The organism is Pseudomonas sp. NBRC 111133 (assembly GCF_001320605.1).
Lineage (GTDB): Bacteria > Pseudomonadota > Gammaproteobacteria > Pseudomonadales > Pseudomonadaceae > Aquipseudomonas > Aquipseudomonas monteilii.
In genome coordinates this window covers 1-52,337 of sequence record NZ_BCBJ01000116.1, presented here as the reverse complement: position 1 = coordinate 52,337, position 52,337 = coordinate 1, and the positions used below count along the sequence as shown (strand labels likewise).

Annotated in this window: 79 protein-coding genes; 13 read left to right on the top strand and 66 right to left on the bottom strand. The window is 56.0% G+C overall.

Features of this window, described 5'->3' with window-relative positions:
• Positions 1–605 precede the first annotated feature (605 nt).
• The 8 genes from APH36_RS25720 to APH36_RS25685 all read right to left on the bottom strand — a co-directional run bounded on the left by APH36_RS25720 (position 606) and on the right by APH36_RS25685 (position 6,185).
• Positions 606–1,013 (bottom strand): hypothetical protein, encoded by a 408-nt coding sequence (locus APH36_RS25720; RefSeq protein ID WP_023383747.1) that lies wholly within the window; start codon positions 1,011–1,013, stop codon positions 606–608.
• A gap of 36 nt (positions 1,014–1,049) precedes the next feature.
• Positions 1,050–1,742 (bottom strand): hypothetical protein, encoded by a 693-nt coding sequence (locus APH36_RS25715; protein ID WP_023383746.1) that lies wholly within the window; start codon positions 1,740–1,742, stop codon positions 1,050–1,052.
• 384 nt (positions 1,743–2,126) lie between these two features.
• Positions 2,127–2,429, bottom strand: coding sequence for a hypothetical protein (locus APH36_RS25710; RefSeq protein ID WP_023383745.1), 303 nt, complete (start codon positions 2,427–2,429; stop codon positions 2,127–2,129).
• 401 nt (positions 2,430–2,830) lie between these two features.
• Positions 2,831–4,252, bottom strand: a complete 1,422-nt coding sequence (gene ltrA / locus APH36_RS25705; RefSeq protein WP_024718247.1) for a group II intron reverse transcriptase/maturase — start codon at positions 4,250–4,252, stop codon at positions 2,831–2,833.
• A 467-nt stretch (positions 4,253–4,719) separates the two neighbouring features.
• Entirely contained in the window at positions 4,720–4,902 is a 183-nt protein-coding gene (locus tag APH36_RS25700) for a hypothetical protein (protein ID WP_023383744.1), read from the bottom strand.
• Positions 4,903–4,922: 20 nt separating this feature from the next.
• Entirely contained in the window at positions 4,923–5,504 is a 582-nt protein-coding gene (locus APH36_RS25695; protein ID WP_054895136.1) for a hypothetical protein, read from the bottom strand.
• A 137-nt stretch (positions 5,505–5,641) separates the two neighbouring features.
• A complete protein-coding gene (locus tag APH36_RS25690) occupies positions 5,642–5,908 on the bottom strand; it encodes a hypothetical protein (protein WP_023383743.1) in 267 nt (88 codons plus the stop codon).
• Between the two features lies 1 nt (position 5,909).
• A complete protein-coding gene (locus tag APH36_RS25685; protein WP_135002417.1) occupies positions 5,910–6,185 on the bottom strand; it encodes a hypothetical protein in 276 nt (91 codons plus the stop codon).
• 422 nt (positions 6,186–6,607) lie between these two features.
• Between APH36_RS25685 and APH36_RS25680 the strand changes: the two genes are divergently transcribed.
• Positions 6,608–7,045 carry a hypothetical protein gene (locus APH36_RS25680; protein ID WP_023383741.1) on the top strand — a complete coding sequence of 146 codons (438 nt, stop codon included), beginning with the start codon at positions 6,608–6,610 and terminating at the stop codon, positions 7,043–7,045.
• Positions 7,046–7,173: 128 nt separating this feature from the next.
• On the opposite strand, the gene APH36_RS32840 is transcribed toward APH36_RS25680, so the two are convergent.
• The 6 genes from APH36_RS32840 to APH36_RS25650 form a co-directional block, all read right to left on the bottom strand.
• Positions 7,174–7,803, bottom strand: a complete 630-nt coding sequence (locus tag APH36_RS32840) for a hypothetical protein (RefSeq protein WP_224459415.1) — start codon at positions 7,801–7,803, stop codon at positions 7,174–7,176.
• A gap of 157 nt (positions 7,804–7,960) precedes the next feature.
• Entirely contained in the window at positions 7,961–8,449 is a 489-nt protein-coding gene (locus tag APH36_RS25670) for a hypothetical protein (RefSeq protein WP_023383739.1), read from the bottom strand.
• The gene (locus APH36_RS25665) at positions 8,446–9,138 is read right to left on the bottom strand and encodes an N-6 DNA methylase (protein ID WP_023383738.1); all 693 of its coding nucleotides are present in this window, start codon (positions 9,136–9,138) and stop codon (positions 8,446–8,448) included. Before APH36_RS25665 ends, APH36_RS25670 begins: the two co-directional genes overlap by 4 nt.
• Before the next feature lie 115 nt (positions 9,139–9,253).
• Positions 9,254–10,108, bottom strand: coding sequence for a hypothetical protein (locus APH36_RS25660; RefSeq protein WP_023383737.1), 855 nt, complete (start codon positions 10,106–10,108; stop codon positions 9,254–9,256).
• Positions 10,109–10,213: 105 nt separating this feature from the next.
• Complete coding sequence (locus APH36_RS25655) at positions 10,214–10,513, bottom strand: hypothetical protein (protein WP_023383736.1); 300 nt, start codon at positions 10,511–10,513, stop codon at positions 10,214–10,216.
• A 13-nt stretch (positions 10,514–10,526) separates the two neighbouring features.
• The gene (locus APH36_RS25650) at positions 10,527–10,925 is read right to left on the bottom strand and encodes a hypothetical protein (RefSeq protein ID WP_023383735.1); all 399 of its coding nucleotides are present in this window, start codon (positions 10,923–10,925) and stop codon (positions 10,527–10,529) included.
• Between the two features lie 210 nt (positions 10,926–11,135).
• Between APH36_RS25650 and APH36_RS25645 the strand changes: the two genes are divergently transcribed.
• On the top strand, positions 11,136–13,478 hold the full coding sequence (locus tag APH36_RS25645) for an autotransporter domain-containing protein (RefSeq protein WP_060501064.1): 2,343 nt from the start codon (positions 11,136–11,138) through the stop codon (positions 13,476–13,478).
• Positions 13,479–13,590: 112 nt separating this feature from the next.
• Here the strand turns inward: APH36_RS25645 and APH36_RS25640 are convergent, their stop codons facing one another.
• Together APH36_RS25640 and APH36_RS31860 are read right to left on the bottom strand one after the other, a co-directional pair.
• Entirely contained in the window at positions 13,591–14,247 is a 657-nt protein-coding gene (locus tag APH36_RS25640) for a hypothetical protein (RefSeq protein ID WP_060495349.1), read from the bottom strand.
• A 25-nt stretch (positions 14,248–14,272) separates the two neighbouring features.
• The gene (locus APH36_RS31860; protein WP_122227892.1) at positions 14,273–14,521 is read right to left on the bottom strand and encodes a hypothetical protein; all 249 of its coding nucleotides are present in this window, start codon (positions 14,519–14,521) and stop codon (positions 14,273–14,275) included.
• A 154-nt stretch (positions 14,522–14,675) separates the two neighbouring features.
• Here APH36_RS31860 and APH36_RS25635 point away from each other — a divergent pair, with 154 nt between their 5' ends.
• The 4 genes from APH36_RS25635 to APH36_RS25620 all read left to right on the top strand — a co-directional run bounded on the left by APH36_RS25635 (position 14,676) and on the right by APH36_RS25620 (position 17,775).
• Positions 14,676–15,227 (top strand): site-2 protease family protein, encoded by a 552-nt coding sequence (locus tag APH36_RS25635; protein ID WP_224459413.1) that lies wholly within the window; start codon positions 14,676–14,678, stop codon positions 15,225–15,227.
• A gap of 59 nt (positions 15,228–15,286) precedes the next feature.
• The gene (locus tag APH36_RS32185; protein ID WP_023383730.1) at positions 15,287–15,700 is read left to right on the top strand and encodes a hypothetical protein; all 414 of its coding nucleotides are present in this window, start codon (positions 15,287–15,289) and stop codon (positions 15,698–15,700) included.
• A 123-nt stretch (positions 15,701–15,823) separates the two neighbouring features.
• Positions 15,824–16,636: a hypothetical protein gene (locus tag APH36_RS25625; RefSeq protein ID WP_023383729.1), complete on the top strand. Its 813-nt coding sequence runs from the start codon at positions 15,824–15,826 to the stop codon at positions 16,634–16,636.
• Positions 16,637–16,788: 152 nt separating this feature from the next.
• Positions 16,789–17,775, top strand: coding sequence for a hypothetical protein (locus APH36_RS25620; protein WP_023383728.1), 987 nt, complete (start codon positions 16,789–16,791; stop codon positions 17,773–17,775).
• A 416-nt stretch (positions 17,776–18,191) separates the two neighbouring features.
• Here the strand turns inward: APH36_RS25620 and APH36_RS25615 are convergent, their stop codons facing one another.
• From APH36_RS25615 to APH36_RS25465, 32 genes are all read right to left on the bottom strand, one after another.
• Positions 18,192–18,833, bottom strand: a complete 642-nt coding sequence (locus tag APH36_RS25615) for a DNA-binding transcriptional regulator (RefSeq protein WP_023383727.1) — start codon at positions 18,831–18,833, stop codon at positions 18,192–18,194.
• A gap of 5 nt (positions 18,834–18,838) precedes the next feature.
• Positions 18,839–19,633, bottom strand: a complete 795-nt coding sequence (locus tag APH36_RS25610) for a hypothetical protein (protein ID WP_023383726.1) — start codon at positions 19,631–19,633, stop codon at positions 18,839–18,841.
• 344 nt (positions 19,634–19,977) lie between these two features.
• Positions 19,978–20,382, bottom strand: coding sequence for a hypothetical protein (locus APH36_RS25605; protein WP_023383725.1), 405 nt, complete (start codon positions 20,380–20,382; stop codon positions 19,978–19,980).
• Positions 20,383–20,392: 10 nt separating this feature from the next.
• Complete coding sequence (locus APH36_RS32385) at positions 20,393–20,890, bottom strand: hypothetical protein (RefSeq protein ID WP_054926275.1); 498 nt, start codon at positions 20,888–20,890, stop codon at positions 20,393–20,395.
• Positions 20,891–21,093: 203 nt separating this feature from the next.
• Positions 21,094–21,726: a hypothetical protein gene (locus APH36_RS25595; RefSeq protein ID WP_023383723.1), complete on the bottom strand. Its 633-nt coding sequence runs from the start codon at positions 21,724–21,726 to the stop codon at positions 21,094–21,096.
• Between the two features lie 105 nt (positions 21,727–21,831).
• Positions 21,832–22,452: a hypothetical protein gene (locus APH36_RS25590; protein WP_054895178.1), complete on the bottom strand. Its 621-nt coding sequence runs from the start codon at positions 22,450–22,452 to the stop codon at positions 21,832–21,834.
• A complete protein-coding gene (locus APH36_RS25585; RefSeq protein WP_135002420.1) occupies positions 22,453–22,698 on the bottom strand; it encodes a hypothetical protein in 246 nt (81 codons plus the stop codon).
• Between the two features lie 141 nt (positions 22,699–22,839).
• Positions 22,840–23,370: a hypothetical protein gene (locus APH36_RS25580; RefSeq protein WP_023383720.1), complete on the bottom strand. Its 531-nt coding sequence runs from the start codon at positions 23,368–23,370 to the stop codon at positions 22,840–22,842.
• Positions 23,371–23,485: 115 nt separating this feature from the next.
• Entirely contained in the window at positions 23,486–24,427 is a 942-nt protein-coding gene (lepB, locus tag APH36_RS25575; protein ID WP_082426454.1) for a signal peptidase I, read from the bottom strand.
• Positions 24,424–24,684, bottom strand: a complete 261-nt coding sequence (locus tag APH36_RS25570) for a hypothetical protein (protein ID WP_023383718.1) — start codon at positions 24,682–24,684, stop codon at positions 24,424–24,426. Before APH36_RS25570 ends, lepB begins: the two co-directional genes overlap by 4 nt.
• A gap of 2 nt (positions 24,685–24,686) precedes the next feature.
• A complete protein-coding gene (locus APH36_RS25565; protein WP_023383717.1) occupies positions 24,687–25,427 on the bottom strand; it encodes a hypothetical protein in 741 nt (246 codons plus the stop codon).
• A gap of 8 nt (positions 25,428–25,435) precedes the next feature.
• On the bottom strand, positions 25,436–25,675 hold the full coding sequence (locus APH36_RS25560; protein ID WP_023383716.1) for a hypothetical protein: 240 nt from the start codon (positions 25,673–25,675) through the stop codon (positions 25,436–25,438).
• 148 nt (positions 25,676–25,823) lie between these two features.
• On the bottom strand, positions 25,824–26,072 hold the full coding sequence (locus tag APH36_RS25555; protein ID WP_023383715.1) for a hypothetical protein: 249 nt from the start codon (positions 26,070–26,072) through the stop codon (positions 25,824–25,826).
• Between the two features lie 320 nt (positions 26,073–26,392).
• A complete protein-coding gene (locus APH36_RS25550) occupies positions 26,393–26,869 on the bottom strand; it encodes a hypothetical protein (RefSeq protein WP_023383714.1) in 477 nt (158 codons plus the stop codon).
• 228 nt (positions 26,870–27,097) lie between these two features.
• Positions 27,098–27,256 (bottom strand): hypothetical protein, encoded by a 159-nt coding sequence (locus APH36_RS32180; protein WP_023383713.1) that lies wholly within the window; start codon positions 27,254–27,256, stop codon positions 27,098–27,100.
• The gene (locus tag APH36_RS25545; RefSeq protein WP_023383712.1) at positions 27,253–27,522 is read right to left on the bottom strand and encodes a hypothetical protein; all 270 of its coding nucleotides are present in this window, start codon (positions 27,520–27,522) and stop codon (positions 27,253–27,255) included. Before APH36_RS25545 ends, APH36_RS32180 begins: the two co-directional genes overlap by 4 nt.
• 158 nt (positions 27,523–27,680) lie before the next feature.
• Positions 27,681–28,004: a hypothetical protein gene (locus APH36_RS25540; protein WP_041925835.1), complete on the bottom strand. Its 324-nt coding sequence runs from the start codon at positions 28,002–28,004 to the stop codon at positions 27,681–27,683.
• 102 nt (positions 28,005–28,106) lie between these two features.
• Entirely contained in the window at positions 28,107–28,265 is a 159-nt protein-coding gene (locus tag APH36_RS25535) for a hypothetical protein (RefSeq protein WP_156342200.1), read from the bottom strand.
• A 151-nt stretch (positions 28,266–28,416) separates the two neighbouring features.
• Positions 28,417–29,892, bottom strand: coding sequence for a DNA cytosine methyltransferase (locus APH36_RS25530; RefSeq protein WP_060501061.1), 1,476 nt, complete (start codon positions 29,890–29,892; stop codon positions 28,417–28,419).
• A gap of 167 nt (positions 29,893–30,059) precedes the next feature.
• Positions 30,060–30,980 (bottom strand): recombination-associated protein RdgC, encoded by a 921-nt coding sequence (rdgC, locus tag APH36_RS25525; protein WP_060501065.1) that lies wholly within the window; start codon positions 30,978–30,980, stop codon positions 30,060–30,062.
• Positions 30,981–31,093: 113 nt separating this feature from the next.
• Positions 31,094–31,882 (bottom strand): hypothetical protein, encoded by a 789-nt coding sequence (locus APH36_RS25520; protein ID WP_054925956.1) that lies wholly within the window; start codon positions 31,880–31,882, stop codon positions 31,094–31,096.
• Positions 31,883–31,894: 12 nt separating this feature from the next.
• On the bottom strand, positions 31,895–32,215 hold the full coding sequence (locus APH36_RS25515) for an Arc family DNA-binding protein (RefSeq protein ID WP_082420986.1): 321 nt from the start codon (positions 32,213–32,215) through the stop codon (positions 31,895–31,897).
• Between the two features lie 51 nt (positions 32,216–32,266).
• Entirely contained in the window at positions 32,267–32,671 is a 405-nt protein-coding gene (locus tag APH36_RS25510; protein ID WP_054925954.1) for a TraR/DksA family transcriptional regulator, read from the bottom strand.
• Positions 32,672–32,918: 247 nt separating this feature from the next.
• Positions 32,919–33,425: a hypothetical protein gene (locus APH36_RS25505; RefSeq protein WP_054925951.1), complete on the bottom strand. Its 507-nt coding sequence runs from the start codon at positions 33,423–33,425 to the stop codon at positions 32,919–32,921.
• A 112-nt stretch (positions 33,426–33,537) separates the two neighbouring features.
• Positions 33,538–34,038, bottom strand: a complete 501-nt coding sequence (locus APH36_RS25500; RefSeq protein WP_054925949.1) for a hypothetical protein — start codon at positions 34,036–34,038, stop codon at positions 33,538–33,540.
• A 54-nt stretch (positions 34,039–34,092) separates the two neighbouring features.
• Positions 34,093–34,968: a SprT-like domain-containing protein gene (locus tag APH36_RS25495; RefSeq protein WP_082420985.1), complete on the bottom strand. Its 876-nt coding sequence runs from the start codon at positions 34,966–34,968 to the stop codon at positions 34,093–34,095.
• A gap of 251 nt (positions 34,969–35,219) precedes the next feature.
• Positions 35,220–35,432 (bottom strand): hypothetical protein, encoded by a 213-nt coding sequence (locus APH36_RS25490; RefSeq protein WP_054925947.1) that lies wholly within the window; start codon positions 35,430–35,432, stop codon positions 35,220–35,222.
• 141 nt (positions 35,433–35,573) lie between these two features.
• On the bottom strand, positions 35,574–35,798 hold the full coding sequence (locus APH36_RS25485) for a hypothetical protein (protein WP_226342923.1): 225 nt from the start codon (positions 35,796–35,798) through the stop codon (positions 35,574–35,576).
• Between the two features lie 46 nt (positions 35,799–35,844).
• Positions 35,845–36,198, bottom strand: a complete 354-nt coding sequence (locus APH36_RS25480; protein ID WP_054925963.1) for a hypothetical protein — start codon at positions 36,196–36,198, stop codon at positions 35,845–35,847.
• A 198-nt stretch (positions 36,199–36,396) separates the two neighbouring features.
• The gene (locus APH36_RS25475; protein WP_060501059.1) at positions 36,397–36,696 is read right to left on the bottom strand and encodes a hypothetical protein; all 300 of its coding nucleotides are present in this window, start codon (positions 36,694–36,696) and stop codon (positions 36,397–36,399) included.
• 247 nt (positions 36,697–36,943) lie between these two features.
• Positions 36,944–37,219, bottom strand: coding sequence for a hypothetical protein (locus APH36_RS25470; RefSeq protein ID WP_060501057.1), 276 nt, complete (start codon positions 37,217–37,219; stop codon positions 36,944–36,946).
• Positions 37,220–37,264: 45 nt separating this feature from the next.
• Positions 37,265–37,537, bottom strand: a complete 273-nt coding sequence (locus APH36_RS25465; protein ID WP_060501055.1) for a hypothetical protein — start codon at positions 37,535–37,537, stop codon at positions 37,265–37,267.
• Positions 37,538–37,690: 153 nt separating this feature from the next.
• Here APH36_RS25465 and APH36_RS25460 point away from each other — a divergent pair, with 153 nt between their 5' ends.
• The 4 genes from APH36_RS25460 (at position 37,691) to APH36_RS25445 (ending at position 39,543) form a co-directional block, all read left to right on the top strand.
• On the top strand, positions 37,691–38,341 hold the full coding sequence (locus APH36_RS25460) for a hypothetical protein (protein ID WP_023383695.1): 651 nt from the start codon (positions 37,691–37,693) through the stop codon (positions 38,339–38,341).
• 157 nt (positions 38,342–38,498) lie between these two features.
• Complete coding sequence (locus tag APH36_RS25455; RefSeq protein WP_023383694.1) at positions 38,499–38,873, top strand: hypothetical protein; 375 nt, start codon at positions 38,499–38,501, stop codon at positions 38,871–38,873.
• Entirely contained in the window at positions 38,866–39,048 is a 183-nt protein-coding gene (locus tag APH36_RS25450; protein ID WP_023383693.1) for a hypothetical protein, read from the top strand. The genes APH36_RS25455 and APH36_RS25450 overlap by 8 nt, the downstream gene beginning before the upstream one ends.
• 201 nt (positions 39,049–39,249) lie before the next feature.
• The gene (locus tag APH36_RS25445) at positions 39,250–39,543 is read left to right on the top strand and encodes a hypothetical protein (RefSeq protein ID WP_023383692.1); all 294 of its coding nucleotides are present in this window, start codon (positions 39,250–39,252) and stop codon (positions 39,541–39,543) included.
• Between the two features lie 56 nt (positions 39,544–39,599).
• On the opposite strand, the gene APH36_RS31850 is transcribed toward APH36_RS25445, so the two are convergent.
• The 14 genes from APH36_RS31850 to APH36_RS25370 form a co-directional block, all read right to left on the bottom strand.
• Entirely contained in the window at positions 39,600–39,782 is a 183-nt protein-coding gene (locus tag APH36_RS31850; protein ID WP_135002422.1) for a hypothetical protein, read from the bottom strand.
• A gap of 266 nt (positions 39,783–40,048) precedes the next feature.
• A complete protein-coding gene (locus tag APH36_RS25435; protein ID WP_041925792.1) occupies positions 40,049–40,339 on the bottom strand; it encodes a hypothetical protein in 291 nt (96 codons plus the stop codon).
• A 94-nt stretch (positions 40,340–40,433) separates the two neighbouring features.
• The gene (locus tag APH36_RS25430) at positions 40,434–40,961 is read right to left on the bottom strand and encodes a hypothetical protein (protein ID WP_023383690.1); all 528 of its coding nucleotides are present in this window, start codon (positions 40,959–40,961) and stop codon (positions 40,434–40,436) included.
• A 20-nt stretch (positions 40,962–40,981) separates the two neighbouring features.
• Positions 40,982–41,281: a hypothetical protein gene (locus APH36_RS25425; protein WP_023383689.1), complete on the bottom strand. Its 300-nt coding sequence runs from the start codon at positions 41,279–41,281 to the stop codon at positions 40,982–40,984.
• A 392-nt stretch (positions 41,282–41,673) separates the two neighbouring features.
• Entirely contained in the window at positions 41,674–41,949 is a 276-nt protein-coding gene (locus tag APH36_RS25415) for a hypothetical protein (RefSeq protein WP_041925829.1), read from the bottom strand.
• A gap of 224 nt (positions 41,950–42,173) precedes the next feature.
• A complete protein-coding gene (locus APH36_RS25410) occupies positions 42,174–42,476 on the bottom strand; it encodes a hypothetical protein (protein WP_023383686.1) in 303 nt (100 codons plus the stop codon).
• A gap of 352 nt (positions 42,477–42,828) precedes the next feature.
• Positions 42,829–43,413: a hypothetical protein gene (locus APH36_RS25400; protein WP_023383684.1), complete on the bottom strand. Its 585-nt coding sequence runs from the start codon at positions 43,411–43,413 to the stop codon at positions 42,829–42,831.
• Between the two features lie 373 nt (positions 43,414–43,786).
• A complete protein-coding gene (locus tag APH36_RS25395) occupies positions 43,787–44,143 on the bottom strand; it encodes a hypothetical protein (RefSeq protein ID WP_139139836.1) in 357 nt (118 codons plus the stop codon).
• 494 nt (positions 44,144–44,637) lie between these two features.
• Positions 44,638–45,105 carry a hypothetical protein gene (locus APH36_RS25390; RefSeq protein WP_023383682.1) on the bottom strand — a complete coding sequence of 156 codons (468 nt, stop codon included), beginning with the start codon at positions 45,103–45,105 and terminating at the stop codon, positions 44,638–44,640.
• A 409-nt stretch (positions 45,106–45,514) separates the two neighbouring features.
• The gene (locus tag APH36_RS25380) at positions 45,515–45,694 is read right to left on the bottom strand and encodes a hypothetical protein (RefSeq protein ID WP_122227898.1); all 180 of its coding nucleotides are present in this window, start codon (positions 45,692–45,694) and stop codon (positions 45,515–45,517) included.
• 64 nt (positions 45,695–45,758) lie between these two features.
• Complete coding sequence (locus APH36_RS31845) at positions 45,759–46,106, bottom strand: hypothetical protein (RefSeq protein ID WP_135002592.1); 348 nt, start codon at positions 46,104–46,106, stop codon at positions 45,759–45,761.
• A 430-nt stretch (positions 46,107–46,536) separates the two neighbouring features.
• Positions 46,537–46,941, bottom strand: a complete 405-nt coding sequence (locus APH36_RS25375; protein WP_023383680.1) for a hypothetical protein — start codon at positions 46,939–46,941, stop codon at positions 46,537–46,539.
• Between the two features lie 75 nt (positions 46,942–47,016).
• Positions 47,017–47,241, bottom strand: coding sequence for a hypothetical protein (locus APH36_RS31840; protein WP_135002593.1), 225 nt, complete (start codon positions 47,239–47,241; stop codon positions 47,017–47,019).
• A gap of 267 nt (positions 47,242–47,508) precedes the next feature.
• Positions 47,509–47,766: a hypothetical protein gene (locus APH36_RS25370; RefSeq protein ID WP_023383679.1), complete on the bottom strand. Its 258-nt coding sequence runs from the start codon at positions 47,764–47,766 to the stop codon at positions 47,509–47,511.
• A 125-nt stretch (positions 47,767–47,891) separates the two neighbouring features.
• Between APH36_RS25370 and APH36_RS25365 the strand changes: the two genes are divergently transcribed.
• The 3 genes from APH36_RS25365 (at position 47,892) to APH36_RS31835 (ending at position 49,436) form a co-directional block, all read left to right on the top strand.
• Positions 47,892–48,221, top strand: coding sequence for a DUF6388 family protein (locus APH36_RS25365; RefSeq protein ID WP_023383678.1), 330 nt, complete (start codon positions 47,892–47,894; stop codon positions 48,219–48,221).
• A 222-nt stretch (positions 48,222–48,443) separates the two neighbouring features.
• Positions 48,444–48,860 (top strand): hypothetical protein, encoded by a 417-nt coding sequence (locus APH36_RS25360; protein WP_060501053.1) that lies wholly within the window; start codon positions 48,444–48,446, stop codon positions 48,858–48,860.
• A gap of 327 nt (positions 48,861–49,187) precedes the next feature.
• The gene (locus APH36_RS31835) at positions 49,188–49,436 is read left to right on the top strand and encodes a hypothetical protein (protein WP_023383676.1); all 249 of its coding nucleotides are present in this window, start codon (positions 49,188–49,190) and stop codon (positions 49,434–49,436) included.
• Between the two features lie 267 nt (positions 49,437–49,703).
• Here the strand turns inward: APH36_RS31835 and APH36_RS25350 are convergent, their stop codons facing one another.
• The 4 genes from APH36_RS25350 to APH36_RS32380 form a co-directional block, all read right to left on the bottom strand.
• Positions 49,704–49,913, bottom strand: coding sequence for a hypothetical protein (locus APH36_RS25350; RefSeq protein ID WP_023383675.1), 210 nt, complete (start codon positions 49,911–49,913; stop codon positions 49,704–49,706).
• 130 nt (positions 49,914–50,043) lie between these two features.
• Entirely contained in the window at positions 50,044–50,835 is a 792-nt protein-coding gene (locus tag APH36_RS25345; RefSeq protein WP_023383674.1) for a hypothetical protein, read from the bottom strand.
• A 78-nt stretch (positions 50,836–50,913) separates the two neighbouring features.
• On the bottom strand, positions 50,914–51,321 hold the full coding sequence (locus APH36_RS25340; RefSeq protein WP_023383673.1) for a glyoxalase superfamily protein: 408 nt from the start codon (positions 51,319–51,321) through the stop codon (positions 50,914–50,916).
• Positions 51,322–52,144: 823 nt separating this feature from the next.
• Positions 52,145–52,337, bottom strand: a 193-nt coding sequence (locus APH36_RS32380; protein ID WP_374754810.1) for a hypothetical protein, incomplete at its 5' end; no start/stop codon positions are given.

The following is a 52,337-nucleotide window of genomic DNA, read 5'->3' as shown; positions in this document are numbered from 1 at the left end:
GCATGACTCTCCTGAAAGGTAAGCCAGGTGTTGCGAAGACCTGGTACCGCAGGAATGCGTCACACGGGTGTGGAAGGCGGCAGGCGGGGCGGCTTTATCATTTTCACGATAGTTTGAATTTTTTTCAGGCTTTCTGAACCGGGCACAGGTATGGTGCGCCGGCTTGCATGTGGACCTGCAATTCAAGAGGCCCTTGGGTGGTTATGTCCTCTGCTCGGTAACCCGAGAATCTCGATGTTCCGAGGATGAGATACCCCCTTCGACACGGTGTTTAGACCGTGCCGGTTTGCTGCATTCGTTGGGCCACCTGGGCCTCTTCTGGAATGCACCACGTGCGTTCTGAAAGCGCTGAAGTGCCGGTTAGGCGTTGGAAGATTGGCCTTCCTGAAACGGAGGTCAACGATTATGAAGCGTATGCTGAATATTCTGAGCCACGTACTGACCATCTACCGGCTTTTATCGGCCGTGTGGGGGTTGATGCGTGACCACTGTGATGCGGTCTAAACGCCCGTCCAGTGTTGAGATGTAAAAAGGCCACCCGAGCGTAAGCAGAGGTGGCCTTTCTGTTTCCGGAGTGCAACTCAGGAAGGCAGGCCGGGTACGACTTACGAAGGTGCGTACCAGCGACGTTCGATGTTCAGCTGATGCTCACGCTCGTAGACACTCACGGTTCCAGCATGCTCATGTCGACCGCCCTCGTACTGGTCCGGATCGCTATCCAAAAGCTCATCGAGTATTCCCTTGACCCTGAGAGCGTGAGCTGCGCGCTTTGCTTTGATCGCCTTGCACACGTCTACAAAATCGGGATCAGCTTCCCCATGGCGGCGGTAGGAAGCCGCCATCTTTTGAAAGATCTGCATGTGCTGGTCATCCAGGTTACGCAGGCCATTGGCATCCATGGGGTAGGCAGCGCCGGCGTACATGGCCATCGCGAACGACTGAAGAAAGCCCGCGGCCGCATAGTCGCTGTCGACCAACACTGCCCGGTGGGTGGCGAATGGAGATTCTGTCATCTGTAGAGATCCTGGAAGGTGGCGTGAGGTCGATGATTACCAGCCGGCATAGTGGGACACGAGGTGGCCCCAGTCAGCGAGAGCCGAGTTATCGCGCAGGATGGTCAGCGCCTCGGCAGCGAGAATTTTCGTTGGGCAACCGCCGGTGAGGAACACGTTGTCCTTACCTTGGTTGTACAGATGCATAAGGCTCAGAGTCATCACCCTCTGAAGCGGGGTCATGGCCCTATACGCCTTACGCATCGCAGTTAGCTTTTCCGGGATCTCAGCGTAGTCCCTTGCCCAATCACACCCCTTGGGCCGGAGACTGTAATGATCGCCTATAGCCTGGAACGGCTTGTTGTGGCGCTCAAAGCACCCATGCAGCTGATACTTCTCAACGATAGCCCAGGCGGCCTCGCCGAAAATGCGTGCCCGCTCATCTGAACCCTTGAAAGAAGGCAGCTCAGCCCCGCACACGATCGCCAGGGCAGCATATTCCGCATAGTCCAGGCTCGGGATCTTGTCGACCAGGTCCACCAACGTATATCCAGGAAAGCGCCCGGCTGCGAAGGTAGGGTTAACCGCAGCATATGCTGCGAGGGCTGCGGGCTTCTGCGAGTGGTGGATATAGCCGTGACTGGCCGTTCCCACATCACTCAGCGACCACGTGCTCAGTGCACCTTGGTGGACGCCGAAGGCGGTCAACAGCTCTGTGGCTTTCACGTGATAGTGGGCTGCATCAAACATCGTTCGTCCTCTGAAACAGTTGATTGCAAAGCTTGTGGTGGATGGGGTTCTGCACCGCCAGATCTGCGGCTATGCATTCCTCTGCCAGGTTCGGCCTCGCTTCATCACTGCAACCCTAGAACGTCGGTGTGGGCTTCGCAACCCCTAGAAATATGGCCGAACAAGGCTAAATCGCAGGCACAAAAAAAGCCGCCTGAGAATGGGCGGCTTTCTTAGGCCAAATGAGCTGAGAGGATCATCTGGCATGCGCGTACTGAAACGGTCGAACCTCAAAATAATATCCGAATTGCAATCTAGTGGGCAACCTGACCTGCCCCACCTTTTCACTAATGAAAAACCCGACCACTAGGGCCGGGTCTGTGCTGCGTTTGGAGATGATCCAGCCTAAGCCGGCAGATACTTGACCTCGGTCTCCGACCTCACCAGCTCTTGGATCACTGGGCACGTGGAAAGGCCGGTATTGACCATGTATTTCGCTGCACTCAACAGGTAACGTCGCTCTGCCAGGTACTCGCAAGGCTCAAGACCGTTGGCTCCATGACATTCGGAGAGGAAGCATTGGTAGAACACGACCTCACGCATGTCAGGGTCAGATTTGAACTTCGGTTTCACACCTACGACACGTGCTAGGTGGAATCCTGTTGGGATCACCGAAGCCCCGTGGGCAGCAGTAAGGGTTTGCAGCATGGTGGCCCCCTGGGCATTGCCTGTGATTGCGATCAAGCTTCTGAACAGGTATCTAAGCGGCTACATAGGGCACGCCAGTAACGGGCATCCTGCATCGACTCCCTCCTCATACGGCGGTATTCGGGCCTATAGCGGTGCGGTTCTGTACGAGCGGAGAGCGAGTTTTCCTTTGCCATTCGTAGACAGAAATTCAACTTGAACAGGGCATGTGCTTTCGGTCGGGTTGACTGCTGTGTTGTTGCGGTGGTCATTGGAATTGCTCCTTTGATTTTTGGCCTAGTGCGTGGAGATGGCGCACATCGATCACCACGCAAGCAGCTCGGCCGCGGGATCGAGTAGGAGGCGGCTTCACAGCCGCCGTCCTCTCACACCACCGTGCGTACGGTTCCGTACACGGCGGTTCAGGTTATACGGCTAAGCCGGTTTATCGTATCCAGTATCGAGACCAGTCCGAACCTATCCCATAGCCTCTTCGGTAGCGCCTGATTCACATGAGATGCTCCCGAGTTCCACCACGGGCCTCGGCCATTAAAGGCCGATTTACAGGCACGTTCTTCGCTCAGGCCCAGGCGCATCAGGTTGCGCGCCCTCGTTGAGGGCCGTTTCCATTGACGCCAGATGACGCAGCGAAGTTTATGCCTGACCCAACCATCCAATTTCTCAAGTGGGCGTTTGCTCTGGCTGAGCTTGAAGTAGCCAGCCCAGCCTCGCAGGACAGGGTTGATTCGCTCAATGACAGTCGCCACTTTGCGGGCCCTTACACTGCGTAGCAATATTCTGAGTCGGTCGCGTAAGCGCCCCAGGCTCATCGTTGCCACACGCAGCCTTGGTTGCTGGTGCCTGCTCATCCCGTAACCCAAGTAGTCACACTTCCAAGCCCCTGCTACTTGGCTCTTCTTCCGGTTCACCGTCAGTTTCAAACGATGGCACAGGAAGCGCTCGATACTGGCCAACACCCGCTCGCCCGCCCGAGGACTGCGCACATAAATGTTCGCATCATCGGCGTAGCGCACGAAGCGATGACCCCGCCGTTCCAATTCGCGGTCGAGCTCATCCAGAAGGATATTCGACAGCAACGGCGAGAGTGGGCCGCCTTGCGGTGTCCCCTCTTGCCGTTGGCTGACGATACCGCCCGACATGGCCCCAGCTTCAAGGTAGCGGCGGATGAGCCTAAGCACTCGCTTGTCTTCGACGCGACGCTGCAAGCAGGCCATCAGGATGTCGTGGTTGACCCGATCAAAGAACTTTTCCAGATCAAGCTCCACGCACCAGCGATGCCCCGCCGCCACATGGGAGCGGGCCAGTTCAACGGCTTGGTGAGCGCTTTTGCCCGGACGAAAACCGTAGCTGTAGTCCGAAAACAGCGGATCGAAGAGTAGCGTGAGTTGTTGCTGTAATGCTTGCTGGATCAGGCGATCCACGACGGTGGGGATTCCCAGTTGCCGTGTGCCGCCCTGCGGCTTGGGAATTTCAACCGCTCGCACTGCTTGGGGATGGTATTCACCGGCCAGCAACCTGGCCTTGAGGGTTGGCCAATACTGTTTCACGTAGCCCGCCAAGTCAGCGACCGTCATGCCATCGGCACCCGGAGCCCCCTTGTTGCTAACCACGCGTTGATACGCACGCCTGAGGTTGGCCGGTGCAAGCACCCGCTCCATCAGCGTGTCCGGCTCCGCGTTCGTCCACGTCGCTGACGCCGCCGGCACCTTTGCACTGTCAGGCATCACCCTCGGCTTCTGGCCGGGATTCGGAGTGACAGATTCCGTTGTAGGAAATTTCTGCATTACGGCTACCAACGAGACAGTGACGCCTACTGGCGGCATAACCTGTTCGGCCCTTGGTGGCGCGGTTAACCGCCACTTACTACGGCCTCGGCTGACTTCTGCACGCTCGTCCCGTCGCCTCTCGACGCTCGGTAGCACAGTGGCAAACGTGCAGATCTCCCAGGGTAATTCGCGTGACCTTCCTGCTTATGCCTGTCGGATTTACGTCACAGCGTCCCGTGCAAGTACTGGGCTTTGACGATTTGGGCCGCCTCACCCCGCTGTGCCGCCTCTATCCGCTTCCTGTTCGTCAGGCCAGCAGTTTGCCTCGGGCTTCCTTCAGATTCGCGGTCGCCCACGACACCCTTGCCTCTGGCTAACACTTCCCCTTGCCGGGTGTGTAGAGGACTTTCACCTCCAAGTCACCCGCTTTGGCCACCACAACCAAGCGGGTTGCGCTACGCGCAACGCGCCATGCCTGGCGCACCCAAAAAAAAAGCCCGACTAGGTCGGGCGTGGGTGTAGCGTTAAGCGGTCTGGTAGATCAGTTCCGCCGGGTAGACGAAGACCTGAAGTTTTCCCTGCAGACATGACAGCTCATACACCTGCTTCGCTGGTGTCCGGCCGGGGCCTGGCAGATGACGTTTTCCGACTTCAGACCAGCCCAAGCGTTTCAGTTCAGCAACCTTCTGCTCCTGGTAATGCGACATTGATGGATCCCCCTTCGTGATCACAGTCGACCAGCTGGTTCCATCTCACCAAAAATCCCGAACTCAACAAGCGTGCTGAATGCGATTTCGAGGGCCGGCTTTTGGTGGGCGAGATCCAATGCTCTCTCCCCTGCAGCTTTCCCTTTCTCCGCCTGCCAATCACACAGGAAGTCGGAGAACCGACGGTATCTGTGGAAGTCGATAAACCGGTCGAAGCAGACCTCTTCTGAGGCTGCCAGGGCGGTCATCGCCGTGAGCAGATCTTCAAATGCAGGGAGTTCACTACGTTTCAATGTGCCATCAGCTAAGAGCTGGTCGACCGTGGCTTCAAAGCGTTGCTGGTGTTCTTCCAGGCTACCGCTCACGATCCGAAGCGCGTGATCCTTCGCGACAAACTGATTTCGCCCATCGCGGTGATAGCGCGGATCGAACTCAGCGAAGCTGGTCTGCTTGAGTGAAAGCCCAGAGGTGACTCCCTCACGATCTGTTTCGATGTTCAGGCGATCAACGAATGGGGTCGACCACCGGATGCCGGTCAGCCCCTGGCGACCAGTCTGGACCATCACCATCATTCCATCAGTCAGTTCAAGTGTTGCGAGCATGAGTGTGTCCCCTTAGAACGTTGATCAAGTCCAGGGGGATGAGTCACATGAACCACGAAACTCACCAATTTTGTCTGATCGGGCACACTCCCGGGGCACCGAAAAAAACCCGGCACGTGGCCGGGTTGGGTGTAGCTTTAGGATACAGAGGGCCTGGGAGCGATAGCAGGCTCACAAGCGCGGACCACCACTTCGTAAACCAGCTTCGGCCGAGGGCAGTTCCACTGGTTTTTGAAGAAGACCCCGTTGGCGTTGTGACACCCATAGCTGGCCGTCAGTCCATCGAGCTTGCCGAGCTCCTCCAAACGCTTAGTCAGGTCGAAGGCTCTCTTACCGGTGACATGCCAGAAGCCACGCCTGGCCACCGTTTCCCGCATTTCCTGCTCAGTCTTGGATACAGCCATTTCAGCACCCCTTCCCGGCCGCAATCTGGCGCTTAACAGGCACCTTGTAGGCGTAGTGGGTGACCACGTCGCAGCGCCGCATTCCACGTCGAAGCATGTTGAGTGCAGGCTGATGCTCACGAGTATGGAGGCAGTAGCGTGTGCCACCCTCTAGTCGACGGAGCTCGCCCATTTCATGATTGATCAGCGCAATGTTCAGCTCATCCTGCAGCTGTTCCCGCTCCGGGCCTGTGGCGTTATTGACGCGATTCTGCAGAGTTTCGATGATAAGGCTCATGGTGCTCCCCATAGGTGTTGGTCTAGTTCTGGGATATGCATCACAGGCAACTGGAACAGCACCAATCGAGGAGATCCCATGGCTTGGGATGTTGAGGTAGACGCTAGCGAACGAGCGCCAGGCTCATTGAAACCGGTAGATGATCTTCTCTGTTTTGCAGAGGGGGCATCGCTTGGCGATCCTCACCACCTCGCCAGAATACTCCCGTGTCACGATACGCCCAGGATGGCCGCGCAATCTGCAGATTGCTCTCCTGAATTTCTGATACAACCCACTCATCAAACGACAACCGTGCCCGCACTTTATGGATGGCACAATCGTATCATGTACAGCCCGACTGCCGGCGGTGCACCTCATTGACGACGTATCATCAAGGTCCAAAAATGGGGCCTCGAACACTGCCCTCCTTCGAGACTCAACCCATGCAAGCAAAAGCGAAGATCGACCGCGCAGCTCTTGAGGCAATAGCCGAATCAACCCGCCGCGGGCTGTTGCTTCTTGTCGACAAACCCGGTTCTACCTTCAATGGTTTTCCGCGAGGAACCTGCGGTCCTGCCTCGGACATCCTAGGTCGACTCATCAAAGAACAACTCGGTGCTGATGGTGTGTATGTGTGGGCTGAAGACCATCCGAACCTAAAAAGGGAGCAGTCTCACGCCTGGTTCGAGGTCGACGGGTTCATTATCGACCTCACCTATGATCAATTCCCAGATACCGGGCTTACAGGTTGGGTCTTCGATCAGGGCAACGAGTGGCACGCCAAGTTCGCCGAGCAGGAACGTCGGCAGGGCTTCTGTCCTCCCAGCGGCTGGCCTGAATATCCACTCGATGGTTATGCCGCCGCTAAATCACAGATCTGAACAGGCAGGTCCCGGTACGGTCCACATGCACTGGTCCCAGGCGAAAAAAAACCCGGTCTAGTGACCGGGTCATGTGCAGCGTTTGGAGCGCGAGCATCAAGCTGGCGCTAAAGCCTGAAGTGCAGCAGTCATGCCGACTCCAAGATTTGTTCACCGGAGTGACAAGTCGAGAGATCGATCTCTACTGGCTTTTGGTCAGATTTTGCGGTCACCACGAAGGTGCACGCGCTGTCCTGTTCACCGGCGGCAATGTGGCTGCGGAAGTACCGGTCTGCGACGGCCTGGGCTGCCGCATGGTGATCCCCCTCAACCTCAACATCAGCACTCCAAGTAACGAGATACTGCCGTTCACCGCCAGCTTCAAGTTCAGTTGTGCCTCCGGCCAAGTGGAAGTGACTCTGCAGTTCAGCGATCGGCTGACGTGCGCTGACAACCTCGACGTCAGAATGTCTGATGAATCCCGAGAACCAGAAGCTGGACGCATCCACATTTAGACAGCCGGCCTTCAGTAACACATCGTTGTCGCAGCCGATCTCCTCCGCCTCTTCAGTGCCAGGAGCGTACTGATGGAATGAAGCAGTGCTGTCAAACGTCTCCACTTTGTGAAGCCCATTCTCTTTAACCAGTCGAGCTAGATTGATGATGCGTTGAGTTGCAGCCAGATCGATGCTGAAGGATGCAAATTCTGGCGTATCTTCTGCGCCGTTGGTGGCGCGGGTTTCAACGATATAGGCCTTTGCGGTGCTGGACGAATTCATAGCGATACCCTCAGGTGTGTTGGTCTAGTGAAGGGAGATGCATCACAGCCAACATGAACCGAGGACCCCAAGGACTGAGACGCCCCGCAATGCGGCGTTGCCCCACTGAATGACGCCAAAAAGAAAACCCCGTCGCTAGGACGGGGTTTGATGGGGGTTAACGGCGATGAGAGCAGATGCTCTTCAAGGCCCTGTCGACCAGGTCACCTTCGTAACTCAAGATGACCTCCACGTTGCTGCACGAGCGCTGGGAAGGTCCCAGAGCACGTGCTGCGATCAGGTAACCGTTGGGGTCCACTTGCGATGCAGCGCCGAACAGAACCGCATTATCGACCACTGCGCGGAGAACATCCCCGGCGCCATCGTCTTCGGTCCAACTGGGTGACACGGTGTTGCGAGCACTGACCTGGTTACCGCATACACGGAAGTGCTCAAAGCGCCCGGGGGCATTTTGAATCGAGACCGAGTCGCAGCCTTCAAATTTACCCACGTAGATGACCGGCCGTGTGGCGCCGTTGATGCGAGCTACGGTGGACATTTTTGAGGCAGCAACCGACAGAACAGCATCTGAAGCCTCCGAAGCACTTGCCGCATGCGGTAGCACCTGGAAGGCTAAAGCCGCGGCGATCGTGTACCAGCGTTTCATGAGGCGACCTCAAGTTTCGGAATTGAATTTTGACGTGAACGCATCAGCGTCGGAGAGGTTGCGTGCAAGATCTGCTGCTTGGGGTCCGAGCTGAGCGTATCACCAAGGAGCACTATGATTTCCCCGATTTCGACTCTATGAATGGCACAATTCGCGGCCAGCTGAATCGCAACCATGCGAGCGCAAATGCCATCGATATCGCATGCGTGAAAAAGCCATTGCTGGAGCTCCCCAGGACCTTTCGTTTCGAGCAGGTAGTTTGCTTTTGCCAACAGCATAACTCCACTGCCACAAGCCGGATCTGAGTAAGCTTTGAGATCACCGGCGCGAGGCAGGTCGATGTCACCATCGCTCATCCTGACCATCAGGCTTGCCAATGACCAGGGCGTGAAGAACTGCCCCAGCATTTGCTTGCCGCCATGGCTGGCCAGCTCTTCGTAGAGTGGGCCTAAAATGTCCTTGAACGGTTCTTCATTGGCCACCGCCTGATCGTACAGCGTGATAACTCGTCCTATTTTACCGCGGACATCATCAGGTATGGGATACCAGGGCTGAAACCCCCAAAGCTCCATCACTGCCCCTAGGAAAAATCGAAACATCTCCGCCGGCGGATACCGGTGGCCATCACACAGTGCTTCTGCCAGTGGCTTGATGGTGGGTGGTACCGCGCGTGCTAGTTTGCTTGCCATGGGCAATCTCCAGAGAGGTTGGTCGTATGCATTGGGATGCATCACAGCGACCTACAACGCCGGCCGGCGCCTGGGCATAAAAAAACCGCTCCGGTTAGGGAGCGGTTGCGTAGCGTTAATCAGCGGACTCTTCCGGATCAGCAACGTCCGGAATGGAATCACGCGGCACCCATGTCCAGGTTGCGACAAATGCGCCATCTTCACACAGCGTTACCTGGGCATCTTCATTGACCTGCAGATCATCATTGGCGATGTTGTCCAGCGCCCATGAACGGTACCGGTCCTTGAGAGCGTTCGAGTCCACTGCCTGCTGATCCGGCTCTTCTTGCGCCAGCAGTTTCTTTTGAGCGAGCTCATCGAGCAACTGAGCAGAGGGAGCGCACTGCGACAGACCGAAGTGAACTCCCTGGAGCCCGTAGCGTTTGGAAAACTCTTCTGCCGTCATCTTGGCCAGCACCTTCTCGATGCAATCACTGCACAGACCGTGACCAGCATCTTGATTGCCCCATTGCCGACCTGTGGTACGAGCACCACAGCACGGGCACAACAAGCGCACTGGGGCATCAAGATGCCCGGTCAGGTCGACTTGTGCATATGGAACATCACGGAGCTCACAGTAGGCTTTCTCATCGCCATCGGCGTCATACAGGCCCAATGTGCACTCATCCCACTCCTCAGGTTCAGCGATGGACACCTCGATCGAAAGAAGCAGGTATTGACCGTTGCAGAACTCCTTCCGCAAAGCCATGCAACCGCCTCCGGTGTGATAAACCTCGAAGCCATACGCCTGTACGGGGTCAACAACAGTTGTTCCGCACGGTGAAAAGTAGGGGTTGCGAATCTCCACGTCGTTGAACATGAAAGCCATCTCCGACGGTGAATACGGCCGCTTGAGTTCCTCGCCATTCGGCAGGACCTCGGTCATGACCATTTCTTTGGTATCAGCTGCGTTGTTTGCAATTACGTCCATGGTGCTGCGCCTCTTTGGGTAGTCATCTTGGTCTGAGATGAAGCACAGCCAGCTGTAACGACAGGCAAAAAAAAGCCGCCCCATAGGGAGCGGCGGTACAGCGGTTTAGATTCGAGCAGAGACCTGGTAACCCTTGCCTCCTTCAGCCTGCGTCACGCCGGCTTCAAGAGTGATGGTCACATCTTGCAGTCCTGCATTCTTGAACATACTCGCCACAGTTTCGGCTACCGGCTGCATTTCAAACGGCAAGACGGTGAACCAAGCTTTCGAAAACTTGCACCATCGGCACCCGTATCCAGCGAACCAGCCATTCTCGCGATTTCCAGGAACCGGATCAGGCATTTCCAGAATCTTGTTGATGCGGGTGGCAAAGGCTTCCGGGAATTCCTTCAGAACTGAAGACATAGGAACCTCTCGATCAAGCGGCTTGGTTGTGCTGTTGCTGTTGCTGGCGCTTGCCCAGCTCATTAAGGGTGTCCAGTTTTGCGATGAATCGCTCAGCCGCAGTGGTGCTGGCCAACTCAGAGACCGACTCATAACGGTTCATTCCGCCTGAATAGTCCTTTCGGCCCTCACAGGATCGGTAGAGCACTTTGAGCACTCGATCTGAACCTAGATGAACCATCAGATAGAGATGATCGCTGTGCAGGATCACCTCCCCCATGACTGCGTTCCCGCCTTTACACGACCGAATTTCGTAGCTCGTTTCTGGAAGCTTCAAACGGCCGGCGATCTCTTTGAGCAATCGCTTGCCAGAGCGGTGAAGGGTTTCTTTGGTGATGCGTTTTTCGAGCAGCGCTTTAGGGATTTGCAGCATGACGTTTCTCCACAGGGAATGACGGTCTCTTGCGAAGACCTGGTGACGGGAGATGCGCAACACAGGCATGCAAAACAATCGCGGCCCTTTCCAAGAGCACTCAACAATCCATAACACGTATGTATATTTCTATTGATTTGCTTTCAATCCTGACAGTATTATCCGGCCATCCAATTGATATCACCTAACAAGGTCAGGACGAATCAGCCCATGCACAACAATGCAACCCCCTTCAAGCCACGTCTCTCCCTGCTTGTCGCCTCCATCGCACTGGCCATGAACGCTGGCACTGCGCATGCCGCTTACGCCGGCATTGATGTCTACGCACCAACGCTGGGCTCCTCCAGTACCACCTATGATTCGCACATCGGCGGCTCTGGTGATGGCTCCACCCTGGTTGGCGCCCAGTTCAACCCGAGCACCGAAACTACCGAGGCCTTCAAGTGGACATTGCTGGGTGGCAAGCAACTGCTGGCCAGCCTTGGGACCAATGCCGCCGCCTACGCTGTGTCGAACGAAGCTGACGTCATCGTCGGTAGCTCTGTCGACAGCGTCACGGACAACGAAACCGCCGTGTACTGGAACAACGCCGGCATTCACAAGCTGGACTTCCTGAACGGCGGTGCCGAAGCTGAAGCACGCGCCGTTTCGGCTGATGGCAGCGTCATCGCCGGTTCTGCCGACGACGGTCTGACCGGCAACCGATCGGCAGTAACCTGGGACCTGGCTGGCGCTGTGACTCAGCTGGGCTACCTGAACGACGGCACCTACAGCTACGCCATGGGCATCAGCGCTGACGGCAAGGTGGTGGTGGGGTACGCACAGAACGGCGCCGGCAATGGTGATATCGCCACTCGATGGGTGGGCGGCGGTAGCGCCGAGAGCCTCGGCACCTTGGAGGGTGGTACGCAATCCATCGCCACGGCGACCAGTGCCGATGGCACTTACATCGTCGGTGCGAGTGACTCTTCGCTCGCCCTGAGCGAAGCTATGATCTGGTCCGAGCTGTCCGGCATGAAGGGCTTGGGCTTGCTGGCCGACGGTACCCTGTCCAAGGCTGAAGGCGTCTCCGCCAACGGCGCCGTGGTCGTCGGTATCGCGGACACCACTGGCACTGTCTTCTCCGGCTTCCGCTGGACCGCTGAGACCGGCATGCAGTCGCTGGTCGAATGGCTGCAGGATAACGACCCTTCCTACACTCTCCTGGCCAACAACACCCTGAACTCCGCCACTGCGGTATCTGCAGATGGCAACACCGTCTTCGGCCTGGGCTTCCTGAATGGTCGCTCGCAGCCGTTCGTAGCGCGTTCCTACGGCCCAATCTCCGAGCCTGTGGTCACTACCCCACCGGTGGTAACCACTCCGCCTGAAGAGACCATTCCAGAGGTGACCCCTCCCGTCGTCACCCCGCCTGTTACTGACCCAACGCCGCCAAGCACCGGTGGCTCCTCCAATGCAGGGGACACTTCTACTGGCGGCAGCGATGCAGGCACGGGCACCGGCGCCGGTGGTACCGAAACCGGTGCGGGTACCGGTGGCACTGGGGGCACTGACACGGGTACTGGTGGTACCGGTGGAACTGGCACTGGCGCGGGTGGCGCTGAGGCTACCACTCCACCGACTGGCGTGATCGGTTTGCTGGACCTCGGCGACTCGTTGCAGAATGCGACCCTGTACGCGCAAGCCATGCAGAATCAGCTGCAAGGCTTCGTCCAGGACCAACTGTCCTGCTCGACATTCGACACCAGCGGCATCTGTGTCAGCGTCAGCAGCCAGATGACTCATCACTCGGGTACTGTCCACGGTGACAACGTGTACGGCGGTGTTACCGCTGCATATCGACTGACTCCTGACCTGGTTGCCGGCATCGGCTACCAAGGCCCGAGCACCTCGCTCAAGATCAACGATGACCGCGTCGAGGGTGATACCAACACGATCGGTGCTTTCGTCGAGTACGGTAACCGTCTGCGCAAAGGCGTATTCGCCCGGGGCGCCGTGGCTGTTTCCGAAGGCGATGCCACCATCAAGCGCTCTTACAAAACCGGTGCCGGCGACGTCGAGTCGAAAGGCAAGGCCGATGTCAGCCAGCGTGCCGTATCCGGCCCGGTCGGCTACGTCTTCATCCTGCAGGACAACATCGCTGTCATGCCTTTCCTGGGCTTGGACTACCTCAACACCAAGCTGGATAGCTACACCGAGACCAGCGGCTCCTTCCCGGCGCACTTCGATAAGCGGACCGAAGAAAACATCTACGGTACCGCGGGCCTGGATGCCAGCATGAACCTGGCAAATAAGGCCATCGTCTCGGCGAACATCAAGCACGTCAGCCGCCTGAACAACTCGCAAGACGATCTGACCGGTGATGTGATGGGTGTGTCGCGCTTCGACATGAAGCAAGACACCACTGAGCGCTGGAACGAAGTGGGCGTTGGCCTGCAGGTTGCCGGCCCGTTCAAGGCCTCCCGCGTGGGCATCACCTACGGCCACCGCTTCGGCAGCGACAAAGCCGTTGCCTCGGACGTCGCTACGCTGTCCCTGTCGGTCGGTTTCTAATCGGAAACTGGTACACCAAGCGCCCCACTCAGTAGTGGGGCGTTTTTGTTTGTGGGCGGTTATCGGCAGGCAAAAAAAAGCCACTCCGAAGAGTGGCCGGGGATCATTGGTGTTAGGCAGCAGGCTGCTTGTTCTGTTGCTCCCACCAAGCGCGGAAGCTGGTTACCAGAGAGCAGCCATTGTCCTCAGGCAAGGCGATTACCGCCTTGTTCTGGAGACTGATTGCATGCTCTGGCTCACCATCACGTGAACAGTGGTAGAGCTTGAAGGTGTTACGTGTATCGAGCTGGAAGCAGCACAGAGTGCCCTTCGGCCGTTTGTAATAGACCCGGCAGAAACCCGAGTCAACGGAGTGGAAGGCCAGCTGTTCAACTGCTGGAACTTCAGCGGGAGGGAGCAGGCTGTTGCGATGCTCAACGAGCAGCACACGCAAGGCTTCCAAGTTGAGGGAGCGCTTAACTCCATCAGGGAACAGTTCGTCGCCAAACAAAGCGACCAAATCTGCCTCCAAACTCTCTTTTACCAAGTGGCAGTCTACCTGGTCCCAGGCACGACAATTGATCCATTCTCGCTTTTGCACAGGCGTTTCATTTTCATCAACGTAACCACGCTGATCAGCCATAGCCTCAGCTACTTTGACGCAGGCTTCAGCGTGGCTGGTAGCATGCACATAATCACTGTAGGTACCTTCATCCTCCTGAACCCAGTTCAGAGTAACAGCGTAAAGGTCAACGGCAGGTTGATTAACTCTTACTTTGGTGTCGCTCATGTTTAGTTTCCTTGATTAATTAGAGTTAGCCAGCGAGCTTCATATCTTGCTGAAGCGCAGTTTTGCCTTCATTGAAAGCGTTTAAGAGTTCCGGGATATCAGACAGGAGTGCATGAGGGGTTTCAGACGCCCCCCAGCCATATCCCCAGGCAGCATCCTTTGCATCTTGAAATGCATTGGCTGCTAGTTGAGTGGTTTCCGGCGATTTCATGAGTAGTACGGCTAACGCCCATTGAGATCGAGCGTAAGCCGCAAGCTGAAAACAGGTATTCATACGTTCACCACAGTAGTTTCATAACTATCTGTAATGACGCACACGGACCTGTATTGTAGTTGTACTGCGCAGTACACAGGCCAGGACAAATATCCGGATATTGACTTGAAGGTTTTGAAGCTTTGCTAAAGAATTACTGCATCATGTTCTAGGAATGAAAACCATGCTGCCTGACGCACTGGTAACCATCGGGATGTTCGCCATCGCCTTTTTCGTCATTTGGCTGATGCTGGTGTTCTTGCTCTTGATCCACGAAGCCGGGCATCTAATACCGATGCAGCGGTTTGGTATCAAGCCAGACAAACTCATTATTGGTGGATACAAGCTTTTCTCGTTCCGAAAATCCGGGATCATTCATGAAATTGGTCTGATTCCGCTGTGGGCATATGTGGTCAGCTCCGACTATGAAAAGGCGCCCTCAGACCGCCGGGCGATCATCGCTGCGGGCGGCCCTCTCATCTCACTGGCGACCGGCCTGCTGTTCTTCGGGATTAACTACGTCACGCCGAACTGGCCGACGCTTGTCGCGGCCCAGGGCTCGATCCTCCTGGCGGCGACTAACATCATCCCCCTGCCTCCAATGGACGGGTGGACGATCGTCGAGTATTTCTTGAACCGCCGCGGTATCTACTTTGATGACAGGAACAGGCGGCTCCTCATGGGCGTAGGGTTGGCGACCATAATTGCTATCACCCTCGCCCTCTAGAATTACAGAACTCTGCTCTTCATCTCCTGGTGCAAGTTCAACCCACCAGGAGATGACTCATGACCACTACTTCCCTCGACTGCACCTCACGGCTCCCAGCTGTGCGCCCAGGCTTCTTCGAGGAGGCCTTCCAGAGCTACAACGTACCGCCGAGAATCCGCGCATTTGCAGAAGCTTTCTGCATCCGCTTTGACGTTCGCGGCATCTGCGACCCGGCCTATTGTGCAAACTCTGCAGCCCTTAAGCTGAAGATCGGTGATGGTTGCGGGACCTTCGATCACGAGAAAGAACCCGTCGAGAACGGCATCCCCCTGATCGGTGAGCAACTGCTGTTCTCATACAGCACCTGCATCCAACGAGCAGAGCCAGGCACTACCGCCGACGTCATCAACAGCATGGTGAAAGCTGCTCTGGCGGGGGCAACCGTTGAGGAGCTCTTGCCACCGCCAGCAGCACCCGCTGCTACAAGCTGAACACACCCAAACCGCCTTTCGAGGCGGTTTTTTTTCGTCGATCAAATGCAGTTATTGCTTTTAGATACAGACGGCGTATGTGTTCATGTATTATTCACGCGCTAAAACCATGAAGGATCAACCATGCTCACGAGCCAGCCCCAGCAAGGCATTTCTTCTCCCGCCCACCTGCCGGCCGGCAGCACCTCAGCGGTTAAGTGGTTCTCCCAGGTCACTGTCGAGCTTTCGTATTGGCACGGGAATCAGAGACTGAAAAACCTCGATCAGTTCGAATGGCATGGTGATGCCGTGATGGCGCCAGCGCTGACCCACGCTCAAAGCAAATGTGATTTCTACCAGATCGACGAATCGTCCTCCCTTGAGCTGTGGGCGTTCCGCTCCCAGTGGCAAGTTGCGAAGGTTCGTGAGGGCGCCGACCAGCACTGGTCGTTTGCGGACAGCCTCGACCATGACGTGACAAGGGTCTTGGTCAGCCATCATCCAGTCTGGTCATCAAAACACGGGAAGATGTCCCCTCCTGACACCTGGCCAGGGTTCACCGCTACATTCCGGAAAATCATTTCGGTCGACGCTAGCCGGTCAACCGCTGAACTGGGAGGCTTGGTCACTGCGGCTCTGTGCGTCATCGAGCAAGGTCCTGAAGCTCTGGGGCTCGCGATTACCGATGGTGGAATTCGAGACCTGACTATTACACGCGTCGGAGCAAACACCCGTAGTGCTGGTTGCGAGTTGTTGATGGTGACGGGGGCAATCGCGGTGGCCATGTCACCCTACCAGGCTGAGCCCGGCTTTGACCAACTGGAAGCAGCCGTCCGCAGCTCAGTCGGCATCAAGCTATCCCTCGTCGACGGAGTCACTGCCTCGGGGCACCTCGATGCTGGGCAGCGCTCGACAATCTGGGTAGTCGAAGGACAAAATACACTAAATAATACCTAGCGCGTATGCGTACGCGTTATGTAATATTGCCGCGCCGGACAGATAGATACCCTGTCCGAATGGCTGGTGTCGGCAAATCTGGGTTATGCGCAGGTGTCAGTCATCTCTCTTAGCAAGTTCAACGATTTCTGACCCTTCAGGAGGGCACCGCCATGACCACAACCGTCGAAAACAGCAGCAGCGAACACCAGTTGGATCTGGATTTCCGCATGATCATCACCACTGGCAACATCAAAAAAGCGATGGAAAAGGGTGATGGCAAGAAGCGGTTCACCGCAGGCGACCTCTGGAACATAGCGCCAGGTACTATCCAGGTCATCCCGGGGTACAACGTAAGAGAGCGAAATGCTGACTACTTGGCCAACGTTCAGAAACTGAAGCAATCCATCAAGGACAACGGATTCAAGAAAGACTCGGCTCTCTCGGTCATCATCCGTCGCGATGAGAATGGAGAGCAGTCAATTTGTCTGAAGCGTGGCCATCAGCGTCTTGAAGCCACGATGGAATTGGTCGCCGAAGGTGAAAGCATCCCGACCGTCCCTTGCATCATTGCTGCAGATGATTGTTCCGAAGAGGACATGACTGCAGACCTTGTGCTCAGCAACAATGGTTCACCGCTTAGCCCATATGCAACAGCAGTTGTTTGCAAACGCATGACCCGCTTCCATCCCGATGACCATTCCGCGATCGCCAAAAAACTGAATCTCTGGCCCGCCCAGGTTTCGGACTACCTCTTGATGATCAACGGACCTATCGAGATCAGGAACTACGTCCGCGACGGAGTGGTTTCCTTCACGCTGGCTGTTCAGATCCTTCAAGAGCATGGCCCCAAAGCTCTGCAAGTGATCGAGCAAGGCCTTGCCCGCTCAGCTGCTGCAGGCGGCAAAACCGAAAAGCTCAGGCCAAGGTTTGTTCCAGGCAAGGTCATCAAGAAGGCAATTACCCAAGCAGCTCCAACGATGAAAACAGCCATCGAAAACATTAGACAGGATAAGGGCTATTCGCAGTTGAGCCCGGAGAATCAACAGAAGCTTGAGGAGATCCTGCAGCAATTCCGCCTGGCGGAAGAGGAAGAGGAAAAACTGAACGTGAACCCGTCTACTGAGCAACAGCTCGACCTCAAAGACACTGAGGAATAACCATGCCTTCCAGGCTGCCCCTACACTCGATGTAGGGGCTTTTTTTTGCCTACCGGAAAATGGCCTTCAACCTCGTCCTCCAAGTTGTATGCACCTCGTGCCGCTTCATTTCCCCGAAAGCTGACCACTCAAGCTGCACCGAACCGGATGAGCCCGTGCACATGATCGTGAATCGAGTGAACGATGCGCATGCCTCACAGGCAGCAAGCCCAGCCAGCTCGAAGCGATCGCCCGGCTGAGGTGTGACCTCCCCCCTCACCAACTCTCCGTTCAAACTACGCCGGCATTGGCCGCAGTCGACTGCGAAGCGGGCCAATTGAGTACCATCTGAAAAGACGATCGGGAGGCGAAGGTGCAAAGGCCTCACCTGCCGCCACCGGCTGATCGCTCCGTCAATTGTTGAAGTGCTACCAACCTCAATACTGCTTGCCACTGACACGGCCCTCATCGATCGCCTGCATGTACACCTGGACCCAACCTGGAATCCGCCGCTGCCCTCTTTCCCAATAGCCTACTGCGGCGTACGCCCATCCCAGTGCATCGGCCAGTTGTGTTTGTGTCCACCCTAGAACCTCGGCCCTGATGCGCCTGATGTCTGCACCGGCCAGGCTCGGTGCGTCGCCGACCAGCTCACCTTGCACTGCAGCTTGGAAGAGCGATCGAGCTGCAGCCGGTATATGGCCCCCTTTCTCCCATTTCGATACCAGCCCGGGTGACACGGACAGCATCGAGGCTATAGCTGCCTGAGTCAGGCCTGCTGCATGGCGCTGGAGGGCAAGATCAGTGTGCACGGTTTGGGTGAACTGGATCTGGTGCTCAGTGGCCATGTCGTCGCGATAGCATTGCGCTGCTCGCTTTGCGCGGGAACGGCCGTGGTAGGCCAAGTCGCGAAAATGGCGATCGGCGACAAACTTCCCATCCTTCATCAGTCGAACGCGCCAGCCGGCATCAGAAGGCTTCGATGGGCGGTTGTCCCGGGTAATGCCCTGCATGCTGGAGTCAGCGATGCGCCTGACAGCCGATACTTCGATGCCAGGTGCGGACGTGGAGGTATCCATAAGCCTCAATCATCCAGGGAGTCGTTCTGATCTGACTCTTGGGCATCATCATCACCCAGGAACAGCCCATTGCTGGAGAGCAGACCACCACCCAGAACGAGAGCTGACGTAACCGCCAGTGCCGGCACCCCATCCGACTCCCCTGCGTCAGCATTGGCGCCCTTCGGCCGCGGCTTCACCGGAATCGGGATACTCGCTGCCGCAGTTGCCGTAGGAGCTTGAAGTGTCAGGGGGGCATCAGGACGCTTTTGAGGTACCGGCTTTGGTAGAGGATTGCCCCGATCTGGCATGAGTAGTGGCACATCATCGTCCAGATTTATCGTGACCTCACTGGCCTGCGCTTTCTCCAGGCTTTTGAAAAACTCATCAGACCGCGCCATCAATTTGCGGAACTGCTTGTCGGTCATGAGTTCCCGCCGGCGCAGCCCACCCATGTTCCGGATGGTGTCTGTAGTGATGGCGTACAGGGCATCTTGAAGCTCAGTGCGCACCTGGTGCGTCATGTATTCACACTTCAAGGACAGTACTTGTTCCGCTCGGCCAACCTGGGTCTCCAGTTTCTCAAGCGCCTGAAGCTGGCGCTGGATCCGCAGTTCTGCCACTTGTGCCGTGGTTCTGGACCGGTTGAACCAGTACCAAGCACCGAGGAGGAAAAGGGCCCCCGCGGATGCAGCCAGGTACGTAGGCAGTTCGCTCGAAGGAGGGTCTGGCACAAGATTTAAACTGAACGAGTCGGCTGAGACCAGGGACAGTGAGAGCACCCCTGACAGAGACAAAAGCAATGGTCGTTTCGCAGTCATATCGGGCTCCAACGCTGACAGCATCAATAGGCATATTTGATACATAACGCGTACGCGTACACGCATAGTATCGCCTTGGATTTAATTGTCACGCTGAAAGAATGAGCTGCCAGGGTTTCCCCTACGGATGACCTATTTTCGGGGTGCAGCTGGAGTACTGCTGATACGGCCGGCAGTGGAAGCGCATGGGCACCCAGGCTCTTGCAAGGATGGTCAACAGCTGTGGCCGATGGGTAGGAGTGAACTTTTCTGTGAAACGCCGCCCCGCTTCACAAAAAAAATGACCAGGCGCCGATCAAAACGGGGCCTGGTATGTCATCTATTTTGTGAACCTACACCTGGCATTACATCTGATCGAGCTTGAATGAACTGGCGCCAGCCACGAGGTCACTTCCTAGGTTGCCGAGGATCGTATCCTGAGAAACGGCTACACCGTGGCCCCTGACGCCGCCTGTGCTAACCCAGTAGACCTTGCCTGTGCCAGCCTCCACCACGCGCTTGTGGAGCTGCACCGAATAGCTGAAAAGCCGCTCACCTGGTTGATAGTCGGCCGTTTCCAGGTAGGCGTAAAGCTTGTAGCCGCCATCCAACTTCACAATCTGCTCTGGCAAGTGGGATGAAATCGTCTCCTTGACCAGGTCCTGAGGGATTTCATTGGCATTGGAAGAAAGCACAAGCTCGACAGCAGAGGCACTGCAAGCGCCGAATGCCGCGATGGCGAAGATGGCCAGTTTTGTCAGTCTGATCATGGGGGCTTACTCAAACAGGGTCGTTTTGGGTTGATGCGTGAGTGGCGCAATCTGCTGGAGAGATGACCTCCCCGCGTAGGTGCAACATCATCGCGTAGATAGCGACATCGAGCGGGTCTCCTTTCTCGACGTGCTCGCGCAGTTCTCTCGATAGGAAATCAGCAGGGCATGTATCGCCTTCATTCCAGCCAGCACGGCCTTTCGCCCGGCTCCTGGCCATCTTCACCTTCATGCTGAGCGCGATGGCGTCGACGGCCGCATCATCGAGCTCTGTCTCACTGAGCTGGTAGGGGGCGTTGTAAATACGAACAACAACGGCCGATCGATCAGGCACCAGTACCCGGACTTGCACCTCACCGACCTCTTCCAAGGCCGCGTGCACGCCACCGGGGTTCTCCCGATGAGCTACCCGGAGCGCATCCAGCCAGATCTGTTCTGTTGCCATGTCGCTGCCGGCTGCGCCTGCAGGCGCAGAGGCCTGGTTCTTCGCGTTGGCCAGAAACAACACGGTATTGCATGCAGGGCAAGGGGTCATCTCGTTATGGCCAATAATGGCCCCCTGGCTCGCCAGGAAGCCATATCCAGCGCATTGAACCGCCCCCCTTACTACCGCGCAGCAAGGGGTGTCGGATGGAGCTGGCCCTGGAAACGCTCCTGAGTCTTGGTGCGCTATTGAGTTCTCTACTTGCACGAATTCACCTGAGGCACCGATCAGAGGAACACCGAAGTGCTGTCCGCTGGGGGTTGTGCTTGGAATGGTTGGACTGCCGGCGATTCACCCGTCGACACTGGAGTCGATGACAGAAGCGCAGACGCTTCCTGCCGGGCTTGGTGGATGACTGCGGGATTGATTGCCTTCCAGTAGCAATAGGCTGATCGGGAGTTCTCGTGCATGGAAAGGTCACGCTTGCGCATCAAATGCTCGATCTCCGAAACCACCCAGTGGCCAGCGCCAAATGCGTGCTCCTTGCCACCGATCCAGTACTGAGCATCAGTGATCTTGAAGAGCATCTCGAAGACGGCCAGCGCCGCAACCGCCACTGGATCAGTCCTGCCCTTCAGGTGAGCCATGATCGGACCGAGAGAGCGTATATGGCCCAGGCGGAGCGAATTGGCCCAGGAAACTGCACGAGTGTGGCCCACCAGCTGGGGCAAGCTGATCTGATAGAAGCCCTTTGCTTGGGGCTTCACCAGGTCGCGGATATGGGCGCTACAATCCCCGCAGAGAGTGCTATTGGCGTAGAGGCGATCCTGCCGGCGCCCGCCCATCCCCGGAGAGGAAAAGCTGAACAGATCAACATGCCCACAAAGGCACTTGGTTGGAGCAGTAATGTGAGCCGCCATAGACACCTCCAGAAAATGCACCGGCGACAACCGCCAGAATCTTTCCGAAGCATAACACGTATGTATAATATTGGCGTTAGCGAATGCTGTGAAAATTCCCCTTTCCTAGGCCGCCGGCAGCAGCGATAGGATCAGGGGACCAAGCTCCTTGGACGTGTAGGCACCAGAGATAGCCATCTTGACACGAAACGGGATGGGTCTACGCCCTGTGCGGATCTGAATGAAATCCTCCAGGGACAGGCCGATACGGGACGCTTGCTCACTGTCACTCAGCCCCGAGATCGCTGCCAAACCATCGAAGAAGGCACTGACCAGGTCTGGTGATCCGCCGGCGTCCAGGCGATCGAAGAAACCATACACCAATGTCTCGCGGACCACCTGTGACTGTTGATTGGCCGCCTCCACTGCCTCTCGAATTGGCTCTGGCAATGCTGCGAGCAGAGTCGACAAGGTCACCTCCACACCCATCGCGCCCAGCGTGCGTATGCGCGCTGGAGGCGGCAAGGGGCGCATGTGCACTCGGCATTGGCGGATCATGGAGATGCTGATGCCAATTTCTTTGCTAAGCCGGGTATCCGCCCAGCCCTGCTCGTCGCGGAACTGGTCCATCAGCTGGGCCCAGGCAACATTGCTCAAACCGCTATCCGCCGATTCGAAAAAGAGATTGCGAGAGCTCATATTGGCTGACGCTTCGGGACTGCTGCCCCCTTCATGAAGGTCGAACATCTATTTGCTTCCGTTAGCATCTGCAGCAGCCTGGTCATCCAGCTCCACAGGAGCGGCCACGTAGGCGCGAATGATGAGGAGCAGCGCTCCACCGACAAGGCAAAGGAATACTCCCTTGAAAATCAGCTTGGGGGAGATCTCCACCAGGCCGGCGCCAACAGCCATGGTAGCCAGCAGGCCCATGACTACGACGACAAGAGCAACCACGACGCGAATGATCAGAGAGTGTGAGGAACGGCTATCCATGACTAGAGCCCTATCGATACGTAACGTGTACTGATAATACTGGATGAGCATAGATCAGCACAACGCCACGTGCGACCCCATGGAACCCATACTTCCGAGCGCAAAAAAAACCCGGGCACTTGGCCCGGGCATACAGCTGGTTTACAAACTGGCCATCCCATGCGGGATGATTGGCGAGGTAACGGTATGCAGTCCGAAACCGTTGCCCTCGATGCTTACCGAAGCAGTCTTGATGCGTATAGCACCCAGAATACCGACATCGGAATTGGAGACGATACGCTCCTGGCCAGTCTGCGTGACCGAAACAGGTTCGAAATCGGCGCCCATGTCATTGGCCAGCAACTGATTGATGCGTTTAGCCATTTCGGATGCAGCCTCGTCGGCAAGACCTTCTGCCGAAGCGGAGTCAAAGCAGATACCGATCACCTCTGCATCCGCACCAGACTCCTCGTCGTCCTGGGACAACACGACGTGGGCCGTGGCCTTCAGTTCACTGGAGCTCACCACCTCGGCGATGACTGTCGATCGATACGCTTGCTCAAGCTCAGCGAGCTCAGCGTCACGTACCGTTCCTGCAGGGTACGATCCCACCTGGTGCAGCAGGTGACCGCGGGAATCGACTGCAGCTGCTGCGAGTTGGGCGTATTTGATTGCTGTGTTATGGAAGTTCATGCGTTTCTCTCCTGAAAGGTGGGTGCAAGGCCTTGCGTTGCCTTACAAGCAGGTAATGAGAAACACGGCGTTGTATTCTTGCGTCGGTCCATGACAGGCGCTCCTTGGTTGCGAATCAGCGAGTTACTCGGCTTATATCCAATTTGCCGCTAGTGAAATCAAGATCAAAAATGGCACGACCTATGATTTCCTTATCCGTGACAAACCCCCAGTAACGGCTGTCCAGGCTATTGGGTCGATTGTCACCCAGTACGAAATAAGAATCGGCAGGAACAGTACATGCCAAGCCTGACAGATTTCTCTCACAACCGGGAATAGCAGGAAAATCAGTACTTACACCAAAGTCACTGATACCAGGGTCTTTGATCGTGCCGGTTTGTAAGTCGTGAATATTCTCCAGCGCATAATCGACCTGCTTGAGCTTCCCGCTAGCTTCATCTTCGTAAGCATATGGCTTCTCGCCCACATGTACCGCCGGTACATTATTAATGGCCAATACACCGCCTTGATAAGTGATGTGGTCACCTGGCACTCCCACCACACGCTTGATGTAAGGCTTAGACGGATCGAGTGGGAATCGGAAAACCAGAACATCGCCAAATTTCGGGGGTCGACCTTGCGTGATTGGCTTCGGAACGAATGGCAATCTCATCCCGTAGGTGAACTTATCGACTACAACGACACTCCCCACCCCAAGCGTGGGGCGCATCGATGACGACGGAACAAGGTATGGTTCGGCGACAAAGGATCGGAATAGGAGCAGGAAAACGGCAACAGGCGTCAACTCCACCAGAAAGGCCACCACGCCTTGCGTGTAGTGATGCCGGCCCCTAGCTCCCCGATACCGTTCATAGACCCAGAACGGCAGGCCAAGGACTGCTGCAGTCGCGAGCAATGTCGCCATGTCCAAAAATGTGCAAAGCAAAATGTAGGGGCCGAGCACCGCGGCGGCGCACCCTAGGGAGTAAATCCAGGCTGGCCCGTGGGCCTGATACTTTTTGCGACAGAGCGCCGGAGCAGCTACGGTCAAGCCAACTCCGATCAAAAACAGGCTCATAAGTATTTGCCCATCTTTTTATGGTAACGATAGATAGCCAAGCGGCTTATGAACAGAGCAAAAAAGATACCGCCCACTGCCCAGCCAACCACCTTGACCCAGAAGCCGTAGCTGTAGGCAGGGGTGACTTTGAACTTCTCCAGGAGGAATTCAATTAAGGATCCAACCGTCCACAAGAGCGCTGCAACCACCCATCCGTTCATGAGGAGTTGGATATTGTACTTCACGCCTTTAGGCTGCTTCTGTGTAGCGAGCATGTTTACTCCGCGGCTATGAACGACCACCCTGCCCGGCTTAGCGCGCATTTGTATCCGCTCAGCGGCTTGATCAACAGAGTTGACTCAAGTGACGCAGCGATACAATCAAAGTGATAGCTGTAATATGAAGAGAGCTTTTCCACGTCCGCACTAAGGGCTCGCCAGTATGGCTCGTAATGCCGGCTGCCTAGAACGGGTGCAGTATTTTCGTATTGGAGAGGAAACGGCTGCAGGGTAAGAAGCGCCAACCGGCATTTCGAACGAAGCCAGGTACATGAAACTTCGACGATAGACTGACTCAGCTCTGACGACCTGAATTTATCGCGAACTTCCAGCCGGGTTATAACAAAGACGCTGCCAGCTTCCAGCACAGCGCCGAAGTCCTGATGGCAGGTCCTGACCAGCTCGTGAACCAGCGCCTGGACGGCCTCGCTGACCAGATCGCAAGCATCAGCCAAGGAGTATCGCTTCCCCTCTCCACTGGACAACAAAACCCCGTCCAGGATAGCGACCGGAACAGCCTCTGACTTCAATAGGAGCCAGGCTGTAACCAGTCGCACTTCACACACCGCAGAGCCATCAAATACATCCCCTGAAAGGCTCAGCTCCACGGTATAGCCACCTGCGAGCTCCACGCGCTCAACCACCCCGCGATGCATCGGAATCTCGCTGTAGAAGCCGGTATCGATCAGGCTTCGCACATACGGACGGCACCGAGTGATTTGCGTCAGGCTGGCAGACATGGTGCAGCTCAGCGCAGACCGGCGCCAGCACGAGCCTGCTCAGCTTTGGCTTTTTTACGATCGGCCATTTTCATCAGCTGTACGAAGAGCACTGCCATCACCAGGACCGCGATCAGCACGAAAGCGAGTGTGGGGGTGATGTGGCCAATCTTTGCCCACACAAACACGAAAGCCGCGAGTGCTAAGGCTGCCGGCACTTGGCCAACAATGTTCAACGTCCGCATGGCCCAGAATTGGATTTGCTGCATCTCAAGCTCCTAGATTTGATTTATAACACGTACGCATAATACTGGATGAATCAAAATACTTCTAGCCATTCGATGTCATGATGCCGCCACAAAAAAGGCCTCAGTTCACAGATATGAACCGAGGCCTTGGCCATCGACCAGGACAGGCTTACAGCGGGATGAAGATCGAGTAGAAACACACGGCCAGTGCGGCTGCGCAGAGGGCCGAGCACAGCCAGATCAGGATATTGACATCGCGCAGCGAACGGTCAGCAAAGCCCTGAATGGCCTGGACCTGCTCAGGGCCAGAGGCGTTTTTCACAGTGAAAAGAGCTTTGCGGCGGTTGATAGCGATCGAAATGATTACGGCCAGCACCACAACGGCGATACGAGCGAGCATGTCGGTAGTGATTGTCATAGCGGTTCCTCAGGTTGGGTTGGATACAGAACAGGTAGTACGATTTGACTGGCGAGAGGTGGCATCACGGCCGCCCCCCTTGTTGAGACATGGTTTTGATGGCTGCTAATACTGGGTCCCTGGGGCCGGTATCCTCGCCCTCGCAATGGGTCCGGTGCTCACCTGGCTTGATCAGGCAGTACCGCCCCACCGGCTTAGCTGCTGCTACCTCGAAGCCACGCTGGGCCCAAGGTTTGAACAGGATCAGGCCGACAGCAGCAACAGCGCAGACAGTGGCAACGGCAGCTATAGCGATGCGCAGAGAGAAGAATCGCCCTCGACTATTCACCGACAGTAAGCTCCACCCCGGTCGACAGGCTGATCATCTGAACTGCAAGGTCTGGGTTTATCAGCCCTTTGGAGGCGAGCCCCCTGATCTGGCCGGAGAAGAACTGCACGAAGAATCGTTGCGAGGCGTGCACGCTTTGCTCAGCAGCACCGTGCTCCTTCACCTGGTCACGGCGCTCGATGGCAGCGGCGGCTGAGGTAGCGATAGCGTTGGCCAAGTCCGCAGCTCCGGCCTCACCTCGGGACGGCAGCCTCGTCACGTCAAGCTGCGCAAGGACATCATGCGGGAGATGCAAGCTCGAAAAACCCTCACCGTACCACCCGTCATACACCGACACCCCGTGCTCGTCGGTGGCCAGCACAGTGAAAAAACGAGAGAGCTGGTGGTGCTGATCGTCACCAACAGCAAGCTTGGGTGGGTTGGCCACCTCGTAGCCGGCGCCGACCTCGAATTCGAGTGTGTTGGCCAAATTGAACGCTCCTATCGGTTCCAAGAAATTACCAGGTACAAGAATACATAACGCGTACGCATACGGCTATAGAGTCGGTGCAAATCTGCCAGCCTCTTGCCGCTCATTGCCCGCAAGCAGCGCCTGGGAGGACACGGCGGCACCGAAAATCAGAACCAAAAAAAAGACCCACCATCTAGGATGGTGGGTCGGATTTAGCGTTACTTTATAGGTAGCTCTGCTGAGCGTTTATTTGGATTGCAGCGGCTTGCTGTTTTGGTCTGCACCGTACTTCACGCGCCTGAACTCATCTTTGATGGCAGCTACAGCCCCCATCAATGGCGCGAAGAAGATTCGTGGTGCCTGCCTTGCAGCGTTAGCGAACTCAGACCCAAATGATTGATTCATTCAGCAAACTCCTTGATTGCCCGGGCTGCCCCAATGCAAATAAAGACGAAGAAAAGACCAGCATCTACAAGCACAATGGCATGTTCGAGAAGCCCGAGAATTAGCAAGGTGAAATCGCTTATCCCAAACTTAGCCAAGTATTGGACCAAATGGTTGAGCAAGACTGCTGGCACCATGATGATCAAGAAGATGATAGTACCGACGAAGCCATGGGCTCCGAAGTGAGCGATCGGGCTCCACCAAGGTTTTTTGTGCGTTTTGGACATCTGTTACTCCTGAAAGGACCTGGGGCGGTCGTTGAGAAATCCCATAGGCCTTCTTGCGGTAGACCTAGCCCCTGGAGATGCGTAACGCGGGTCTGTAATCGGCAGGCACAAAAAAGCCAGGCATAGCCTGGCTGGGTTGATGGGTGGACACATCTCGATCAGCTCTGCCGGGCCTGCCGCAGCCGACCTGGTGTGAATTTGCCTGAGAACGAGAAGCCGAGATCCCTAACTCTCTCACGGACCTTCAGCTTGTTGGATTTGTCACCCCGCTCCTTGTGGAGCTCGACATGCTCTGCCTCCACCTGGAGTAAGAATTCGACGTCCTTCTGACACAGCTCCAAGGACTGCTCCAGTTTTTTTCGGTCCGAAAATTTCTTTCCGATCAGAGCGGCCGAGGCAGCAGCCAGGACAGTACTGGTGACAGCTGCAAATGCATTTATCAAAGCGGATTGAACTGCAGGATCGTTGATTGCGAGAAGCATGATGGCCCCCTGAAAGTTAACTTGCTCCAAGGGGATGCTTCACAGAAACCAGTAAACCACAGGCACAAAAAACCCGCTCGATCGGCGGGTTCTTTGTGAAGGTCAGTGCTTGGGGGTGGTCTTGGTTGAGCGGTCGCCTCCGCCGGCCTTGGCCATTTCAGCCTTGATGGCTTTATAAGCACCCACCAGAGGCGCAAAATAGATGCGCGGAGCCTGTTTTGCAGCACTCAGAAATTCAGAAGTAAAAGTCATCGATTTCATGTTCGCCCCCTCTCTGGGAAAACTAGTGACTAATGTATAGCAAATTAGGTTGACGGCATCAAGCGCCTGAAACAATTTCATCGAGCAAAGAAAAACCCGATTCGCCTAAGCGAACCGGGTTTGAGTAGCGTTTAAGGCGGCACCTCACCAATCAGATCAGTAAAGCCAGTGATCCAGTTTGGAATTTCTCGGGTTCCGCGCAAACCGCCTCGTCCATGCTGGCTTGAGCTGATCGCGACGGAAAGTTAACCACGTTATTGCGGGATGACATGAGTGCCCGCCCTATTTCCTCACCCACTGAAACAAACTTAGGAAAGCAGACGCTCTGACCACATATTTCATGACCAATCGTTTCAGAAACCCCATCGGTTAACCCTGCAGGAATGCCTTTGAGCCTTTCATGTTCCGCTTTAGTAAAGAGCCTGCTGAGTCCTGGATTTTCGGGATGCAATATGAAGGGTTCGGTACTTCTGCCCTTCTTGTAGCCCGTCCCAAGCGTGCCACAATCAGATTCATTTCCTGTTAGTAATTGCCTCGCGAAACCCTTGCCTTCAGCCTTGTCTCTTTTCTCCTTAGTTGCCAAGTATTCATAGGATTTCCAAGATTCGTCGTCGAGAGGAATGTCATCAAGTATTGCATTGATGCATGTCTCTCTCACCTTGTTCACCTTCAGATTTTCAAACGAGAAAGAGTCCCCAATACCGGGAGTTATTGCCACAACGACCAAGCGTTTCCGGTGCTCCAGCGTCCCGTAGTCCCATCCATCAAGGACTGCTTCATGAACTCTGTATCCGAGGTAGATAAACACACTTCGGATAGCCGCCATGGAAGCTGTATTTGCGTACTCCCCAACATTTTCAATCAGCGCAATACAAGGGTTGACATGACGGAGCCAGTTGAGATAGTCCACGAAAAGCGCGCCTGCGTCAGCATGCTCCTCTGCAAAAGTCAGTTTATTTTTAACCTTACCGCTCTTTGACGCTGCTATACACGGAATCCCTCCAAGCAAAACCTCACATTGCGGCGTATTTTCACTTAGATACACATCCCGAACATCAGAGTTGATCGCAATTGAATCCTCTGTCCAAATTTCAGTGTTATTCCGCATTGAGCAGTCGAGATACTCGCTTTCTAGCTCAACACCGACTTGTAAGAACGAGCCTACACCCGACCGCATTAAGCCAGAGTGCACTGCGGCATCTAAGATCCCACCGCCATGAAAAAGACTACATACAGCGAGCTTCTGGCCACGGTCCAACTTTTCTTTCATGCGCTTGAGGCGCTCGCGGATCTTGGTTTGAATCTGCAAAGCAGTGATCACAATCCGGCCACGACGAATCGCAACGCGGACCTTATGATCATCTTCAAAGACTTCACGAATTTGCTCTGAACGCAGGTCGATTACTGGATGAACAACCCCATTGCGCTCACGTTTTGATACGCTGATGCACTTTCCGGCGAAGCCGGATTGAACCTCAATTAGCTCTAGACGTCGGGCAACCTTGTCAGACTTAATCGAGTATTTATTGCCAATCTGAACACCCGCTGTCAGCAGGTGACGGCCTTCCATGAAAACACGTGAAACGCCTTTCGATTCGCCAATTTTTGCGTTGATGATGGTGGTCATTATGCTGCTCCAAGTAGTCGACACAGCTCCCCTGACGGGGACTGAGCCCGAACGGGGAAATGACAAACTGGTTGTCCGTACACACCTGGAATGCGGAACAAGGCTCCATACTTTTTTCGGGCAAAAAAATGCCCCCGCTATAGCGGAGGCTTGGGGTCCTGCTTGGTTCAGATGGACGCCGGCACTTCCTCACCACCCAGCGCCTCGTACAGAGCCGGGAGGAATTCGGCGAAGGTCATCATCATCAACACGAACGTGGCGTCAGCCTGCGCCAGGGCATCTTCTCCCCCATCCTGGGAAGCCTGCTCCTGAAGCAACTCTTCGAACTTCAAGCGTCTGATCACCAGCTTGTCGTCCAGAATGAATGACAATTTGTCCTGCCAAGCAAGCGAAAGCTTGGTCGCGACCTTGCCAGTTGCCAGGTGATTTTTTATTTCGTCGCTGGTGAGATCCTGCCGCTTGCAGCGAACTGACCCCCCCTCTTCATGGGTATCGTGCAGTTCACATTCGTCCAGGACGTAGAAGCCTTCGCTCGCCTGGCCGGTTTTGAGCCAGTCAGTGAGGGTCGCGCTCGGGGCGATCTTCACAGTCACCGGGCGCACCGGCAGGGATCCCATTACTTCACGGAGCGTGGAGAGCAGATCCTCAGCACGTTTGGCGCTCGCATTGTTGACGATAATCAGCCCGAGCTTGGGCGCGATGGTCGCTGTGATCACACTCCGACGGATAAACGCCTTCGGCAGCATGGCCTGGATCGTTTCGTCCTTGATCTGGTCACGCTCTTTCTTGTAGACCTTGCGCTGCTGAGCGTTCTCTATCTCCTCGACCTTCTCCTTCACGGCATCATTGACCACGCTTGCCGGCAGGATGCGCTCTTCCTTCCGAGCACTGATCAGAAAGAAATTCCCGCTCTGGTGAACGAGTGGAGCATCCTCCCCCTTGCCCAGCGGCGCGATGAAGCCATAGGTGACCAGCTCTTGCGAGCCGCACGGCCGTGCCGGCTTCGACGCCAGGGCGGCTTGGAGCGTATCCGCGGCAAATTCAATATCTTGGGTCAGGCGGTAAACGGTCAGATTCTTAAACCACATGGTCATGCCTTGTTAGGTAATGTCGGTGATGACAGCGCCCTCATGAGCACTGTCTTGAATGATTGAGGTTGAGGCACCTGAGTGCTTTCTGATGGGGCAAGGTGAGCTGACGATCAGCCGGCAGACGCGTAGCGAAGGCAACCGATCTCTTCGGCAGGGTTAGGCCGGTCGAGCTCAGCCCACCATCCTCCCCACTCCTCACAACTGATCGGTCGCGTTGTACCAGGTGCCCCTTCTACGCAGAACTTGCCTAAGTCCGACGACCAGGTCACCACCAACAACGAGGCATCGATGCCCTCCTTCCCACTCCAGTTCCAAAACTGACCGGCACTTTCCGGAGCCTCCAGCGACCAGGTCCGACGCGTGCTCCCCTCAGTAGCCCGCTGGCTCCCAGTAGGCGCATTTTCCAAACGGGCGGATGGCGAGCTGCTGAAAGTTGCGAGGGTGCCTTCATTGGCCGTCTGCTGCAGCCAGGGCATCGGAGAGTTCATGTACGCGATGTAGTTGGCAAAGAGATTCGCTGTGTCACGCACCCCTACCGCGGTCGCATACTTCAAGAGTTGGGCCGCCTGCGCTGGTTGAGGCGCTGCGAGCAGCTTTCGCAAAAACACCGCTTCAGCGGCTGAGAACTGATGGCTGCCGGCATGGCCGCTGGCTCCTGGTGGAACACTGAGCCCCGCGGCATGCGCTTCGATCATCGCCCGGTCGACCTCCGCATCGAGCGAGCCCCCGCTCAGCAGTGTGTCGATACCCATACGTACCATTGGGGTGTTCGCTTTACCGGTCCTGAGGGCGGGGCCACGCAAGTAGAAATACCGCTGGGCAGCCTTCAAGAGCAACGCAGCAAAGTCGGCAGTGCCGGCGCCAGTTGCGCCCGGAGCTACATCAAGCAAGTTCCCCATGGCGGTCGTCCTTCACTGCGCGCTGGCGATCGCCAGTCGTGGCGGCTGCTGCAGACCTGGCTTGTGAGTTTCGTTGCCCAGAGTAGCCTTGAGCTCCGCTAGCTCACGCTCCAGCTCCTCACAACGCCGGGTAACCTGCGCCAGCGTACGCACTGTTAGGTCGCCGTGCTCATCCTGCTCGATGCTCAACTCAAGGCGGGCGATGATTTCGGAGTTCATGCTGCGGTGATGGTCTTTCGCAATGTCGGCGATCTTCGCTCGCATGCCGTCAGGCAAGCGGATCACGAATTTATCCGCTGTGCGGGATGTATTGCGGGGCTGGGACTTGGGCATGGGTTTAACCTCAGTATGACGGGGGCTGGCGACGACTCAGGTGAAGAGTGATTACGCTGCGCGAAGGTGCCGGGATTTGTTTTCGCGGCTCTCCTTGGCCTCGACAGTCAAGAGCGAGCGAGGATTTGAGAGTAAGCGACGGAGGCCAATTGGCTCACCGGTGTCCTCGCACCAGCCGTAGCTACCGTCTGCGATGGCAGACATAGCCTGCTTGATATCGCGCAGACTTTGGTTCTCGCGTTCGATGCTGCCCAGGATGGACTGGCGCTCTTGCTCGATCAGTGCTGCGTCGACTTCATCAGGAGCTTTTTCCAAGCCCGTCAGGTCGATGCGCAGCTGCTCGATCCGCTCCGTGGCAGTAGCGCTTTCGCTCACCAGCAGGTTTTTGAAGAACGCTACTTGCTCAGGGTTCATGTACTGGTCGTCGGGCTGTTGCAACAGTTCCTGAGGGGTCATCGATTGGGCCTCGTGATTGGTTGGGTCAATGTGCCTGGCGCCAGCGTCTCGACGATCGATACGGCAGGTTGATGGCACCATGCTGTCATTTTCACACGCACCGATATTACGGACAGTATCCGAAACGCACAACAGTAAAATTACACATACGTGTTATGCATGCAGAAATAAATTTTCGCCCGAACGTCCGGGTTTTCTGCAGCCGTAAAAAAACCCCAGCGCTAGGCGGTGGGGTTTGGGTGAATCGTTATGCCGCTTCCGGCTGAAGGCTTCGTTTGTCCACGTAGATCTCCTGCACGAGCTGAACTCGGTCTGGATTCTGCTGCGCGAATTGAGCAAGAGCGGCGCCCGGGCTACCACCACCGCAGCGGAACGTCTGGAGCCCATCTTCGTTTGGCATCGAGTAGACCAGCAAGAACGCGGTGTCCTCGTGATAGCGGTTGGCTGCGTAGTCGGCAGCTTTTCCTGTCAGACCGGCCATTTCAACAACCCACTGCAGGGTTTGAGTTCGAACCTCAAGCTCGATCATCGCCTCCTCGCCAGTGCGGGGGAACTGAGCCTGCGACATATCGCGACCCATGTATGCTGTCTTCGCTTTTTCGAACTGACTGAGCACAAGATGTGCGAAATCGCCGAACTGGAAAGCCAGCTTGGCGCGCATTAGGTCCAATGGCTGATAGAAGTCAGGAGCCTTCCAATCAGCTGGTACACGGCCTTCAGTGGAGACTGCTACTGCTTGGTTTGGGTTAGTCATGGTGCGGCACCTCATGTGCGTTAAGTTTGTAGGTGGAGATGGCCCACACGGACATGTATGACGTGCGGCCTCTCCCCTAGCGCTGGGTGCATGGCGCCGGCATACCAAAGGCTCACGCCGCTTGCACGTCCAGGATGTGTAGATCTGCAGGGACGCTCACGACATCCCCAAGCCACCGCCGAACGGCGTCCCTCTGAGTGGCGACTGGGCAGCCAGGCTCAGCGTTCATCATGAAACCAAATGCCTTGAAGCTCGCTTCACGCATGGCCCATTCCAAGCTTCGTCCGATCAGATCTTCGACGAACACGGTTTGGTAGGAATGGTCTGTTCTGCAACGACCAAGCAAGCCCGGAGCGGTAGCCCGGGCGAGTAGCGCCGAAGCGCCGGCGGCGAGCTCAGCGCCATTCTCATCCGCTACCACCCAATCCCAGTGGTTCGCCGCGACGACGTCGCGCAGGCTGAGCTGGGGCTGTGAGAGGTGCGATTTGGCCATGTCGAGCGCATGCTGCGCATTGGCTGCAGCGAACAGTTCGCCGGTGACGACTCGGAATGCTTTCAGGCGGAAAGTATCCGCGGCATCGGGGTGTTGCTGGGTAGGTTCGGTATGACGCATGGGGGGCTCTACGCAAATTGTTTCGGGGTAATGGGCGCTTTCATAACCGCCACTTCAGCCAACACCTGCTCGGACCATCCGCACCTTCACCCCTCGCTGCTCGAAAGCCTTGGCTACGCGCACTTGACGCTCGTCTTGGCCATCGCCGAAGATGATCGCGTGAGTCACCCCGCCTGGCAGTGTGTCGGGGGTCGGATGCCTGGTCACCGAGGCCAACGGGACATTCAATTTCTTGCTTATCAACTGGCGGTGGCGCTCACCCGTGATTAAGCAGTCAATGACGACCTGGTTCACCTGGTGATCAATGATGAGCTTGGCGATCCGGTCAGCTTGAGCGCTGTCGATCGCGGGGCCCGAGGTGCTAATGAACAGCTTTGATATGACCTGGGCCGCAGCCTTATCAGCCTCTCGGATGAAAGCCAGGAGCTGACCGCAAGCATTGCAGCTGTATAGCGCCGTCTGCCTGACCATGCGATTGTGCCTTTTGGTCGATAACCGGAATGTTCTACCTTCACACCCGCACTGGTACAGGAACTCCCTCTTGACTGCTCTCGATGTGTCAAGCTGGTGACATCTGTCGGCCTGGACCTTGAACACCTCAACCATAATCTTGGTCCATTCGGCCCCGTGCGGATCGACCTCTGCCCCCCATACCAGGTGAGTGACATAGTGGGCGACCTCATGCGGACAGATTTGATCGAGGTACTCTGAGAGATTCTCTCGCGCCAAAATGCGGTTGAACCGGAACTGCAGGTCGTAGCACCGGCCAGTCACCTTGTTTTTGCGGTACCTGAACATGCCACCGGATTTACCAGTGAGGTTAAACAGGACCGGTATCTCTGGAATGTCACGGGAAAGATGAGATGCCGCCAGCCCCAGGCACTCTGTGACACGGGCCCTGACCGCCTTCAGTTCGTCGACGGGGAGCATCAGGCTTCAGCCTCTGGCGGCACCTGGACACTCAGCTGGGCTTCACTAGCAGAGGAAGGTGGAAGCATGGCTGGGAGAGCTCCTGAATAGAAGCTGCAAATATTACACGTACGCGTTATGTATCGTAAATGCATGCGTAGGTTTGATAAGCCAGATCGACGGCGCCAGCCAGATTCCAATCGCCTATCTGCGGGCAAGAAAAAACCCCAGCACGCATGCTGAGGCTTCTTGATGGGATTAAGACTTCATTGCTACCTAGGCGCGAGCTTTACGGCGGCGTAAAGGATCCGGTCATAGCGCATGACCAATTGTTTGAGACGACGGCTAGATACGTTGCCGTTGATCGCCTTGGCCACCATTCTTTCGTGACGCGCCTGGGCGCGACGCAGCCGCTGGCCTTGTTCTCCTCCCCACAATTTGAGAGGCATCTCCGGACCAGTAGGGGTCGAGTTGAGTGTTCCCATTTGCAATCTCCTGAGGCTTGCGTTGCATGACTCAGGGAGATGCGGAACGCAATTACATACGCCTCATTCGACGTTCATTTTGCCAGGAGTGTAACGAGCCAGCCGGCCAAAACCTTCGCGGATCCTCGGTGCCGATTGCGCCTACTTCGCCTTCGACTTCTTGGTGATCACTATTTTTGGCAAGCCGCGGACCGCGTCATCCCAGTGCGGATCACGGTCAAGGTCGTTGACTATTTTGCTGATCCACACAGCCGTCTTATCCCAGCGGATGGCAAGCAGGCGGCCATTCCAGCCGCGGGCCTTGTACTCAGCCTTGAACTCTGCCGGGGTCAACAGCGGCTGTTTCAGTTGAACTTCGTTTTCCAAATTCATGCACCCGAAAATTGTGTGGGCAGACGGTATGCCGGCTGACTCAATCGATAATGGAGGGTTTCGCGTCGTTCCAGTCACCAGGGTTTGCGGCTCCGGTCGCAAACGCAATCCGCATGGCGACAGAGGGGCTCCCGTTCTTCATCAGGTAGGCCGCAGCACCAGCGCACATCGCCTCATGGCCAGAGGCGGTGTAATTGCCGTCCTCATCCCACTCACCACCCTTCCGTGAGTGCACCGTCTTGTGGCACTGGAATGTACTGTGATCATCCTCCAGCAGCCCTTCAATAATCCCGTCTAAACGCCCAGGCGTGAGCTCGATCGCTCCCTCCTTGAGGAATGGACAGTTCGCACATGGGCGCTTAAGCCGCAGGTGATGCGCGAATGGATCAGGCATGCAGAAGTCCTCGAAAATTTTGTATGGCATCGGTTGGTCAACAGACCCCCGCCACCTCGTCCCTTCCACGCAAGCGCGGTGGGAAAGTGCATTTTTAAACTATAGGACAACAATAATCAACTAGGACAACCTGCCCGCGGTCTGTCAGGCGCACAAAAAACCCGGCCTCGTGGGCCGGGTGGATGAAACGTTATTGGTTCAGCAACCGAGTGCCTGGCAGTCGTCGCAAAGGCCAACCTGGAATACTTCAAGATCGGTGAAGCACCGGGGGCATTGCTCGACATCATAATCTGCCGCAGGCTTGCTGATTGCGTCGCCGAACTCGGCAACCAGTGCAGCGTAGTGATCGCTGGTTGAGGCGTCACCGCGCAGCTCAAAATAGCGGTCCACGGTCTTCGAGTAGGCTTTGAACACTGGCTTTCCGTTGAACTGGCTGGCGCCCACTGAAACGGGTGCAATGTTGCGCAGCATGGCGATGGTCACGGGCATGGTTTGCATTGGGTTCTTCCTCAAGGAGTGGGTTGGCCGTATAGCTAGGAATGGCCAACAACACCTGATAAGCCACCCCAGACGGCAGCTCCCGCGGGCTAAGCTGTGGGTGTCAGCAGTCGATCGCAGCAGGCTCTTTGAGTTGCGCCTTACTGAAATTACCCTACTGAGCAGGAAGCGCAGGTGTAAAAAACCCCGAACTGCGTGAACAGAACGGGGTGGTGCAGCGTTAGGGGATCAGGCCTGGCGGACGGTACTACCAGTGCGAAGGCCACTGGATAGAATCGTCATCGTCGTAGGGGATAGGCTTCACCTTGAACCCAACAAGCAGAAGCTCCAGCAGTTGCTCATCGTCCTGGGGCAAATCAAACCAACCTGCCTTGTAAAAGCGTCTCGCGAAGCTGTAGTCATCCCACAGCCGCTCGATATCGTTCTCGCTGGCCATGTAGCCTGCATTCGCCAATGCCGCACGCATGCGGCGAACATCAGCACTGCGTGCCGACGGCGCCGGCGTGTATTGTAGGTATTCCATACTGCTCATCCGCCAATAATCACTTTTTGCTCGCGTTGAAAAAAGTCACGCAGCGCGTTTATAGGCCTCGATTCGCTCTTCGGCTGCGGCCAGGTAGCCCTCGACCCTCGCACGCGCTTTGGCCATGTTTTCGACATCATCGGGTTTCGCACGCGAGCACGAAATGTTCGAGACCTCAGTCAAAACCCGTTGGGTCATCTCTTTCCAATGGGAAACTTCATCGGCACTGCAGCAGGCATGGTAGTCATTGACCTTGCGGTGGAGACGGTCGTAGGCACGGCGGTACTCGGCGACAGGGACGGTTTTGTTGCTGCTCATGGGTGGCACTCCTCAGAAGGGAAATCTGGTTGAACTTGCCCATGGATATGGCTCACGCACGCGTGTAACGGACGTGCCGGCGAGCGCCAGCATCCTTGTTCCGCCATGTAACTCATCCCTGAGCACGATGTTCAATTCCCCAGGAGAGAAACCATGACAACACTCGTGAAAGTAGCGACCTGCCTGACCCCGGAGCTTGCACGGACCATCGTCAAGATGGCGTGCATCGTGCGCATCTCCAAGACCGGTGAGGGAGTGGAGATTCGCGACACCAGACCCCTCCTCGATCGCTTGGAGTCCCCAATCGAAGGGCGTGGAGTCGTCCGAACCTTTGGCTCCACGCATTTCATTGTGACCGAGGATCTGGCTCACCGGATCGACGCAAAACACCTACCAGGTGAGCCGACTACAACTTCACCTGTTACCACTGCAGATGACGCCGATGCGCTGAAAACGCTCATAGCTGATCGGTTGGGGTCTCAGGGTTGGCTGATCGTCGACGACCTGAGTTTCAACTGCACCTCTGGTGTGGCCAGAAAGCAGTACCAAACAGCGGTCGGCATCAAAGAGGCAATCGCATACCTGCAAGCCGGGGATGACGGTGCCAGGCGACTGATCGCTGAATACTACAGCGAGGGTAACAATGTGCTGAGCACAACGACTGCGCGCTTCACCCCAGACTGCTCGACTGAGGCAATTGAAGCGGGCACCAGCCGTTTTTCAGCCCAAGTTGACCACGTAGTAAGCGGCACCTATGCAGTGCGGCTGCTTCGCCCTCGCGACCAGGCCGCGGATGATAAATAGCGTCTCCAGGCTCACTTAGGCGAACGCTCCACCACACCCCGGGCTTGCCTGGGGTTTTTTGTTCCCACTGAACGTTATGCCCCGATGTAAGACATCCCACCGTGTAACGAGAACCCTCCAGTTCGAAATCACACAAGGACACCCCATGACTCACCCTATGCAACCAATCATCAAAGACGACAACGGCTCGCTTCGATTCAAGGCGAATGCAATTGTGGTGCACTTGCTGGAACAAGGCGGCATCGACATGAACGCTATTGCCCAGCTAAATGTCAGCGATGAGGACCGTGCTCATTTTGCTCAGCTCATCGGCTACAGCGTCAGCGGCTTCGGAGGCTTGTCGTACGTGAGTAGCGACATGTCTGCGGTGGCTGATCGTATGGCTGATACAGGTGAAACGGAACAGATGGCCAAGATCACGCACTTGCAAGGTGAATTGGCTGCGCTGCGCAGTGCACTACGGGACCCCATAGCCAGGCTCTACGGCTTGCACCCGAACGACCTCCAAGCGGAGTCTGGCTCTGATGAGTAACGCCATCGAAGTGCAATCCCAGAAGGTCCGAGCCGCCTACGCAGTCACGGGCAGCGTCAATCCTGAATACGAGCGCGAGTTCGACATCCTCTCCGATATGCGTCGTGCAAAGATGGCCCAAGAATTCCGCGCAGAGCGTGGCTTGCCTCCCACGGCCGCAACCCCGTATGACTGAGCCACAGCAAACTGCGGCTTGAGCATGCACACCATCGCCCCCGGCTTGCTGGGGGCGTTTTTCGTTGCGCTTCCGGTCAAGTAGAGTGAAGCCGCGAGGCATCTGATTCACCGACCAGGTCATAGTGGCTCCTTCGAAGGGTTGCCACGATAGCCACGTAGGTGTACATCACCGTGTACACGCAAACTTCAAGGTACAGGTATGACTCAACAAACCGACCAGGAGCTGTTTTACGAGCTTCAGATCGCCGCCAATCGCCAGACAATCTGGATACACAGCAGTGACGGCTCAACGGTCGGCCGATTCAGTCCTCGGGGAATTGATCTTCACAATACCGTTACCGAACAGATGTCTGGCTTACCTGAGTGCCGAATGTGTACGCATGGAAGCCCAACACAGGCTGACTGGCTGACCTTCCGCGACCGCTCGCTTGAATGGTGGGGCGTGGATATTCCTCACAATGCAATCGACACGAGTTTTCTGCTGCCTGACTAACGTGCTATGCGCAGCCGGCTGAACCTAAAAGTTCATTTGTGCGGGCTGGCGCTGGCTCAGTAAAGACGGGCCACACACGCCGCTACTTCCCCTTCGATAGTAGAGACGTCCTCTTCGCTCAAAATCCCAAGCGCTCTCAGTTCTTTGAGCCGACCATCAATGAGTCCTTCGTTGTACGCGATGGAATACTCATCTCTCATAGTCTTCATATGCTCGATGAGGGAGCGCAGTTCAGTCATTTTCTCGTCCCGTGCTAGGTCCTGGTCTTCACAAACCTCCAACGGGACTAGACCCTGGCCACTCCGGTACAAGGTGACCTGCAGGCTCCCTGTATCCGAGCTGGCGAGCCGCTCCAGGTCAGCGGGGTCAATCAGGCATGCAGGCATATCGACAACCTCATTTCAGGTGCACGAAATCACATGGTTTTATACGGTATCAGCCCGGCAGCAGGCCCGGCTTAATTGGTTTGTTCGAGCTGTTGCATAACGAAGATAGGCACATGTGCCTACCTAGGGGTGTCTCCAGCTGTCAGCTTCGCGGCTTGCTGCTGCTCTCGACGCTCCATCAATTGCTGCATGTACACAATCCCATCTTGCAAGGCTTTTACCGCCCAGGATGGACAAGGCCGGGATGATTTTTTTGTCGGATCGTTGAGCCAAGAGCGAACAGTTCGAATTGAGCATGGCCGCCGGGTGACGGCATTGATGAGCACCGCACTCTCACCTTGCTTCACGTTAAATTGTTTCAGCAGCGCCAGAAACGCTTGCCGGTTGGCTTCCCGCTGTTCGTCGTTCATCAATCCTCCAAACATCTGAAAATAGGCACATGTGCCTACTTTTGCATTGTAGGCACATGTGCCTACTTGGGACACCAAAATTCGTGTACTGAGCTCATGACTGGACCGACAATGCTGGCGATGGGACCTCACAGGCCGCTCCCATCACCTTAACTTCCAGGGAGGTGAATTCTGCAGCTAGGGCCCTGGTAACCACCTCAAGCTCAATTTCAGTGATCCCCAATGGCCCCGGCCAGATCTTGACCGTTGCCCGTTCGCGCCAGGCCCTGAAGCAGCCATTGTTTCGAGAATCACGCCACGCAACAGCGTGGAGGACATTCTGGAACTCCTCCAAATCAGCCAAGAACCGGGTATCCGATGAGAACGCTCCGGTGAAGGACTCTCCTCCGCCAGTGACAACACTGTTCAGCTTCATCTCAAGCGTGAGTCGCTCCTGGGAGGATGACTTCTTGAGCACCCAAGCAACTAGGAGAGCCATCACCAGGCTCAAGGCGATAATCCATACGATCGACTTCAGGCTTTGTTGGGGAATCCACCCTAGGTATTGCAGGTGCAACTGCAGGCCGCCCCAAACCATCGGGATGACCGGGAAGAAAAGGAGCAGTTTCAGCGGATCCCGCATGGACGTTGATCCCCGCTCTTTCAATGGGCCATGGTTTTGACAACCAGGTAAGCGATCAGCATCAGCCACAGCGCATTCGCCAGAACTCGAACTACCAATGCGGAAATGGTGTTTGTCTTGACCGCATAGAAGCCGGCAAAGACGAAGCCGATTGCCCCACCCAACGTCGACGCCCAGGCTGGCAGCCAGGCCGGGGTAGCATTCATGATCTGCATCAGCGCAGGCCCCAACAGAATCAGGATCGCCGCGAAGAATGGGCGGATCCAAGGCCCGTTGCGATCCATGTAGGTTTCTCGCGGCAGTGCCTGTGACTTGTTCATTCGTGTCTCTCTCTGGTTTTTGAAAGGATTTTGGACTGAGTTGTTACGCGACGACCACCTGTATCTGATCGGTTATGTCGCGGTGGCACTGCACACAGAAGCGGCGAGCGCCGCCTCGAACTCGCACCATATTGCTGGCGTCGAAGGCGTCCCCGTTGGCCTCGAAGATCTGCGTGTACTTGCAAATTCTCTTCTCGTACCAGCCGCTTAGGCTGTTGCACTTTCGACACGGGGTAACTTGTTGAAGGGTTCCTTCCATGCTCGTGAGCACCTATTTGGATCTCGAAAGCCTGAAGCGCAGCCACAGGACAATACATAACACGTATGCATAATACCAAGACATGAACATTATTCAACGTGTTTTAGGGCTTAGGCGGCCGGCGGGGCCCCGATCAGCGGGGCTGTTTCGTAGACGGTTCGTATCCCAGTCGTCGCGTAAGTTGGACCAGGCCTACAATCTGCTGCCGCATGGATTGCCCATGGGACTCCAGTTCTTCTACCTTGCGTTCCAGTTCCCAGGCCCTGCGGTATAGCCGCTGGTTGATAGCGATCACCCGCTGCAAAGCTGAACGCTCGCGGTCGCCGATATCCCCCGAGTCGGCGCCTTTCGCGGCCTGGGCGAGAATGTCGGCGGGCACCTCTGGCAACGGCTCGTCATCCCAAAACATACTGCCCCCTATACTGTATATGCGAACAGTATGCGATGGCTTTGAGCTCAAGCCAATCCCCCGATCTGCAGCGATAGCGCGCAGAATGGGGAGTTCAGAGTTGGAGGGCTGGTTGAACTGATCGTCGCCCCTGGGCGGCGCGATCATCGAGGTGCGGGGTGAGATGCTTGGTTAGGGTTAGAAACGGACCAGCGGCACCAGCGGCACCACGGAGTATTAGCTCCTCACTCATCTGCCGCCCGGGCAGCCAGGATCGCATCCTGGACCGCATCGTCATCGTCAAAGAACCCTTCCTCAGCTAATCCCAGGTGCTCATCGAGCAAGACGCATATGCTCAATGCTGCTTCAGCCGGATCCCCGCTGCTGCGAACAAGCGCCTCGATCTGCTTCCGCAGAAGGCGTACTTCTTCAACTTGGCCAAGGCCTGGCTCGGCGGCAGGGTCAGGCAATGCAAAGGCTAGTTGACCTTCAGCACCTAGATCAATCATCACAGTGTTTCCCGCCAGGTTTCGAAACTCCATCGACATGCAGTTATTCTCCCAAGATGCGTTAGCGGCCTCTATTGGTGGCGGCCGGGGTCTGCCGATCAGACGCTTGATTTGAGATCGTTGAGCCAAGAATGGTCTTTGCAGAAGAAGTGCTCATCGAGAGGATCAGTATCTGGCCAGCGCCTGGAGCAACCTGGCCGCCGGCAACGCACCGCTACCTGGATACGATCGGCGGGTTCTGCATTCACCAGATCCAGAGCCATTCCACACGCAGGTTTCCCATTTTCACCGAGGACGTGAGCCATGATAGCGAAGCGGCCTTGTGAGAGCTGCCCAGGCCGCAAAGCGCGGAATGCCGCTTGCAGTTGCGCCTGTATCACCGGTGGAGTGGTCATGATGGTGTGTCCCTCGATATTCCATCAACATTACAGGAGGAATGTACTTTTTGAAGACCCAACACGAAGCCCAGGAAGTCCTCGGGGGTCAACCACTCCAACTCGGCGAGTTCCTGCTCGATGTGAATCTGGTGCCAAGCAATCCAGTCATCAATGTCTTCCAGGTATTGGTACTCGCCAAGATTTCCGGTGTCCCCGTGCCAGTGGCCACAGCCGCACACTAGATTTTTGTATGCCTTCAGCGTGCCTGATAACAGCTCTTGCCATTCGTTAACCACGGCTGTCCCTGCACAGGCCGGGCACTGACCAGAGGAGGTCACAGGGTTCAGGGGCGTGAAATGATCAGCATCGCGCATCACACACTCGGAAACGAGGTGGAATTCCTTATCGGTAGGGCTCAAGTGCACATCCAAGGCCTCCAAGACCTTCCATTCAACGCAATTTGGGTCGTCAAAGACGCCCACCACAAATCCGGTGCAGACATTGCAATCAGCAGGCCCGGAGACGATACGGGCAAGGCAGCCCCCACTCTCAACACTACTCAGATCGACTATGTCGCCGAAAGCTCTGCGTATGCTCATGGGTTTGGTAATGGTTCCGATCGCCCAGCCATGCGCTCTGTGGCTCCAGACGATTGCGTATCGCCTTCACTTCGCGTATTGCCTCACAGCAGCGCCGGCAGGTAATCGATCGCTTGCCGGCTGGCTCGAACGGCTCCGGCGCCATGCCGAGCTCGACCGCCTCTGGCGCGTCGCCACAAAGCGAGTGCTCTGGTTCTATGGGGTTCGGCGCACATCGGCGCACGGCGAGTACAGGTGCGTCAGTCATGATGGCTTCCTCATTGGCGCCGGCACCGACGTCAGCGGCCAGCTTACGGGTAATTTCCTGGGCAACTCCTCGGCCCTCTTCCCCGCCGCACTGCCAGCTTCTAATGCTGTGCTGCGGGGGCCAGGGTTATCGCTTATTGCCATTCTGAGCCTGCGTTAGCCGAACGTTGAAGTCGTCCAGGGACAAGCTGCCATCGTTCAATTGGAACAGCAGGTTCTGCCCCTGCACCCTCCCCTCCGCGTTGCTCTCGCGTAACACTGCATCGGTGGCGAAGAGGAACTTGCGAAGGGCCTCTTGAAATTCACGGGGGACGGTTGAGATGAAGTCGCAAAGCTGGGTGTCACGGTGACGCACCTCGAAGAAGCCATCACCGCTGTACATCCGGCCCGCACCTCTTTGTACCCAAGGATCAGTCACTTCTCCAGGACTGACTTCTTCGGTGGGGAACGATGCTCGCACAAGTTCAGACAAGGCTTCAGCCATACGCTCGCTACCAGGCAGTTTGTAGCACCCCATTGGCAACGCCAATCGGGCCCCGAAATGCAGGCGTACCGCCGAGCCGCCTGAGGCTTGGTCCACAGTGGCTTTCAGCGATGGGTAATCTCGAAGCTTGATCTCACACTGGTGACAGACATTGCCCGCATAGAACTTCTGTCGCGTCTTGCATCCCGGGCATTCCTTCTCTGTTGCTGATCGCACGTGGACGTTCCCCTCATGAATTTGATTTTCGAACCCAACTCAGCCTTGGGGCTGAGGGCTTAGATAGCGGATAAAGATCCATGCGCACTAATTGATTCTTAACACGTACGCACAATACTGACGAAGGGTTTTCAGATCAATATCGTGGGGAGGGGAGTGCTTGCAGGAGGGAGGTCGCATACTGCCAGCAGCGCCAGGCGGATGCACTGACGCTGGCGCAAGAGCCCCGGCGCCAGTTGGCTAAGTATACTCAGCGTAAGAGCCGGAAATGCATGCACTTATTGCCTTGTGGCCGAAACGACGTAAATGTACTCTTCCCCATTATCGTAAGATTTATATTCGCGCTTACCACCATTGGGAATAATATCGGTTCCTTTATACACGAAGCCATCAGTCTGAGGGAAGTCGACGGCGAGACTACCGAATTTGTCGGCCTTCATTTCATTCAGGCGTACGTAGTTGACGTCCATGGTGAGACGGATGTCTCCATCGATAGTGATAACTGGCGTAAAGTAGGCTGTTGTGCCTAGCTCTAGACGTCCGAGCCGAACTTTATTACCAACTAATTCCCTGAACTTCCTGTACTCAACGTTTTTGTAGGGACGCTGGGAGCCGCTGACAGCAACAACATGAGGCTGGGAAACAAGCTCTCCATTGCGATAGAGCTCGGTGCTGATATTGACTGACTCTGCAGCTGCAGCATTAATCGAGAATGTAGCCAAAGCTGCGAAGATAATTGCTTTCATAAAATGCTTGCACACCAAAACTAACCAAGATTCCAACTACCCAGTTTGAGGCCAGGGTAGGAGAAGAAATTGACCACCCGCTTTACTAGCCAAGGCGAGGCAGGTCACGAAGCAAAGCTTTGAGCTCGTGCCATGGATGCTGCGCGCTTTCGATTTCGTTCGAGCACCCTTCCTCATGTGTGAACGATTCGGCCGCCTGATCAACAGCTTGGCTGGAGTGGCAACCCTGGCAGCAGATGATCGAGTACTCGATAGACCATCTTTCGCCGAAAGCCTCCAGATCCTGGTCTAGCTGACTGTAATTCTCGCTCTCGCTCATACCTACCTCACGTTGTGGGCGCGAAGCTCACGCCTCTCCTCAGACCTGGCCTAGCTGCAGCATGAAGTGTAACTGGCCGAGACGGATTTCTCACGACCAGTCAGGGTGATTTTGATCAGTCAACGCCTTGCCGGCGACAACCATCTCTTTTCCCGTGTCGAGCCGGGCTACAACCCAATTTCCTCGGCCTCCGTAGGATGTCGCCTCAATCGTTCGAACAAGGTTTCCACTCTTCACGAAGCGATAGGTGGTGGCCGTTTTGATTTGCATGTGAAGATCCTCAATGATCTGTGTGTCATGCGCCGAAGGAAAAATGGGCTCTGTGAGAGAAGACCTAAAGGCTATAGGCATAAACCCAATTGGGCATGCCCATATAGTGTTCTTTCAGGCCGATACGACAACGCGTAAGGCGCTGAGCGTCATGCAATGTGGATAGATCACGACCCAATTGCCGGCAGCGATCAGCACCTAGTCCCAGGGCGACGGATGTCGCGCCAGTGGTGAAGACATATGCGTCGACGAATTCGCTGTTGAGGACATCAGCGTCCCCGTTTTCACGGATCCATTGAATGATCCACTCATGGCGAGCAGCTGGCTTCATTCGGACTTTAACATTCGTTGAGTCACCTGCTCCGAGCGAACCCCCACCAACCAGTTGATCAGTCCCATATCGCTCAGTCATGGTGCTTCCCTCAAAAAAACCGCTCATGTGCCGGCCGGGGAGTAACTTCCAGCAGATTACGGAAGACGGCTACCATCGCGGCGAATCCATTTAGCAGATCGCACTGCCGCCTGATACTGCCTAATCGAGCGCACCAGCAAGATCAGAGCAATTGCAGCCACTCCGCCCGGCCATAGCGAAGGCCACTCGTAACCGCGGAACGAATCAATTGTGTCAGCTTGCAAGTGGAACAAGTATCCCTGCCAACCGAGCATGACTAATGCAAAGCACAGCAGAAGCTCATGCTGTGTCGTTCGCCGGCGAGGCGGCGTTGGGTGGTTACTCATGTACCATTTCCATAGCAATCAATGCTTATCCTGCAGGCTCAAAGAGCGTTGCAGCCCCAGTCTGTGAGTGCGCTTGATGTTGCGCTACGCCCGACGAAATTTCATCAACAAGCTGAAATGCGCGCTTTGCGAGAAATGCTCAACGCGTTGGCTACAGCTGGCAGGGCCGCCAGGATAAAGGCCAGGATGGCCAGCCCATAGCCGGCTACTGCACCACCGCGGAACTGGTATGAGTCGACCTGATACAACAGGCTGACGGATTTTGGTAGCGTTACACCCTCGGCCGGTGTGCTTGCAGTGTGCAGATGCCATTGATCGTCGAGCCCACCCTCAATCCGCCCTTCAGCCCGGCAGAGGCCATTAACGACGGGAGCACCCGCGGCTTGGCAAATTGACGGGTCGGTGATGAGAGCAACTGCCGGCTCAATGGTTTGCAGAGCGAAACCTACTCGAATCGCACACCAGAGCACCAGCATCAGCCAGGCGATCGAGATCGTGAAGCTTTTCAAAAAGTGATTCTCCGTTGGCTAGAGGCAGAAGCAACAGGTACTGCCACTCAGCACGTGAAAAAGTCAGCTACTGGGTCAGGGTTGAAGTCCGTAGACAGTGAAGGTGGCCCCAACCACAAACAGGCAGGCGGCAATGTACTTCATGACCCGCCGAACACCAGCCGGCACACAGAAAAACGCCGCCAAATAAGCGAGGGCCAGGCCCAGGAAGCCCAGTAAATAAAGTGTATGCTCCGACATTTTGGTCTCTTCCTTTTTGAAATTACGCGCTCTGAAAGCGCTTTTCGATGGGTAGGTCATCGACGTCCACGTAGCAGTGTACGCCTGCTGTATCGGTAATGAGAGTCATGGCAACAGGGGACTCTTGCCCGATGAATAAAGATTATCCTATAGGACAATCTCTAACAATGATTATTTGCCTATACGACAATATTTGCCTCCAAAAGCCTTGCTTCTGTAGCAGGCTCGTCGTCGTCGCCCGAACCACGGCCGGAGAAGTTAGGTGCGTGCCGTCAACACGTTTCCTAGGCCGCCCGGCTGTACCGGCGGTTACCTGGGTTGCCGACACTATTGCCGCTCCACGGCTTGCAGCGCCTCGCTACGCTTGCCCATGTACTCGTCTTCGGTCAGCATCCCTAGGTCAGCCATGAGCATGGCATAGCCGATGGCCACGCTCGACTCGTGTTTTGCATCGTCGATGCTCGTCGCTGCCCGAGCCCGCTCCAGGACACCGGCCAAGTAGGTGTGAGCAATGGCGATGGCCGCCTGGCTGATCTGCTGTATTACCCTTTCAACTGCTGGACCCGGCGCTGGCTCCGCAGTCATCAGCTACATCGGCTCGCCCAGGGCCATCATCTGTGACGGCATTCCACGGTAAACTTACGCTGCACTGGCGCATCTGGGGCATCCCCTGCCTCGCAGCGTTGAATTCACATAACAGGGAGTGAGGCATGCTGACCTTCGAAAACCGGTACGACGCAGCTCGCAACAAGTACTTCGCTGAAAACCCTCAGGCAATGAAAAAAATTGAAGCGGTTAGCGCTGGGGTGATCGAGGCCTGCGGAATGACGGTTGAGGAGTACCGCCAAGTTCAGCGGGTGCGGGTGTTCGCTGAAGCAGCCGAGAGGCGGGGCATTGAGCTGGATGAGTTCGTCATTCAGTTAGTCGCCGAATCCCCACAGCAAGCCCAGGAGTGGCGGATCCAGCGCCATCGGCAAATGGCTGACGCGCTTGGTATCGACTGGTCGGAGTACAGAGCCATGAATCAACTCTGCGAATAGTCGATTCGGTATTGGTTGAAACCGTCCTGCCGGTACTGTAAGTTAGCCCTCGATGCGCGGTGACCTCATGCTGCTGCTCGTAACAGCCGCTTCGTGATCTCGCCCTGCTGCTCCTTCCTTAGCGTTACGGCTAAGAAAGTCAAAAGCCTCGGAACTCCCGGGGCTTTTTTGTGGGCGCCCCAAAGGCGTTCCCCCGCCCCACTCACGTTGATGGTTCGCAGTATGGTGATTGAGCTACACAAGATCGCGCATGACTTCCGTGCATCGCTCGACAAACAGAAAGCCCTGGGCATTCTTCCGCAGCACATGATGGATTTCCCTAGCGCATGCTGCGCAGTGACCTCGGAACTCCTAGGCGATTATCTCAACAGCATTCCAGGCGGCCCGAAGGCCGACACTGTAAACGCCAACCGGAATGGCAAGTCACATATGTGGCTCGTTGTGGATTCGGTGATTGTTGACCTGACGGCAGACCAGTTTCCAGATGGCCGCCCGGCGGTGTATATCGGCCCAGAAGACTCCACCTGGGAAATAGATCTCCGCGGTAAAGCCAGCCATGGGGGAACGGCCACATCATCGGACGAACGAGCGGTGCTTGAACGGTTCATCGAGTACGCGGGGCTGCCCACCTTCGATTAACCTGGTCTGCACACACTCTGCTTCCATGCTGCCCTGCACTACAGGCGCACGCAGGGGCAGAGGAGCGGTCGAGGATCCTCCCTTACGCTCCTCTGCCGAGACATCACTCGTTGGCTGCGTAATTCGCCTTTCGAAGCCACTCGCCTACTGCGGCCGATCGAGATCCTCCCCGGGCGTTGATGTCCCGCCCCCTAAAGGTGCCCCACGCTCGATAACCTCGCCCGTCGACTGCGACCCAGAACGTGACCTGGTCTTCGTCCACCTGCCGATAAATTGCTTCTGGTGCTGCGTTCATGATCGGACCTTCTTTGTTTAGGAGGTCCTAGAATGGCGTCACGACGATCGGCAATGGCGCTGGAACAGCATGGCGTGGCTGACGCCCTGGGCGAGATCTCCTCCCACCACATGCTCAAGGATGGCGTCCCAGCAACCGGGTCGGAGGTGAGCGGTCAACTGAGCAGCAGAGTACTTTTGCTCACTCAGGTTACGACCATCCCGGCGCCAGCACAGGCGCACCCGGGCTTTGACATGCTGGCCATCGGGCGTGTGGAAATCGACAATTTGCTGGGATGCTGAACAAGTGGGGATCCGGCGATCCTCTATAACGTTGAAGCCGCAAGCCTACAAAAATGGGCGCACAGCATCGCGAGAGCGCTGTTCGGCCGCGAGACTTTCTGAGCCTCGAAACTGACGGGGCTGTGAATTGGACAAGGCAACACTCCCTTCTAGCAGGCTGGTCACAGTCCAATTTGACTCCCTGATCGGTTGGTCTGTTCGGAGCTTAAAATGGATAAGCCCCGACCAGGCCGGGGCTTCGTGTAGTCATTTTGCAACCGTAGCAGATCAGCCCTTGAGCTGCGTCTTACCGATCAGCACACCAGGGCCCACTGCCGTATCCAATGGTTTGGCACGTCCCAAGTGATACTCGGCATATTGGCTGCTGCCATCCTGGATCACGCACACTGCCAAGATACACCACCCTTCATCCAGCAGTCGTTGAGCTTGGGTCTGGCCATTCACTTGCGTCAGCTCTGTTACGTCTTCAATCGCCATCGGTGCTGCTCCTCGCGTAGATGATGGCCCAGTGTAGTCACTGACAAAGCTTACTGTCCTCATTAATCTTAGATTTTCTTGTACGCCCCAGCTCGGGCAGACAAAATCCGTGGGTCTTAAGCTTACGCGTCTAGTCGGGTAATAAGCCAACACCCATCGGCTCAAAGTTCAGGCCGGCACCCGTTATCTGCCAGCTTCCGTATCCCACAGTATCTCTATGATCAGGATGCCATGTGTGAATGGCCTCCATCATCCAGCTGAGGAGCCTTCTTTTATTATTTTGGTCCTTCGCTTCTTTTGCCACGTCATTAAAACTTTGGCTCTCTTGCGCCCACATTTCTCCTTGGGCATAGATGTGAGGGCCGAATTTCTTCGCCAGGTCAGTGTGGTTTGGCAGAGAATTTCTGATTTGCATCCACGCCAAAACCATTTCAGTCTTGTCTGGCTTCTCACGATTCATAATTCGGTTGATCACATCCGCGTAATCTTTTGCCCAACGATCCTCTGCATCAGAAAAAAGGCTGATCTCTTCCGGGATAATGAAGATGTGCTCCATCTCATTTTCCAGCTGATAGGCCATATTGGACATTGCGGGATCACAGAATCTAGTGGGCATGAGTTTTATCTGGCCTTCGCAGATGTCACGTCGAAGGTGAAGAAGTTCATGCCCGATAACGGATTCCGTAGCGGTCAATGGGTCACACCAAAGCATAACTCTCTGCTGATGACCATCGATTTCAAACGCCGCTGTTGCCATATCGATGTTAACCAGTGGATCAAGGCAGTCAGCTTTATGCATTACTTCAAGCTCGATGCCGGTTGAGTCATGTATCAGTTTTGGAATCGAGCGAAGGCTTATCGGCAATCGCTCCCACACCTCACGCATATTGAGGGCGTCTAGCTGCTGCTCAAAACGTTGCATTCCGCGCTTCCTGTTTGGATTACGATTCTCAGAGTCCTTCAAGGGCGTTTAAATAACGCCCTTTTTCTACAACCAAACTTATTTGCCTATGCTGTTATCATCAACAGCACCTACTGCTCCGCTACTTCGAAGCGCAGTGATACCTGCCCGCTCGACCTGATCGACCATAATGTGTGCCTCGCGCGCCAATTCGACGCGGAGGTCCGGCGCCATTTGAAAGCGGATTGCAACCGGTGCCAGGCGCAATAGCGCTTGTAAAGAGGTATTCAGATACTCGGGCGAACTGTCTCGGGTCACTTCCAGCAGCAAGGGTGTTGAAATCACAGGTGCCCGACTCATCGCAGCTAGCGCAGTGTTCCAATCGCGATGGCCATGCATGGCCGTTACAGCCTCCAGGCTTTGGCTATGCGTGATAGGCATGTTCTGGCGGGAGAGGTGACCGCACAGCCGCTTGGCCTGCATTTTGAAAGTTTCAATCGTAGACATGATGGTTTCTCGCTGTTCCGGCCGCGGTGCGCGTCGTCCCTCCGTTGGACCTGCCGGTGAGAATCACCATTCGAGTTAAACCTTGCTCACCATGCCATTGAGGCGGAGGGGGCAGGCAGCAAATAGCCCTGCCCCAAAGGCTATTGCAGACCACCGCGACAATCAAGCACAACACTCAGGAAACCTAGCCATAGCCCTCCAGCTCCACAGCACTCGCAGTCGCGGCAGCATCGTCGCCAAGCACCCCTGCTGAATCATTATGCGATCGGTGTGCAACTGTTGACAGTGCGCAGCCGAAAGGCGAAATCAGCTATGGCGTCATCCCGCTGCTCGATCGCCTCTACATTGATGACCTGGCGGCCGCGAAGGGCTCGACCCGCCCAGGATTCGTCCAGGCTGCCCTGTGGCAGCTATGGTGCACCTACGGGCTGCAGCTTACCCCTCTATCACAGGCATTGGGCTTGGGACGGTTTTGAGCCACAGTGCGCGTCGTTGCTACGTTGGCAACCCCTGATACCTGAATCGGGTTTGGACAAGTCCTTCCGCCGCTACTGGGAATGGATCGTGGCCGAACACTCAGCAGGACGTCCAGCGGGACCTTGTGTGCGATGATCGATTGATGCTCAGGGGCCCCTCTGCCGAAGCGGCACCATTCGCCGCCGCTGACTATTTGTCCACCTTCCAGATGGAGCTGACCATGCCCCTGTTTACCCGCTTTCGTCACTTCCTCCAGCGCCGCAACATGACACGCCTTAACGCGCAAGCGATCGGCTTGCAGTTGATCACTCAGCGCAGCGAATCAACACGCGGCCACTTCGTTTTCCTACACGTCCTGAATGAGATTGCGCAGGCGCTCCAGCACGGCGCGAGCGAACTCCGGCGCGGCTGCTTTTGCGTCCTCGATGCTGGCAAATCCACTGCCAATGTGGCCCAAGTAATCCAACTCGAAAGCCCCTGCATCATCGGTGATGGCCATCATTTCCTGACCCGCATAAAGAGCAACCTGCATCACCTCC

Coding starts and splice junctions, on each gene's coding strand:
- APH36_RS25720 (WP_023383747.1), bottom strand. CDS start 1,013: ATGACAGAATCTCCATTCGCCACCCACCGGGCAGTGTTGGTCGACAGC.
- APH36_RS25715 (WP_023383746.1), bottom strand. CDS start 1,742: ATGTTTGATGCAGCCCACTATCACGTGAAAGCCACAGAGCTGTTGACC.
- APH36_RS25710 (WP_023383745.1), bottom strand. CDS start 2,429: ATGCTGCAAACCCTTACTGCTGCCCACGGGGCTTCGGTGATCCCAACA.
- ltrA (WP_024718247.1), bottom strand. CDS start 4,252: ATGCCGCCAGTAGGCGTCACTGTCTCGTTGGTAGCCGTAATGCAGAAA.
- APH36_RS25700 (WP_023383744.1), bottom strand. CDS start 4,902: ATGTCGCATTACCAGGAGCAGAAGGTTGCTGAACTGAAACGCTTGGGC.
- APH36_RS25695 (WP_054895136.1), bottom strand. CDS start 5,504: ATGCTCGCAACACTTGAACTGACTGATGGAATGATGGTGATGGTCCAG.
- APH36_RS25690 (WP_023383743.1), bottom strand. CDS start 5,908: ATGGCTGTATCCAAGACTGAGCAGGAAATGCGGGAAACGGTGGCCAGG.
- APH36_RS25685 (WP_135002417.1), bottom strand. CDS start 6,185: ATGAGCCTTATCATCGAAACTCTGCAGAATCGCGTCAATAACGCCACA.
- APH36_RS25680 (WP_023383741.1), top strand. CDS start 6,608: ATGCAAGCAAAAGCGAAGATCGACCGCGCAGCTCTTGAGGCAATAGCC.
- APH36_RS32840 (WP_224459415.1), bottom strand. CDS start 7,803: ATGAATTCGTCCAGCACCGCAAAGGCCTATATCGTTGAAACCCGCGCC.
- APH36_RS25670 (WP_023383739.1), bottom strand. CDS start 8,449: ATGAAACGCTGGTACACGATCGCCGCGGCTTTAGCCTTCCAGGTGCTA.
- APH36_RS25665 (WP_023383738.1), bottom strand. CDS start 9,138: ATGGCAAGCAAACTAGCACGCGCGGTACCACCCACCATCAAGCCACTG.
- APH36_RS25660 (WP_023383737.1), bottom strand. CDS start 10,108: ATGGACGTAATTGCAAACAACGCAGCTGATACCAAAGAAATGGTCATG.
- APH36_RS25655 (WP_023383736.1), bottom strand. CDS start 10,513: ATGTCTTCAGTTCTGAAGGAATTCCCGGAAGCCTTTGCCACCCGCATC.
- APH36_RS25650 (WP_023383735.1), bottom strand. CDS start 10,925: ATGCTGCAAATCCCTAAAGCGCTGCTCGAAAAACGCATCACCAAAGAA.
- APH36_RS25645 (WP_060501064.1), top strand. CDS start 11,136: ATGCACAACAATGCAACCCCCTTCAAGCCACGTCTCTCCCTGCTTGTC.
- APH36_RS25640 (WP_060495349.1), bottom strand. CDS start 14,247: ATGAGCGACACCAAAGTAAGAGTTAATCAACCTGCCGTTGACCTTTAC.
- APH36_RS31860 (WP_122227892.1), bottom strand. CDS start 14,521: ATGAATACCTGTTTTCAGCTTGCGGCTTACGCTCGATCTCAATGGGCG.
- APH36_RS25635 (WP_224459413.1), top strand. CDS start 14,676: ATGAAAACCATGCTGCCTGACGCACTGGTAACCATCGGGATGTTCGCC.
- APH36_RS32185 (WP_023383730.1), top strand. CDS start 15,287: ATGACCACTACTTCCCTCGACTGCACCTCACGGCTCCCAGCTGTGCGC.
- APH36_RS25625 (WP_023383729.1), top strand. CDS start 15,824: ATGCTCACGAGCCAGCCCCAGCAAGGCATTTCTTCTCCCGCCCACCTG.
- APH36_RS25620 (WP_023383728.1), top strand. CDS start 16,789: ATGACCACAACCGTCGAAAACAGCAGCAGCGAACACCAGTTGGATCTG.
- APH36_RS25615 (WP_023383727.1), bottom strand. CDS start 18,833: ATGGATACCTCCACGTCCGCACCTGGCATCGAAGTATCGGCTGTCAGG.
- APH36_RS25610 (WP_023383726.1), bottom strand. CDS start 19,633: ATGACTGCGAAACGACCATTGCTTTTGTCTCTGTCAGGGGTGCTCTCA.
- APH36_RS25605 (WP_023383725.1), bottom strand. CDS start 20,382: ATGATCAGACTGACAAAACTGGCCATCTTCGCCATCGCGGCATTCGGC.
- APH36_RS25595 (WP_023383723.1), bottom strand. CDS start 21,726: ATGGCGGCTCACATTACTGCTCCAACCAAGTGCCTTTGTGGGCATGTT.
- APH36_RS25590 (WP_054895178.1), bottom strand. CDS start 22,452: ATGTTCGACCTTCATGAAGGGGGCAGCAGTCCCGAAGCGTCAGCCAAT.
- APH36_RS25585 (WP_135002420.1), bottom strand. CDS start 22,698: ATGGATAGCCGTTCCTCACACTCTCTGATCATTCGCGTCGTGGTTGCT.
- APH36_RS25580 (WP_023383720.1), bottom strand. CDS start 23,370: ATGAACTTCCATAACACAGCAATCAAATACGCCCAACTCGCAGCAGCT.
- lepB (WP_082426454.1), bottom strand. CDS start 24,427: ATGAGCCTGTTTTTGATCGGAGTTGGCTTGACCGTAGCTGCTCCGGCG.
- APH36_RS25570 (WP_023383718.1), bottom strand. CDS start 24,684: ATGCTCGCTACACAGAAGCAGCCTAAAGGCGTGAAGTACAATATCCAA.
- APH36_RS25565 (WP_023383717.1), bottom strand. CDS start 25,427: ATGTCTGCCAGCCTGACGCAAATCACTCGGTGCCGTCCGTATGTGCGA.
- APH36_RS25560 (WP_023383716.1), bottom strand. CDS start 25,675: ATGCAGCAAATCCAATTCTGGGCCATGCGGACGTTGAACATTGTTGGC.
- APH36_RS25555 (WP_023383715.1), bottom strand. CDS start 26,072: ATGACAATCACTACCGACATGCTCGCTCGTATCGCCGTTGTGGTGCTG.
- APH36_RS32180 (WP_023383713.1), bottom strand. CDS start 27,256: ATGAATCAATCATTTGGGTCTGAGTTCGCTAACGCTGCAAGGCAGGCA.
- APH36_RS25545 (WP_023383712.1), bottom strand. CDS start 27,522: ATGTCCAAAACGCACAAAAAACCTTGGTGGAGCCCGATCGCTCACTTC.
- APH36_RS25540 (WP_041925835.1), bottom strand. CDS start 28,004: ATGCTTCTCGCAATCAACGATCCTGCAGTTCAATCCGCTTTGATAAAT.
- APH36_RS25535 (WP_156342200.1), bottom strand. CDS start 28,265: ATGAAATCGATGACTTTTACTTCTGAATTTCTGAGTGCTGCAAAACAG.
- APH36_RS25530 (WP_060501061.1), bottom strand. CDS start 29,892: ATGACCACCATCATCAACGCAAAAATTGGCGAATCGAAAGGCGTTTCA.
- rdgC (WP_060501065.1), bottom strand. CDS start 30,980: ATGTGGTTTAAGAATCTGACCGTTTACCGCCTGACCCAAGATATTGAA.
- APH36_RS25520 (WP_054925956.1), bottom strand. CDS start 31,882: ATGGGGAACTTGCTTGATGTAGCTCCGGGCGCAACTGGCGCCGGCACT.
- APH36_RS25515 (WP_082420986.1), bottom strand. CDS start 32,215: ATGCCCAAGTCCCAGCCCCGCAATACATCCCGCACAGCGGATAAATTC.
- APH36_RS25510 (WP_054925954.1), bottom strand. CDS start 32,671: ATGACCCCTCAGGAACTGTTGCAACAGCCCGACGACCAGTACATGAAC.
- APH36_RS25505 (WP_054925951.1), bottom strand. CDS start 33,425: ATGACTAACCCAAACCAAGCAGTAGCAGTCTCCACTGAAGGCCGTGTA.
- APH36_RS25500 (WP_054925949.1), bottom strand. CDS start 34,038: ATGCGTCATACCGAACCTACCCAGCAACACCCCGATGCCGCGGATACT.
- APH36_RS25495 (WP_082420985.1), bottom strand. CDS start 34,968: ATGCTCCCCGTCGACGAACTGAAGGCGGTCAGGGCCCGTGTCACAGAG.
- APH36_RS25490 (WP_054925947.1), bottom strand. CDS start 35,432: ATGGGAACACTCAACTCGACCCCTACTGGTCCGGAGATGCCTCTCAAA.
- APH36_RS25480 (WP_054925963.1), bottom strand. CDS start 36,198: ATGCCTGATCCATTCGCGCATCACCTGCGGCTTAAGCGCCCATGTGCG.
- APH36_RS25475 (WP_060501059.1), bottom strand. CDS start 36,696: ATGCAAACCATGCCCGTGACCATCGCCATGCTGCGCAACATTGCACCC.
- APH36_RS25470 (WP_060501057.1), bottom strand. CDS start 37,219: ATGGAATACCTACAATACACGCCGGCGCCGTCGGCACGCAGTGCTGAT.
- APH36_RS25465 (WP_060501055.1), bottom strand. CDS start 37,537: ATGAGCAGCAACAAAACCGTCCCTGTCGCCGAGTACCGCCGTGCCTAC.
- APH36_RS25460 (WP_023383695.1), top strand. CDS start 37,691: ATGACAACACTCGTGAAAGTAGCGACCTGCCTGACCCCGGAGCTTGCA.
- APH36_RS25455 (WP_023383694.1), top strand. CDS start 38,499: ATGCAACCAATCATCAAAGACGACAACGGCTCGCTTCGATTCAAGGCG.
- APH36_RS25450 (WP_023383693.1), top strand. CDS start 38,866: ATGAGTAACGCCATCGAAGTGCAATCCCAGAAGGTCCGAGCCGCCTAC.
- APH36_RS25445 (WP_023383692.1), top strand. CDS start 39,250: ATGACTCAACAAACCGACCAGGAGCTGTTTTACGAGCTTCAGATCGCC.
- APH36_RS31850 (WP_135002422.1), bottom strand. CDS start 39,782: ATGACTGAACTGCGCTCCCTCATCGAGCATATGAAGACTATGAGAGAT.
- APH36_RS25435 (WP_041925792.1), bottom strand. CDS start 40,339: ATGAACGACGAACAGCGGGAAGCCAACCGGCAAGCGTTTCTGGCGCTG.
- APH36_RS25430 (WP_023383690.1), bottom strand. CDS start 40,961: ATGCGGGATCCGCTGAAACTGCTCCTTTTCTTCCCGGTCATCCCGATG.
- APH36_RS25425 (WP_023383689.1), bottom strand. CDS start 41,281: ATGAACAAGTCACAGGCACTGCCGCGAGAAACCTACATGGATCGCAAC.
- APH36_RS25415 (WP_041925829.1), bottom strand. CDS start 41,949: ATGTTTTGGGATGACGAGCCGTTGCCAGAGGTGCCCGCCGACATTCTC.
- APH36_RS25410 (WP_023383686.1), bottom strand. CDS start 42,476: ATGTCGATGGAGTTTCGAAACCTGGCGGGAAACACTGTGATGATTGAT.
- APH36_RS25400 (WP_023383684.1), bottom strand. CDS start 43,413: ATGAGCATACGCAGAGCTTTCGGCGACATAGTCGATCTGAGTAGTGTT.
- APH36_RS25395 (WP_139139836.1), bottom strand. CDS start 44,143: ATGGCTGAAGCCTTGTCTGAACTTGTGCGAGCATCGTTCCCCACCGAA.
- APH36_RS25390 (WP_023383682.1), bottom strand. CDS start 45,105: ATGAAAGCAATTATCTTCGCAGCTTTGGCTACATTCTCGATTAATGCT.
- APH36_RS25380 (WP_122227898.1), bottom strand. CDS start 45,694: ATGCAAATCAAAACGGCCACCACCTATCGCTTCGTGAAGAGTGGAAAC.
- APH36_RS31845 (WP_135002592.1), bottom strand. CDS start 46,106: ATGACTGAGCGATATGGGACTGATCAACTGGTTGGTGGGGGTTCGCTC.
- APH36_RS31840 (WP_135002593.1), bottom strand. CDS start 47,241: ATGACCTACCCATCGAAAAGCGCTTTCAGAGCGCGTAATTTCAAAAAG.
- APH36_RS25370 (WP_023383679.1), bottom strand. CDS start 47,766: ATGACTGCGGAGCCAGCGCCGGGTCCAGCAGTTGAAAGGGTAATACAG.
- APH36_RS25365 (WP_023383678.1), top strand. CDS start 47,892: ATGCTGACCTTCGAAAACCGGTACGACGCAGCTCGCAACAAGTACTTC.
- APH36_RS25360 (WP_060501053.1), top strand. CDS start 48,444: ATGGTGATTGAGCTACACAAGATCGCGCATGACTTCCGTGCATCGCTC.
- APH36_RS31835 (WP_023383676.1), top strand. CDS start 49,188: ATGGCGTCACGACGATCGGCAATGGCGCTGGAACAGCATGGCGTGGCT.
- APH36_RS25350 (WP_023383675.1), bottom strand. CDS start 49,913: ATGGCGATTGAAGACGTAACAGAGCTGACGCAAGTGAATGGCCAGACC.
- APH36_RS25345 (WP_023383674.1), bottom strand. CDS start 50,835: ATGCAACGTTTTGAGCAGCAGCTAGACGCCCTCAATATGCGTGAGGTG.
- APH36_RS25340 (WP_023383673.1), bottom strand. CDS start 51,321: ATGTCTACGATTGAAACTTTCAAAATGCAGGCCAAGCGGCTGTGCGGT.